This is a genomic window from Macromonas nakdongensis (genome assembly GCF_002837145.1).
In the GTDB taxonomy this organism is placed as follows: domain Bacteria; phylum Pseudomonadota; class Gammaproteobacteria; order Burkholderiales; family Burkholderiaceae_C; genus Macromonas_B; species Macromonas_B nakdongensis.
This window is the reverse complement of the sequence record NZ_NWMV01000027.1, coordinates 1-56,561: the sequence shown is the minus strand read 5'-3', so window position 1 is coordinate 56,561 and position 56,561 is coordinate 1. Positions and strand designations below refer to the sequence as shown.

49 protein-coding genes and 3 tRNA genes (1 of these 52 running past the window's edge) are annotated in these 56,561 nt (G+C 66.9%); 17 read left to right on the top strand and 35 right to left on the bottom strand.

Annotated elements, in window-relative coordinates; genetic code table 11:
- Positions 1-347, top strand: partial view of an MBL fold metallo-hydrolase RNA specificity domain-containing protein gene (locus tag CON77_RS05195; RefSeq protein WP_101048071.1) — the final stretch only. It extends 1,018 nt beyond the left edge of the window; 347 of the gene's 1,365 nt are visible here — the last part of the coding sequence; the start codon falls outside the window, past its left edge; the stop codon is at positions 345-347.
- A gap of 13 nt (positions 348-360) precedes the next feature.
- On the opposite strand, the gene CON77_RS05190 is transcribed toward CON77_RS05195, so the two are convergent.
- Positions 361-1,761, bottom strand: a complete 1,401-nt coding sequence (locus CON77_RS05190; RefSeq protein ID WP_101048070.1) for an aminotransferase-like domain-containing protein — start codon at positions 1,759-1,761, stop codon at positions 361-363.
- Positions 1,762-1,909: 148 nt separating this feature from the next.
- Here CON77_RS05190 and gabT point away from each other — a divergent pair, with 148 nt between their 5' ends.
- On the top strand, positions 1,910-3,217 hold the full coding sequence (gene gabT, locus CON77_RS05185) for a 4-aminobutyrate--2-oxoglutarate transaminase (protein WP_101048069.1): 1,308 nt from the start codon (positions 1,910-1,912) through the stop codon (positions 3,215-3,217).
- 290 nt (positions 3,218-3,507) lie between these two features.
- Here the strand turns inward: gabT and CON77_RS15090 are convergent, their stop codons facing one another.
- The 4 genes from CON77_RS15090 to CON77_RS05170 form a co-directional block, all read right to left on the bottom strand.
- On the bottom strand, positions 3,508-3,930 hold the full coding sequence (locus CON77_RS15090) for a hypothetical protein (RefSeq protein WP_157826847.1): 423 nt from the start codon (positions 3,928-3,930) through the stop codon (positions 3,508-3,510).
- Between the two features lie 191 nt (positions 3,931-4,121).
- A complete protein-coding gene (locus tag CON77_RS05180; RefSeq protein WP_101048068.1) occupies positions 4,122-4,760 on the bottom strand; it encodes a DUF4136 domain-containing protein in 639 nt (212 codons plus the stop codon).
- 277 nt (positions 4,761-5,037) lie between these two features.
- Entirely contained in the window at positions 5,038-5,679 is a 642-nt protein-coding gene (locus tag CON77_RS05175; protein ID WP_101048067.1) for a hypothetical protein, read from the bottom strand.
- A 264-nt stretch (positions 5,680-5,943) separates the two neighbouring features.
- On the bottom strand, positions 5,944-6,858 hold the full coding sequence (locus CON77_RS05170; protein ID WP_101048066.1) for a LysR substrate-binding domain-containing protein: 915 nt from the start codon (positions 6,856-6,858) through the stop codon (positions 5,944-5,946).
- A 125-nt stretch (positions 6,859-6,983) separates the two neighbouring features.
- On the opposite strand from CON77_RS05170, the gene CON77_RS05165 reads away from it, so the two are divergent.
- From CON77_RS05165 to CON77_RS05130, 8 genes are all read left to right on the top strand, one after another.
- Complete coding sequence (locus tag CON77_RS05165) at positions 6,984-8,168, top strand: acyl-CoA dehydrogenase (RefSeq protein WP_101048065.1); 1,185 nt, start codon at positions 6,984-6,986, stop codon at positions 8,166-8,168.
- A gap of 13 nt (positions 8,169-8,181) precedes the next feature.
- Positions 8,182-9,381 carry a CaiB/BaiF CoA transferase family protein gene (locus CON77_RS05160; protein WP_198552272.1) on the top strand — a complete coding sequence of 400 codons (1,200 nt, stop codon included), beginning with the start codon at positions 8,182-8,184 and terminating at the stop codon, positions 9,379-9,381.
- Positions 9,382-9,628: 247 nt separating this feature from the next.
- On the top strand, positions 9,629-10,714 hold the full coding sequence (locus CON77_RS05155) for an ABC transporter ATP-binding protein (RefSeq protein WP_101048094.1): 1,086 nt from the start codon (positions 9,629-9,631) through the stop codon (positions 10,712-10,714).
- A 47-nt stretch (positions 10,715-10,761) separates the two neighbouring features.
- Complete coding sequence (locus CON77_RS05150) at positions 10,762-11,790, top strand: ABC transporter substrate-binding protein (protein WP_101048064.1); 1,029 nt, start codon at positions 10,762-10,764, stop codon at positions 11,788-11,790.
- The gene (locus CON77_RS05145; protein ID WP_232788412.1) at positions 11,790-13,019 is read left to right on the top strand and encodes an ABC transporter permease subunit; all 1,230 of its coding nucleotides are present in this window, start codon (positions 11,790-11,792) and stop codon (positions 13,017-13,019) included. The genes CON77_RS05150 and CON77_RS05145 overlap by 1 nt, the downstream gene beginning before the upstream one ends.
- Before the next feature lie 24 nt (positions 13,020-13,043).
- Complete coding sequence (locus CON77_RS05140) at positions 13,044-13,862, top strand: ABC transporter permease (RefSeq protein ID WP_101048062.1); 819 nt, start codon at positions 13,044-13,046, stop codon at positions 13,860-13,862.
- A complete protein-coding gene (gene speB, locus CON77_RS05135) occupies positions 13,859-14,812 on the top strand; it encodes an agmatinase (protein ID WP_101048093.1) in 954 nt (317 codons plus the stop codon). Before CON77_RS05140 ends, speB begins: the two co-directional genes overlap by 4 nt.
- A 60-nt stretch (positions 14,813-14,872) precedes the next feature.
- On the top strand, positions 14,873-16,351 hold the full coding sequence (locus tag CON77_RS05130) for an NAD-dependent succinate-semialdehyde dehydrogenase (RefSeq protein WP_101048061.1): 1,479 nt from the start codon (positions 14,873-14,875) through the stop codon (positions 16,349-16,351).
- Here CON77_RS05130 and CON77_RS15735 read toward each other — a convergent pair.
- From CON77_RS15735 to CON77_RS05085, 9 genes are all read right to left on the bottom strand, one after another.
- Complete coding sequence (locus CON77_RS15735; protein ID WP_101048060.1) at positions 16,344-17,021, bottom strand: response regulator; 678 nt, start codon at positions 17,019-17,021, stop codon at positions 16,344-16,346. The genes CON77_RS05130 and CON77_RS15735 overlap by 8 nt on opposite strands.
- On the bottom strand, positions 16,999-18,396 hold the full coding sequence (locus CON77_RS05120; protein ID WP_101048059.1) for a sensor histidine kinase: 1,398 nt from the start codon (positions 18,394-18,396) through the stop codon (positions 16,999-17,001). The genes CON77_RS15735 and CON77_RS05120 overlap by 23 nt, the downstream gene beginning before the upstream one ends.
- Positions 18,386-19,714 carry a tetratricopeptide repeat protein gene (locus tag CON77_RS15485; protein WP_232788411.1) on the bottom strand — a complete coding sequence of 443 codons (1,329 nt, stop codon included), beginning with the start codon at positions 19,712-19,714 and terminating at the stop codon, positions 18,386-18,388. The genes CON77_RS05120 and CON77_RS15485 overlap by 11 nt, the downstream gene beginning before the upstream one ends.
- Before the next feature lie 287 nt (positions 19,715-20,001).
- Positions 20,002-20,595, bottom strand: coding sequence for a TetR/AcrR family transcriptional regulator (locus CON77_RS05110; RefSeq protein WP_101048058.1), 594 nt, complete (start codon positions 20,593-20,595; stop codon positions 20,002-20,004).
- A gap of 32 nt (positions 20,596-20,627) precedes the next feature.
- Positions 20,628-21,623 (bottom strand): branched-chain amino acid ABC transporter permease, encoded by a 996-nt coding sequence (locus tag CON77_RS05105; RefSeq protein ID WP_101048057.1) that lies wholly within the window; start codon positions 21,621-21,623, stop codon positions 20,628-20,630.
- A gap of 13 nt (positions 21,624-21,636) precedes the next feature.
- Positions 21,637-22,521, bottom strand: a complete 885-nt coding sequence (locus CON77_RS05100; protein ID WP_101048056.1) for a branched-chain amino acid ABC transporter permease — start codon at positions 22,519-22,521, stop codon at positions 21,637-21,639.
- Positions 22,522-22,592: 71 nt separating this feature from the next.
- The gene (locus tag CON77_RS05095) at positions 22,593-23,786 is read right to left on the bottom strand and encodes an ABC transporter substrate-binding protein (RefSeq protein WP_101048055.1); all 1,194 of its coding nucleotides are present in this window, start codon (positions 23,784-23,786) and stop codon (positions 22,593-22,595) included.
- A 50-nt stretch (positions 23,787-23,836) separates the two neighbouring features.
- Positions 23,837-24,547 (bottom strand): ABC transporter ATP-binding protein, encoded by a 711-nt coding sequence (locus CON77_RS05090; protein ID WP_101048054.1) that lies wholly within the window; start codon positions 24,545-24,547, stop codon positions 23,837-23,839.
- 1 nt (position 24,548) lies between these two features.
- On the bottom strand, positions 24,549-25,319 hold the full coding sequence (locus CON77_RS05085; RefSeq protein ID WP_101048053.1) for an ABC transporter ATP-binding protein: 771 nt from the start codon (positions 25,317-25,319) through the stop codon (positions 24,549-24,551).
- 200 nt (positions 25,320-25,519) lie between these two features.
- On the opposite strand from CON77_RS05085, the gene CON77_RS05080 reads away from it, so the two are divergent.
- From CON77_RS05080 to CON77_RS05065, 4 genes are all read left to right on the top strand, one after another.
- Positions 25,520-27,805: a patatin-like phospholipase family protein gene (locus tag CON77_RS05080; RefSeq protein WP_101048052.1), complete on the top strand. Its 2,286-nt coding sequence runs from the start codon at positions 25,520-25,522 to the stop codon at positions 27,803-27,805.
- 18 nt (positions 27,806-27,823) lie between these two features.
- Complete coding sequence (locus CON77_RS05075) at positions 27,824-31,507, top strand: DUF748 domain-containing protein (RefSeq protein WP_101048051.1); 3,684 nt, start codon at positions 27,824-27,826, stop codon at positions 31,505-31,507.
- Between the two features lie 50 nt (positions 31,508-31,557).
- A tRNA-Gly gene (locus CON77_RS05070) sits at positions 31,558-31,631 on the top strand.
- Between the two features lie 100 nt (positions 31,632-31,731).
- Positions 31,732-31,977: a DUF3297 family protein gene (locus tag CON77_RS05065; protein WP_101048050.1), complete on the top strand. Its 246-nt coding sequence runs from the start codon at positions 31,732-31,734 to the stop codon at positions 31,975-31,977.
- Between the two features lie 92 nt (positions 31,978-32,069).
- Here the strand turns inward: CON77_RS05065 and CON77_RS05060 are convergent.
- The 7 genes from CON77_RS05060 to tolB form a co-directional block, all read right to left on the bottom strand.
- A tRNA-Lys gene (locus CON77_RS05060) sits at positions 32,070-32,145 on the bottom strand.
- Between the two features lie 105 nt (positions 32,146-32,250).
- Positions 32,251-32,326 (bottom strand) — tRNA-Lys (locus CON77_RS05055).
- A gap of 48 nt (positions 32,327-32,374) precedes the next feature.
- The gene (locus CON77_RS05050) at positions 32,375-33,226 is read right to left on the bottom strand and encodes a tRNA threonylcarbamoyladenosine dehydratase (protein ID WP_101048049.1); all 852 of its coding nucleotides are present in this window, start codon (positions 33,224-33,226) and stop codon (positions 32,375-32,377) included.
- Complete coding sequence (locus CON77_RS05045) at positions 33,219-34,334, bottom strand: YeeE/YedE family protein (RefSeq protein ID WP_101048048.1); 1,116 nt, start codon at positions 34,332-34,334, stop codon at positions 33,219-33,221. Before CON77_RS05045 ends, CON77_RS05050 begins: the two co-directional genes overlap by 8 nt.
- A gap of 46 nt (positions 34,335-34,380) precedes the next feature.
- Positions 34,381-35,193: a tol-pal system protein YbgF gene (ybgF, locus tag CON77_RS05040; protein WP_101048047.1), complete on the bottom strand. Its 813-nt coding sequence runs from the start codon at positions 35,191-35,193 to the stop codon at positions 34,381-34,383.
- Between the two features lie 2 nt (positions 35,194-35,195).
- A complete protein-coding gene (pal, locus tag CON77_RS05035) occupies positions 35,196-35,753 on the bottom strand; it encodes a peptidoglycan-associated lipoprotein Pal (RefSeq protein WP_232788410.1) in 558 nt (185 codons plus the stop codon).
- A 103-nt stretch (positions 35,754-35,856) separates the two neighbouring features.
- A complete protein-coding gene (tolB, locus tag CON77_RS05030; RefSeq protein WP_439650526.1) occupies positions 35,857-37,167 on the bottom strand; it encodes a Tol-Pal system beta propeller repeat protein TolB in 1,311 nt (436 codons plus the stop codon).
- Positions 37,168-37,316: 149 nt separating this feature from the next.
- On the opposite strand from tolB, the gene msbA reads away from it, so the two are divergent.
- On the top strand, positions 37,317-39,113 hold the full coding sequence (gene msbA, locus CON77_RS05025; RefSeq protein ID WP_101048044.1) for a lipid A export permease/ATP-binding protein MsbA: 1,797 nt from the start codon (positions 37,317-37,319) through the stop codon (positions 39,111-39,113).
- Between the two features lie 78 nt (positions 39,114-39,191).
- Here the strand turns inward: msbA and CON77_RS05020 are convergent, their stop codons facing one another.
- From CON77_RS05020 to CON77_RS04985, 8 genes are read right to left on the bottom strand one after another with little or no spacing between them, the layout of a single operon-like run.
- The gene (locus CON77_RS05020; RefSeq protein ID WP_101048043.1) at positions 39,192-40,721 is read right to left on the bottom strand and encodes an Rne/Rng family ribonuclease; all 1,530 of its coding nucleotides are present in this window, start codon (positions 40,719-40,721) and stop codon (positions 39,192-39,194) included.
- Between the two features lie 7 nt (positions 40,722-40,728).
- Positions 40,729-41,358: a Maf family protein gene (locus tag CON77_RS05015; protein ID WP_101048042.1), complete on the bottom strand. Its 630-nt coding sequence runs from the start codon at positions 41,356-41,358 to the stop codon at positions 40,729-40,731.
- 5 nt (positions 41,359-41,363) lie between these two features.
- Positions 41,364-41,831 carry a 23S rRNA (pseudouridine(1915)-N(3))-methyltransferase RlmH gene (rlmH, locus tag CON77_RS05010; RefSeq protein ID WP_101048041.1) on the bottom strand — a complete coding sequence of 156 codons (468 nt, stop codon included), beginning with the start codon at positions 41,829-41,831 and terminating at the stop codon, positions 41,364-41,366.
- The gene (rsfS, locus tag CON77_RS05005; RefSeq protein ID WP_101048040.1) at positions 41,828-42,622 is read right to left on the bottom strand and encodes a ribosome silencing factor; all 795 of its coding nucleotides are present in this window, start codon (positions 42,620-42,622) and stop codon (positions 41,828-41,830) included. The genes rlmH and rsfS overlap by 4 nt, the downstream gene beginning before the upstream one ends.
- Positions 42,619-43,257, bottom strand: a complete 639-nt coding sequence (gene nadD / locus CON77_RS05000; RefSeq protein WP_369407341.1) for a nicotinate (nicotinamide) nucleotide adenylyltransferase — start codon at positions 43,255-43,257, stop codon at positions 42,619-42,621. The genes rsfS and nadD overlap by 4 nt, the downstream gene beginning before the upstream one ends.
- On the bottom strand, positions 43,254-44,174 hold the full coding sequence (gene hemF, locus CON77_RS04995; protein ID WP_101048039.1) for an oxygen-dependent coproporphyrinogen oxidase: 921 nt from the start codon (positions 44,172-44,174) through the stop codon (positions 43,254-43,256). The genes nadD and hemF overlap by 4 nt, the downstream gene beginning before the upstream one ends.
- Positions 44,171-45,451, bottom strand: coding sequence for a phosphoribosylamine--glycine ligase (gene purD / locus CON77_RS04990; protein ID WP_101048090.1), 1,281 nt, complete (start codon positions 45,449-45,451; stop codon positions 44,171-44,173). The genes hemF and purD overlap by 4 nt, the downstream gene beginning before the upstream one ends.
- A gap of 8 nt (positions 45,452-45,459) precedes the next feature.
- Positions 45,460-46,185, bottom strand: coding sequence for a YebC/PmpR family DNA-binding transcriptional regulator (locus CON77_RS04985; protein ID WP_101048038.1), 726 nt, complete (start codon positions 46,183-46,185; stop codon positions 45,460-45,462).
- A gap of 80 nt (positions 46,186-46,265) precedes the next feature.
- Between CON77_RS04985 and CON77_RS04980 the strand changes: the two genes are divergently transcribed.
- Positions 46,266-47,807: a helicase HerA-like domain-containing protein gene (locus tag CON77_RS04980; protein ID WP_101048037.1), complete on the top strand. Its 1,542-nt coding sequence runs from the start codon at positions 46,266-46,268 to the stop codon at positions 47,805-47,807.
- 17 nt (positions 47,808-47,824) lie between these two features.
- Here CON77_RS04980 and sbcB read toward each other — a convergent pair whose 3' ends face one another.
- From sbcB to CON77_RS04960, 4 genes are all read right to left on the bottom strand, one after another.
- On the bottom strand, positions 47,825-49,282 hold the full coding sequence (gene sbcB / locus CON77_RS04975) for an exodeoxyribonuclease I (RefSeq protein WP_101048036.1): 1,458 nt from the start codon (positions 49,280-49,282) through the stop codon (positions 47,825-47,827).
- A gap of 151 nt (positions 49,283-49,433) precedes the next feature.
- The gene (clpA, locus tag CON77_RS04970) at positions 49,434-51,782 is read right to left on the bottom strand and encodes an ATP-dependent Clp protease ATP-binding subunit ClpA (RefSeq protein WP_101048035.1); all 2,349 of its coding nucleotides are present in this window, start codon (positions 51,780-51,782) and stop codon (positions 49,434-49,436) included.
- Positions 51,783-51,860: 78 nt separating this feature from the next.
- On the bottom strand, positions 51,861-52,211 hold the full coding sequence (clpS, locus tag CON77_RS04965; protein ID WP_101048034.1) for an ATP-dependent Clp protease adapter ClpS: 351 nt from the start codon (positions 52,209-52,211) through the stop codon (positions 51,861-51,863).
- A gap of 112 nt (positions 52,212-52,323) precedes the next feature.
- A complete protein-coding gene (locus tag CON77_RS04960) occupies positions 52,324-54,561 on the bottom strand; it encodes an NADP-dependent isocitrate dehydrogenase (protein WP_101048033.1) in 2,238 nt (745 codons plus the stop codon).
- Positions 54,562-54,933: 372 nt separating this feature from the next.
- Between CON77_RS04960 and CON77_RS04955 the strand changes: the two genes are divergently transcribed.
- Complete coding sequence (locus tag CON77_RS04955) at positions 54,934-55,326, top strand: DUF192 domain-containing protein (RefSeq protein WP_101048089.1); 393 nt, start codon at positions 54,934-54,936, stop codon at positions 55,324-55,326.
- Between the two features lie 73 nt (positions 55,327-55,399).
- Here CON77_RS04955 and CON77_RS04950 read toward each other — a convergent pair whose 3' ends face one another.
- A complete protein-coding gene (locus CON77_RS04950; protein ID WP_101048032.1) occupies positions 55,400-55,981 on the bottom strand; it encodes a superoxide dismutase in 582 nt (193 codons plus the stop codon).
- A 51-nt stretch (positions 55,982-56,032) separates the two neighbouring features.
- The coding region (locus CON77_RS04945) for an exodeoxyribonuclease VII large subunit (protein ID WP_304442145.1) at positions 56,033-56,561 on the bottom strand (529 nt) is incomplete at its 5' end.

Here is a 56,561-nt window from a genome sequence, read left to right as displayed (position 1 = left end):
TGCACCACCTGGTGCAGTACCTGGGCGACCACCGCAACCTGGTGCTGCTGACCGGCTACCAGGCCCCGGGCACGCGCGGGGCCACTCTGGCCAACGGGGGCACCAGCCTGCGCATCCACGGCCAGGAAGTGGCGGTGCGGGCCGAGGTGGCGCAGTTGCAATCGGCCTCGGCCCATGCCGACGCCGGCCAACTCATGCAGTGGCTGCGGGCCATCCCCGGGCAGCCGCACCGGGCTTTCGTGGTGCACGGCGACCAGGAGGCGTCGGACACCCTGCGCCAGCGCATCGAGCACGAACTCGGCTGGCACGCCATGGCGCCCGAGCACGGCTCCACCTGGGTGGTGTGAGCCGGCGCCCGGCTCAAATAGGCACCCCCGCCGTGGCCCGGCGCAGAAAGTCCCACAGGTCGTCGTCGGCGCTGAAGGCGACGTTGAAGCGCATCCACGGCGTTGGCGCCAGGTCGGTGCTGAACAGGTGCCCAGGGCCGAGCAGGATGTCCTGCTCCGCCGCCTGGTAGGCCAGCTCCGTGGCGTTGGCGATGCGCGGGTGCTGCGCCCACAGGAACATGCCTGCCTTGGGCTCGGCAAACAGCTCGAAACCCAGGCCCTCCAGCCGGTCGGCCACGCGCTGGTGCGCCTGGGCCAGCCGCTCGCGCAAACCGCGCAGGTGCTTGCGCCAGCGGCCGTCGATCAGCGCGCCATAGACCAGGCGCTCGGAGAATTCGGACGAGGTCAGGCCCGAGATCATCTTCAGCTGGGCCAGGTCTTCCAGCACATCGGGGTGGGCGGCCACGTAGCCGACGCGCAGGTTGGGGGAAATGGTCTTGGAAAAGCTGCTGATGTACACCACCCGCTGCAACTGGTCCAGGCTGGCCAGCGAGGGGCGCGGGTCCGGGTCCAGGTCGGCGTAAATGTCGTTTTCCACCACCATGAACTGGTAGCGCTCGGCCAGTTGCACCACGCGGTGCAGGTGCGCCAGGTGCGCCACCGAACCGGTCGGGCTCTGCAGCCGCGGCTGGGTGAAAAACACCTTGGGCCGGTGCACCAGCACCAGTTCCTCCAGGGCGGCCAGGTCGTAACCACTGGGCGTGCGCGGCACGCCGATCAACCGGGCCCCGAGGAAACGCAGCGAAAACAACAGATTGGGGTAACCGGGCTCGTCCACCAGCACCGCGTCACCGGGCTGCACCATGCGGCGCGCCACCATGTCCATGGCCTGGCTGGAGCCGTTGGTCAGCAGCACCTGGTCGGCCCCGAGCACGATCTCCTGCTCGGCCAGCAGGTCGCGCACCAGCTGGCGCAGGGGCAAAAAACCCTTGGGCTCGCCGTAGCCCCCCAGGTCCACCGGCTCCGACGCCAGGCTGCGCAGGCTGCGGCGCAAGCCTTCTTCAAACAGCCACTCGCCCGGCAGCCAACCGCAACCCGGCTTCATGCGCAGCTTGCGGTTTTCGAAGACGCGGCGCAGGTACCACATCGAGTCGAAGTTGTAGTTCGTCCCCGGCTGCCCCGGCAGGTTGGTGCGCACCTCGCGGCGCCGCACAAAAAACCCCGAATGCGGACGCGACACGAAAAAACCTTGCGCCACCAGGCGGTCGTAGGCATCGACCACGGTGTACACGCTCACCCCGTGCGCGTGCGCAAACTGGCGGATGGACGGCGCCTTGGCCCCCGGGCGCAACGCTCCCGACTCGATCAGGTCCCGAAACCCTTCCACGATCTGCATGACGAGCGGGGTGGTGTTTTGCGGGTCTAGGGTGAACATGAAGGCATTCGGGTTGGACTGTACAGGTCGGTCGGGCTGCACAGTGTGTCGGCGGCACCGGTCCGTCTGTATATGTTAGCGGGCCAACCGGGTGGCCTACAGTTCAACCTGGCCACAGCGCCCAACCACCCCACAGGAGCCCACCCCCATGCACCGCGACCCCAACGTCACCGAAGCCAAAACCAACGCCACCCTGATGGCACGCCGCCGCGCCGCCCTGCCCGCCGGCCTGGGCCAAACCTACGAGGTGTTTGCCGAGCGCGCCGAAGGCGCCGAGATTTGGGACGTGGAAGGCCGCCGCTACATCGACTTTGCCGGCGGCATTGCGGTGCTCAATACCGGCCACCGCCACCCCAAGATCGTGGAAGCCGTGAAGGCCCAACTGGACCAGTACCACCACACCTGCTTCCAGGTGGTGGCCTACGAACCCTATGTGGAACTGGCCGAGCGCCTGATCGCCAAGGCGCCGGGCAACTTCCCTAAGAAGGCCTACTTCCTGTCCACCGGCGCCGAGGCAGTGGAAAACGCCGTCAAGATTGCCCGTGCCGCCACCAAGCGCCAAGCCGTCATCGCCTTTGGCGGCGGCTTCCACGGCCGCACGCTGCTGGGCATGGCGCTGACCGGCAAAGTGGCCCCGTACAAGGCGGGCTTCGGCCCCTTCCCGGCCGAGATTTACCACGCAGAATTCCCCAACCCGCTGCACGGCGTGAGCGTGGCCGACGCCATGCGTTCGGTGGAACACATCTTCAAATACGACGTGGAGGCCGAGCGCGTGGCCGCCATCATTCTGGAGCCGGTGCAAGGTGAAGGCGGCTTCTACGTGGCCCCACCCGAATTCGCGCAGGCCCTGCGCGCGCTGTGCGACAAGCACGGCATTGTGCTGATTGCCGACGAAGTGCAGACCGGCGCCGGCCGCACCGGCACCTGGCTGGCCTGCGAGCAGTGGGGCGTGGCGCCCGACCTCATCACCATGGCCAAGAGCATGGCGGGAGGCTTCCCGCTGTCGGCCGTGATCGGCAAGGCCGAGCTGATGGACAAGCCCCTGCCCGGTGGCCTGGGCGGCACCTACGCCGGCAGCCCCCTGGCCTGCGCCGCCGCGCTGGCCGTGCTGGACGTGTTTGAAGAAGAGCAACTGCTGGACCGCTCCAACGCCGTGGGCGAACGCCTGAAGGCCGGCCTGCGCGCCCTGGCGCAGCAGAACGTGGAAATTCAGGACGTGCGCGGCCTGGGCTCCATGATCGCCATCGAACTGTTTGAAGGCGGCGACCACGACAAGCCGGCCGCCGACCTGACGAAGCGCGTCTGCGCCGAGGCGCTCAAGCGCGGCCTGGTGCTGCTGTCGTGCGGCGTGTACGCCAACGTCATCCGCATTCTGGTGCCCATCACCGCCAGCGACGCGCTGCTGGACGAGGGGCTGGCCATCATGGGTGAGGCGTTGAAGGCGGCGAAGGGTTGAGGCTTCGGTTGCCCCGAAGACGGAAACGACAAAGGCCCGCGAGGGCCTTTGTCGTTATTGGTGTCGCAGAAACATGCTTTCGCGACACTTTATTTGTCGCATAAGGTTTTTTACGACACTTTGCCTGAGGAGGCGAAAAAGCCCTTCTCACAGCTGGCAGCCTAAATTCGATTCATACGGGTTAACGTTTGAGTAAACCGAACCGTTGCAGGATATGGCTATAGACACAGAATGAGATGACGGGCCTTTAGCCGCATGACGCAATAAATACGGTTGACAGATTTTACTCCTCACGCTGGGACAATACCTTCACAGTACTGCAGCACCTTTATCCATGACTCCAAGCCCCCAACGTCTTCCGGCTTCACACCCTCACCGTTAAGGCTTGTGGCGTTGAACGTAGTGAGGATCGTAGTTCCTAATTCGACAAGATAAGCGGAGCGGTACTTTGGCCGGATAACCCAACGGGGTCGCCAAGGATTGTGCGCGAAAGCGTTACGAAGTTGGTTGACCATGATCCGTAACCCGTGGCGACTCGGATCGGGGTCGGAGTCAGGCTTTCCGAACACCTCATCGAGTGTTTCATCCAGAGTCAGCGCTGAGGCTCCCAACGCCATGATCACCAAGTTCTGCGTACCATCGAGCAGATCCTGGCGGCCCGCAAGATAGTTTCGCGGCAGAAGAAGATCATTACCTCCGGTGACGATCGTCACGTCTCGCTCATAGAGAGTACTCCGAATTCGCCCAGACACGACTGCTGCATTAATGCGTACTGCAAGTCCAAGCGTTGCTTGGGCGGTAGCGATTTTCGTTTTCGGAGTTTCGAAATTGCTAAATTGCCCCATGAGATCTAGCGTAAAGTACAAGGGGAGCGCAAATTAAAGTGTATTGTTAGGTTCCGCGCTCATTCATCGAAAGGTTGCCGACTTGTTCTGAATGCTCCACTCTTGCCAGGAAAATCTTCAAATACGCTCCGCACGATTGCCGGCATAACAGGCGCAAGCTGATCACTTGATCCAGAACTAACAGCTTTACCCTCATAGACTTTATGTATCTTCCCATTACCAGATTTTATAACATCGATAATATCAATATGCAAGTAGCGACTAAAAATAGTAGAGGTGCTGGTTCCAGAGCCAACGACGCCATAGGTTGGGGTTTTATAGGTTGTTCCGCTATAAGACGCGGTATTTCCGTATGACGTGATTCTTCCAGTCGTGTACGAACTGCTTGATCCGGTCTGGCCAAATATTGGGTAAGACGAAATAACTTGTTTGCCATCATCTATTCCATATGACATAAAAATTGCAAGCTTTGCCTGATTAAGCGGGGCTTCGATCATGCCTCGTTTATCAAGCTCGGCCATAACAAGCTTTGCATAGGATTGAAACTCAAGACTACCTTCCTGCTCCTTAGTTGGTATGAGCGTATAGGTCACCCCAGATAACGACTGCTCTAGTTCATGAAAAGCAGAAACTTTCGTTTCGACGGTTGCACACCCAACGAGAAGTGTAAACAGAAAAGCAAGAACTAAGCTGCGCATGAAAACCTCCTGGCAAAATAATAGATATGACAATAATCTGATCAGCCTAACGAATTAGTTAACTGGCGCCGGAGCCCCGAGGGGGCGAAAGGCGCCAACAGCGGCCAATAAAATGCCGAAGGCATTGCCGCTGTTAGCGATTACGTTGACCTTACAGTTAGGCTGACGAGCGAAGGCACGGTGTTGCACTTCATGTGTAAACCCGCGCAAAGAACGGCTCATTGGACGCTCGGAAATCATCGGCTCAGCTGTTGAAAAAAATTTCATTCATTAAGTTCTAGGGTAATGAGGTCAAGCCAAGACGCACGAATGTTTGACATAGATTGGTTGGGACAATCGCGCCACCACCGAAGCCACCATTGTTCTTACCTAACCCAGCATTTACGAAAGCAAGAAGAAGCGACTCGTCCATCTTTAGCGAATCCTCGATGGCAATAGTCGAGAAGTCTGCCAATTTTTCTATATCAAAGGATGGAATTCTCTCAAGCGCAAACAAGAGTCGGCGAAGCTCCTCAAAAGAAATTTCAGCCCTCACGTATGCTGCGAAGCATTTTCCAGCCAACTCAGGCTTCATCTGGCTTTCCATCCTGTCGATGATCTCCAATATCGCCGCGCCTGCTTTTCCAGAGAATTTGTCGTCCTCATTCAGCTTATCCACCATTTCGATTCTATCTTCTTGCGGAATTTTCGAAAGCTGACCCAAAAAGCGAAGAAGTTTCGTCGCGAGTAGCTGATCTCTTACGGAGCCAATCGTGCCAAATAGCCCAACAACACTGCTTACAATTGGGATGTCCCGAAGAAAACCCGACTCAAGCGCTGCGTCTACCCCAAGCTCTAAATACTCTTTTCCTACGCTAACTAGTAAATCAGAACGCATAATGTTTATGATTTCTGAGCCACGTAGGGTATCTTTCATCATACTTCCTCAACGCTAAAGAATGAGCACCATGAATTGATCGATATATCTGATGGGCACTCCGACCCAATAGGCCTAACTTGCAGCATACGCAGCATGCGGCGTACACTCATTTAAAAGATCGGCGTATATCAAAGCATCCTCCCTCGTATGCCAAGCCAATAGCACACCTCATCGTGTGCAAAACCCGGAGCATTCGCCCCGGTCACCAACGGCTATAACCCATCTCCGCGCACGCGGGCCGGGCATTTGATTTTTCTGACACCACTATACCGCAACACCGGGGTCGGTTTCGCTCTGCCGCAACACCCATTCGCGGAACACCGCCAACGCCGGCCTTTCGGCCACCTGCGGCTGCACCAGGTAATAAGCCCGTTGCGCTTTCAATGGCCGCGCGCACGCCACCACCAGCGCGCCGCTGGCCAATTCGTCCTGCACCAGCAGGGTGGGCATCAGCGCCACGCCCAGGCCGCTGATAGCGGCGGCGGCTTGCATCGAAAAAAGCTCATACCTTGGCCCGGCCATGGCGCGGGGCGCGTCCACGCCTTGCGCGTCGAACCATTGGCGCCACGCCTCGGGCCGGGTGGCTTGTTGCAGCAGGGGCATGTGGGCCAGGGCGTCGGGCGCCACCTCGGCCCCACCCGCCAGCAGGCGCGGGCTGCACACGGGCAGCACGTCTTCGTCCATCAAATGGGTGGCCTGGGTGCCGGCCCATTGCTGCAGTTGCTGGGGCGTGCCGGCCCAAATGGCGGCGTCGATGCCGGTGTCGGTGAACAAGAAGGGGCGGGTGCGTGTCTCGAAATGCACCAGCAGATCGGGCTGTTCGGCGGCCAGGCCGTGCAGGCGCGGAATCAGCCAGCGGGTGGCGAAGGTGGGCACGGCGGCCAGGGTCAGGCTGTCGCCCTGCCCGCGCCGGCCCATCAGTTCCACCGCGTCGCGTTCCAGCGCGTCCAGGCGCTGGCGCACGTGGCGGGCGTAGTCGGTGCCGGCGGGCGTCAGCACCATGCCGTGTTGGGTGCGGCGGAACAGCGGCACGCCCAAGAAGTCTTCCAGCACCGCCACCTGGCGCGACACGGCGCCTTGCGTCAGGTTCAATTCCTGCGCGGCGCGGGTGAAGCTTTGGTGCCGGGCAGCGGCTTCAAAGCAGTTCAGGGCTTGGGTGGAGGGCAGTTTGCGTCGCATGGCACGCCCAGCCTACACGGCATTTCGCACAAATGCTCATATCTGGCCCAAAATTTTTCGTTTGCGGGCGGGCTGAGCAGGGCCTACGATGGCGGCACTTTCAACCACGCTCTACACACACCACCATGGCCGCTTCTGCCCGCTTTTCCTGGTCCGACCCCTTCCAGCTCGACAGCCAGTTGACCGACGACGAACGCCAGGTGCGCGACGCGGCGCACGCCTATTGCCAGGAACGCCTGTTGCCGCGGGTGCAATTGGCCTTCCGCCACGAAAGCACCGACCGCGCCATCTTCAACGAGATGGGCGAACTGGGTCTGCTGGGCCCGACCATTCCCGAACAATACGGCGGCGCCGGCCTGAATTACGTGTGCTACGGCCTGGTGGCGCGCGAGGTGGAGCGCGTGGACAGCGGCTACCGCAGCATGATGAGCGTGCAAAGCTCGCTGGTGATGGTGCCCATCAACGAATTCGGCACCGAGGCGCAAAAGCAGAAATACCTGCCCAAGCTGGCCACCGGCGAATGGGTGGGCTGCTTTGGCCTGACCGAACCCAACCACGGCAGCGACCCGGGCAGCATGATCACCCGCGCCCGCAAGGTCCCGGGCGGCTATTCGCTCAGCGGCGCCAAGATGTGGATCACCAACAGCCCGATTGCCGACGTGTTCGTGGTCTGGGCCAAGGACGACGAGGGCCAGATCCGCGGCTTCATCCTGGAAAAAGGCTGGAAGGGCCTGAGCGCCCCGGCCATCCACGGCAAGGTGGGCCTGCGCGCCAGCATCACCGGGGAAATTGTGATGGACGAGGTATTCTGCCCCGAAGAAAACGCCTTCCCCGAGGTGCGCGGCCTCAAAGGCCCCTTCACCTGCTTGAACAGCGCACGCTACGGCATTGCCTGGGGCGCGCTGGGCGCGGCGGAGGACTGCTACTTCCGCGCCCGCCAGTACGTGCTGGACCGCCAGCAGTTCGGCCGCCCGCTGGCGGCGAACCAACTGGTGCAAAAGAAGCTGGCCGACATGCTGACCGAGATCAGCCTGGGCCTGCAAGGCTGCCTGGCGCTGGGCCGCATGAAAGACGCTGGTAATGCACCGGTGGAGGTGACTTCCATCCTCAAACGCAACAGCTGCGGCAAGGCGCTGGACATTGCCCGCACCGCCCGCGACATGATGGGTGGCAACGGCATCAGCGACGAGTACGGCGTGGCGCGCCACCTGGTGAACCTGGAGGTGGTGAACACCTACGAAGGCACGCACGACGTGCACGCGCTGATTCTGGGCCGCGCCATCACCGGCATTGCCGCGTTCAGCAACTGAGCACAGGCTGCCCATGGCCCTGCCCCCACTGAACCCCCAAGCCGCTGCGCCCGAGCTGCCCCGCCCACTGGCGGGCGTGAAGGTGCTGGACCTGTCGCGCGTGCTGGCCGGCCCCTGGGCCGGGCAGATCCTGGCCGACTACGGCGCCGACGTGATCAAGGTGGAACGCCCCGGCACGGGTGATGACACCCGCGCCTGGGGCCCACCGTGGTGGGGCGACGGCCCCGAGCGGGTGGCGGCCTACTTCCTGTGCGCCAACCGGGGCAAGCGTTCGGTGGCCATCGACATCGCCAGCCCTGAAGGCATCCAGCAGGTGCGCGAACTGGCCCGCGAGGCCGACGTGCTGATCGAGAACTACAAGGTCGGCCAACTGGCCAAGTACGGGCTGGACGCCCCCAGCCTGCAGGCGCTGAACCCGGGGTTGGTGTACTGCTCCATCACCGGCTACGGGCAGACCGGACCGCTGTCGCACAAGGCGGGTTACGACTTTGCCATCCAGGCCGAGGCCGGGCTGATGAGCATCACCGGCAACAAGGGCGAAGAGCCGCAGAAGGTGGGTGTGGCCGTGACCGACCTGATGACCGGCGTGTACGCGGCCACCGCCATTCTGGCGGCGCTGCACGAGCGCCAGCGCACCGGCCAGGGCCGGGTGCTGGACGCCTCGCTGTTCGACGTACAGGTGGCCATGCTGGCCAACCAGGCCAGCAACCAGCTGGTGGGCCAAACGCGGCCCACCCGCATGGGCAATGCCCACCCCAACATCGTGCCCTACCAGGTGTTCCCCACCCGCGACGGGCACATGGTGCTGGCCGTGGGCAACGACGGCCAGTTCACCCGCTTTTGCGAGGCCACCGGCCACCCGGCCGTGGCCCGGGACGCGCGTTTTTCCACCAACCCGGCCCGGGTGGAGCACCGGCAGACGCTGGTGCCGCTGATCACCGGCTGGACGCTGACGCGCGACACCGCCGACTGGGTGGCCCTGCTGGACCGCGCCGCCGTGCCCTGCTCGCCCATTCTGGACGTGGCCCAGGTGCTGGAACACCCCCACGTGGCCGCGCGCGGCATGGTGCTGCCCCGGCACAACGGGCCGCACGGCACCACCCCGCCCATGGTGGCCCACCCGGTGCTGATGGACGGCCAGCGCCCCACCGCCCCACGCCCGCCACCGGCCCTGGGCCAAGACAACCCCGCCTGGGCCCCCACACACGGCTGACCGCGCACACGCCCCCCAAACAGGACCGACACCGTTCGGTCCTGTTTTTTTCTTGATAGCGCACACTTGTGGTGCATTTCGCACACCGCTGCAGCATGCCCGCAGACCCTGCGCACCACAGGGTTTCTATGTATAGGGAATGGAAACTGCACAGCGGCTTCTGTGTCGGGGGCATCTGTATATGTTCCAGTGGCACCAACGCCGGTACAGTGATTGGCACTGTCAGCTTGCCGACCACCTGGACCCCATGCACACCACGCAACCGCTCGTCACCTTCACCGGCGTACAAAAAACCTACGATGGCCACAGCCTCGTGGTCCGTGACCTGAACCTGGAGATCCAGAAAGGCGAATTCCTGTCGCTGCTCGGCCCCTCGGGCTCGGGCAAGACCACCACGCTGATGATGCTGGCCGGGTTCGAATCGCCCACGGCGGGCGAGATCCACCTCAACGGCGTGTCCATCACCCGCACCCCGCCGCACAAGCGCAACTTCGGCATGGTGTTCCAGAACTACGCGCTGTTCCCGCACATGACGGTGGCCGAGAACATCGCCTACCCGCTGACGGTGCGCAAGCTGCCCAAGGCCGACCTGGAACAGAAGGTCAAGCGCGCCCTCGACATGGTGCAGATGGGCCCCATGGGCGGGCGCTACCCCTCGCAACTGTCGGGCGGCCAGCAGCAGCGCGTGGCCCTGGCCCGCGCCTTGGTGTTCGACCCGCAACTGGTGCTGATGGACGAGCCGCTGGGCGCGCTCGACAAGCAGCTGCGCGAGCACATGCAGATCGAACTCAAGGCCCTGCACCGCCGCCTGGGCGTGACCTTCGTCTACGTCACCCACGACCAGTCGGAAGCGCTGACCATGTCCGACCGCGTGGCGGTGTTCAACGAAGGCATCATCCAGCAGATCGACCAGGTGGACCGCCTGTACGAAACCCCGGCCAACCGCTTTGTGGCGGGTTTTGTGGGCGACAACTCGGTGCTCAACGGCACCGTGGCAGAAGTCCAGGGCGAGCACTGCACGGTGCAACTGGCCGACGGCCTGCGCCTGCGCGGCGTCAACGTCAACCAAGCCCGGGCCGGTGACGCGGTGCAGTGCAGCATCCGCCCGGAACGCATCCACGTGCTTGACCACGCCAGCCAGGCCACCGACAACGTGGTCAGCGCCAACCTGGCCGACGTGATCTATTTTGGCGACCACCTGCGCCTGCGCTGCGACCTGCCGCAGCAGCCCGAAATCTGCGTCAAGCAGCCCCTGCAACAGCACAGTGCCCTGGCCAGCGGCCAGCGCCTGCCATTGCACATCCCGGCGGAACACCTGCGCGTGTACCGCTGAACCCTCACTGTCCCCTTCCCTTCCTCAACCCCCTGGAGATAAGCGTCATGCAACTCAAACCCGTGCTGCTGGCCCTGGCCGCCCTGGCCGCCCTGCCGGCCCTGGCCCAGAACCTGACCATCGTCAACTTCGGTGGCGCCAACGGTGCCGCCCAGAAGAAAGCCTATTTCGAGGCCTACGAAAAATCCGGTGCCGGCAAGATCACCCAGGTGGAATACAACGGTGAGCAGGCCAAGATCAAGGCCATGGTGGAAGCCAAGAAAATCACCTGGGACCTGGTGGAAGTGGAAAGCCCCGATGTGAACCGCGGCTGCGACGAAGGCCTGTTCGAGAAGATGGACTGGAGCAAGGTGGGCAACAAGGCCGACTTCCAGCCCGCCGCCGTGCACGACTGCGGCGTCGGCATCTTCATCTGGTCCACGGTGATGGCCTACAACGGCGACAAGCTCAAGTCCAACCCCACCACCTGGGCCGACTTCTGGGACACCAAGAAATACCCGGGCAAGCGCGGCATGCGCAAGGGCGCCCGCTACAACCTGGAATTCGCGCTGATGGCCGACGGCGTCAAGTCCGCCGACGTGTACAAGGTGCTGGCCACCAAGGACGGTGCCGACCGCGCCTTCAAGAAGATGACCGAGCTGAAGTCCAGCATCCAGTGGTGGGAAGCCGGCGCCCAGCCGCCCCAGTTCCTGGTGGCCGGTGACGTGGCCCTGACCACCGCCTACAGCGGCCGCATCGACGCCGCCCAGCGCGAAGGCAAGAACCTGAAGATCACCTGGACCGGTGGCATCTACGACCTGGACTACTGGGTGATCCCGAAAGGCGCCCCGAACAAGGACGCCGCGATGAAGTTCATCGCCCTGGCCAGTACCCCGGACGCCCAGGCCGAGTACGCGCGCAACATCTCCTACGGCCCGACCAACAACAAGGCCCTGGCCAAGCTGGACGCCAAGACCCTGGCGCTGCTGCCGACCGCCCCGGCCAACAACAAGGACGCGCTGCAGTTCAACATCGGTTTCTGGGCCGACCAGGGCGAGGCCCTGGAGAAGCGCTTCGCCGCCTGGGCCGCACAATGATGGTTGCCGGCGGAACCGATCTGGCCCAGCAACTGCGCCGCGCCGAGCGGCGCAAGAAGGTGCGCGCCGTGGCGCTCACCTTGCCTCTGCTGATCTTTTTGCTGGTGTTTTTCCTGGTTCCGCTGGCCAGCCTGCTGGTGCGGGCGGTGGAGAATCCCGAAGTCGCCGACGCCCTGCCCCGCACCGGGCAGGCGCTGGACGGCTGGGACCGCCACAGCCCGCCCCCCGAGACGGCCTACGCCGCCTTGCTGCAAGACCTGTCATCGATCGAAGAAACCGCCCAGGCCGGCGTGCTGGCGCGCCGCCTGAACAGCGAAATCTCGGGCAGCCGCTCGCTCGTCATGGGCACCTACCGCGCCCTGCCCCTGGCCGAGCAGCCCACGCCGGCCCAGGCCCGCGAGGCCCTGCTGGCCCACGACGCGCGCTGGGGCGAACTGCCCTACTGGCAGGCCATTGCCAAGAACAGCTCGCGCTGGACGCCCGACTACCTGCTCACCGCCGTGGACCTGCGCCGCGGCGCGGACGGTGGCATCGAACGCGTGCCCGCCGACGAGGCCGCCTTCAGCGACATCCTGCTGCGCACCTTCCAAATGAGCGCGGTGGTCACCTTCTTTGCCCTGCTGCTGGGCTACCCCCTGGCCTACTGGCTCAGCACCCTGAGCGAGCGCAAGGCCAACATGATGCTGATCCTGGTGCTGCTGCCGTTCTGGACCTCGGTGCTGGTGCGCATCGCCGCGTGGATCGTGCTGCTGCAGAACAATGGCCTGATCAACCGCTTTTTCATGTGGCTGGGCCTGACCGACGCCCCGCTGCCCCTGCTGTTCAACCGCACCGGCGTGATCATCGCCATGGTGCACATCCTGCTGCCCTTCGCCATCCTGCCGCTGTACAGCGTGATGAAGTCGGTGCCGCCCAACTACCTGCGCGCCGCCATTTCGCTGGGCAGTGCCCCGCTGGCCGCTTTCTTCCGCGTGTACCTGCCGCAAACCTACCCGGGTGTGGCCGCGGGTGGTCTGCTGGTGTTCATCACCTGCATCGGCTACTACGTGACCCCGGCGCTGCTGGGCGGCGCCAGCGACCAGATGCTGAGCTACTACGTGGCCCAATACACCAACGTGGAAGTGAACTGGGGCATGGCCTGCGCCCTGGGCGGGGTGCTGCTGAGCGCCACCCTGGTGCTCTACACCCTGTACCGCAAGGTGGCCAAGGCCGAGCTGAGCCTGGGCTGAGCCGGGGTTGAGGAAAGCGACAAGATGTTCAAACTGCCCGAATTCCCCGCCTACTACGGCCTGCTCGACAAACTCGGCTGGCTGGCCCTGCGCCTGGGTGCCCTGCTGGTGCTGGTGTTCCTGGTGCTGCCCATCGTGGTCATCGTCCCGCTGTCGTTCAGCGACAGCAGCTTCCTGGCCTACCCGATCCAGGGCTGGTCGCTGCGCTGGTACCGCGAAATGTGGAACGCGCCCGAATGGGCCAACGCCACCCGCAACAGCTTCACCGTGGCCCCGGCGGCCACGCTGCTGGCCACCGTGCTGGGCACGCTCGCGGCCATGGGGCTGGCGCGCAACCGCTTCCTGGGCAAGGGCCTGATCACCGGGCTGCTGATTTCACCCATGGTGGTGCCCATCGTGGTGGTGGGGGTCAGCACCTACCTGTACTTTGCCAAGCTGGGCCTGAACGACTCCTACCTGGGCCTCATCCTGGTCCACGCCGCTCTGGGCGCGCCGTTTGTGGTGACGACCGTGCTGGCCACGCTGCAAAGCTTCAACGTCAACCTGGTGAAAGCCAGCCTCAGCCTGGGCGCCAGCCCGCTGGAGACCTTCTTCCGCGTGACGCTGCCGGTCATCGCCCCGGGCGTGATTTCCGGTGCGCTGTTCGCCTTCGCCACCTCCTTCGACGAGGTGGTGGTGACGCTGTTCCTGGCCGGCCCCGAGCAGGTGACGCTGCCGCGCCAGATGTTCACCGGCATCCGTGAGAACATTTCCCCCACCATCGCCGCCGTGGCCACGCTGCTGATTTTGTTCACCACCGCGCTGATGATGACGCTGGAATGGCTGCGGGGGCGCCGGAAATGACCGCCACCTTCAACCAGCCGCTGGGCGGCAACACCATGCCCCGCTTCGGTGGCCCGGCCACCATGATGCGCCTGCCCAGCGCCACCAGCCCCGAGGGCCTGCACGCCGCCTTCATCGGTGTGCCGCTGGACATCGGCACCAGCCACCGCCCCGGCGCGCGCTTCGGTCCGCGCCAGATCCGCGCCGAGTCCTGCCTGATCCGCCCCTACAACATGGCCACCGGCGCCGCGCCCTTCGACGCGCTGCAGGTGGCCGACCTGGGTGACGTGCCCATCAACACCTTCCACCTGCCCAAGTCGGTGGACATCATCGAGCGCCACTACCGCCCCATCGTGGCCAGTGGCTGCATCCCGCTGACGCTGGGCGGCGACCACACCATCGTGCTGCCCATCCTGCGCGCCGTGGCGGCGAAGCACGGCCCGGTGGCGCTGATCCACGTGGACGCCCACGCCGACGTGAACGACGACATGTTCGGCGAACCGCTGGCGCACGGCACCCCCTTCCGCCGCGCGGTGGAAGAAGGCCTGCTGCAAGGCAGCAAGGTCTGGCAGATCGGCCTGCGCGGCAGCGGCTACTCGGCCGAAGACTTCGACTGGCCGCGCCAGCAGGGCTTCACCGTGGTGCCGGCGCACGAGGTGTGGTGGCAGTCGCTCAGCCCCTTGATGGCGCGCATCCGCGCCGCCATCGGCCCCGACACGCCCACCTACCTGAGCTTTGACATCGACGGCATCGACCCGGCCTACGCCGGCGGCACCGGCACGCCCGAAATCGGCGGGTTGAACGTGCCGCAGGCGCTGGAGATCGTGCGCGGCTGCCGCGGCCTGAACCTGGTGGGCTGCGATTTGGTGGAGGTGTCCCCCGCCTACGACACCACCGGCAACACCGCCCTGCTGGGCGCCAACCTGCTGTACGAAATGCTGTGCGTGCTGCCCGGCGTGAAATACCGGTGACTGCGCGGTTTTCGCATCCGCGCTAGCCTTTCCCTTTTGCCACACACCCCAGAGACAACCATGGACATGAAGGCCTCCCCCCTCGCCCTGCTCAAGGACCCGACGCTGCTCAAAACCGACGCGCTGATCAACGGCCAGTGGGTGGCCGGCGCCAGCCGCTTCGACGTGCACGACCCCGCCACCGGCCAGAAACTGGCCGACGTGGCCAACCTGGGCCCGGCCGAGGCCGAGGCGGCCATCGCCGCCGCCAACGCGGCCTGGGGCGCCTGGAAGAACAAGACCGCCAAGGAGCGCAGCAACATCCTGCGCAAGTGGTACGACCTGCTGATGGCGAACCAGGACGACCTGGGCCGCATCATGACCGCCGAGCAAGGCAAGCCCCTGCCCGAAGCCAAGGGCGAGGTGGCCTACGGCGCCAGCTTCGTGGAATGGTTTGCCGAAGAAGCCAAGCGCGTCAACGGCGAGACCTTGCCGCAGTTCGACAACAACCGCCGCCTGCTGGTGCTCAAGCAACCCATCGGCGTGTGCGCGGCCATCACGCCGTGGAACTTCCCGTTGGCCATGATCACCCGCAAGGTGGCCCCGGCCCTGGCCGCTGGCTGCCCGGTGGTCATCAAGCCCGCCGAACTCACGCCGCTGACCGCGCTGGCCGCGGCCGAGCTGGCCATCCGCGCCGGCATCCCGGCCGGGGTGTTCAACATCGTCACCGCCGACGCGTCCAACTCCATCGCCGTGGGCAAGGTGATCTGCGCCAGCGACACCGTGCGCCACCTGAGCTTCACCGGCTCCACCGAAGTGGGCCGCATTTTGATGGCGCAGTGCGCCCCCACGGTCAAGAAAATGTCGTTGGAGCTGGGCGGCAACGCCCCCTTCATCGTCTTCGACGACGCCGACATCGACTCCGCCGTGGAAGGCGCCTTCGCCAGCAAGTACCGCAACGCGGGCCAGACCTGCGTCTGCTCCAACCGCCTGTACGTGCAGGCCGGTGTGTACGACGAATTCGTGCGCAAGTTTGCCGCCAAAGTGGCCACCGCCAAGGTCGGCAACGGCTTTGAAGACGGCGTGAACCAGGGCCCGCTGATCGAGGAAGCCGCGCTGGAGAAGGTGCAGCGCCACGTGGACGACGCCGTGGCCAAGGGTGGCCGCGTGCTGGTGGGTGGCAAGCGCCTGCCGGGCCAGTTCTTCGAACCCACCGTGGTGGCCGACGCCACGGCCGACATGCTGTGCGCCCGCGAGGAAACCTTCGGTCCCTTCGCGCCGGTGTTCAAGTTCCAGACCGAGCAGGAGGCCATCGACGCGGCCAACGACACCGAGTTCGGCCTGGCCAGCTACTTCTACAGCCGCGACATCGGCCGCATCTACCGCGTGGGCGAGGCGCTGGAGTACGGCATGGTCGGCATCAACGTGGGCATCCTGGCCACTGAGCACGTGCCCTTTGGCGGCGTCAAGCAGTCCGGCCTGGGCCGCGAGGGCAGCCACTTCGGCATGGACGATTACGTGGAGATCAAATACCTCTGCCTGGGCGACATCCTCAAATAAGCCCTGAGCCCGCCTGGGCTGGGCTGCCACCGGCCAGGGGCCGATCGGGCAGCAGCTGCATCTGCGCGGCCTTGCGCGAAAGTTCAAGATCGGTGCGCACCCCTAACTTGCTTTTGAGCTGGTAGTGGCAGTTGCGCACGGTCTTGGGGCTGATGTGCAGCGCCTGCCCCACCGCCTCCACATCCAGGCCCTGCAACAGCAGGCGCAGCACATCGAACTCGCGCGGTGTCAGCTCGGTCTCGGCCGTCGGCCCCTCCAGCAGCAGAGCCGCCACCTCGCCCGCCAGGTCCGGGCTGAGAGCCCGTTGCCCACGGGCGACCTGGTAAACCGCCTCCACCAACACCTGCGGGGCACTGCCTTTGGTCACGTAGCCCCGGGCCCCGGCCCGCAGGGCCTGCACCGCGTACATCGGCTCCGCGTGCATGGAGAACACCAAGACCGTGGCCTGCGGCTCGTGCCCGAGCATCTGGGCGAGCAGCCGCAAACCGCTGCCGGTCCCCAGGCTCAGGTCCAGCAACACCACGTCGGGCCCGTGGGCCTTGAACTGCGCGTAACCCTCTTCGGCGGTTCCGGCCTCGGCCACGATGCGCAGGTCCGCGCGCCGCTCCAGCAGCCGGCGGTAGCCTTCGCGGACGATGGCGTGGTCGTCAATGATCAGCAGGCGCAGCATGGTTTCCTTCGTTGACCGGCAAATGGATGCGCAAGCGCAGGCCATGGGGCTCGCCCACCTCCAGGGACAGCGAACCGCCCAGCGCTTGGACGCGCTCACGCATGCCCAGCAAGCCCTGGCCGCCAGTGGCCGGCACAAGGACCGGCGCCTGCGACAGCGGCCCATTGTCCTGCACCAGGAGGTGCAGGCCGTCGGCCCGCTCGCTCAAGACCACCTCGATCAGCGAGGCTTGACCATGGCGCACCGCGTTGGTCAGCCCTTCCTGCACCAGGCGGAACACGCTGACCGACAGGGTGTCGTCCCAGCGGTCCAGGTCGCCGTCGATCTGCAAGTGGTAGCGGCAGTGCTGGCCATCTCGACGCTGCCAACTGTCCACCAATTGCCGCAAGCAGGCGGTCAGCCCGAACGCCTCCAGGCCCGGTGGGCGCAGCCGCTGCACGATGTGGCGCACCGCGGTGACCATGCCCTCGCAGGTGCGCGTCAGTGCCTCGGCGCTGGGCCGCAGGGCCGGCACCGACTCGCGCGCCACCTCGTCCACGAAGCCCACTTCGGCCCGGATCGAGGCCAGCGACTGGCCCAGCTCGTCGTGCAGTTCGCGGGCCAAATGGCGCCGCTCTTCTTCGCGGACTGTCAGCAAACGGTCGGCCAATTGGCGCTGCGCCTGCACCGTGTCCTGCAGCCGATCGGCCATGCGATTGAACTGCACGCCGATGCGCTGCAACTCGGTCGGCCCGGCCGGCGGCATGCGGGCCGACAGGTCGCCGGCCTCCAACCGCTGCAGCGTGGCCATCATGGCCGCGGTCGGCCGCAGGGCACGGCGCGCCGCCAGGTAGGTCAAGGCCACCAGGGCCGCCAGCGCCAGTGCGCTCACCAGGGTCTGCCACCAGTGCTGCCACAGCAGCGCCGCCTGCGCCGGCCAGTGTGGCGACAGTGCGAGTTCCCCCACCCGGGTACCGGGATAGCGCACCAGGGGCAGTGACGCCCCGACACCCGGCGCGGTCGCCCGCAGCAAACGCTCGATGCCCGCCGGGTGGGGCCCCGAAGGGCCCAGGCAACGCTGGTCCACGGCCTGGCCGTGGATGTTGCGCACGCTCAGGCAAAACGGCGCCAACTCACCCAGGCCCGCCAGGTTCTGCAGCTCGGCCCCCGACAGGGGTGCCTGGAACACGCCAGGCTCTGCCCCCAATTCGTTCAGGCGCAGGTGCTCCACCGTCCGGGCCAGGTGCTGCAACTGCGGGTCGATGGCCACCGCGACGCGCCACAGGCTCCAGACGCCGGAAAACAGCAGCCAGGACAGGGCAGCCACCAACGACCAGGCGCCCAGGCGGCGTTGCAGGCGGTAAGCGGGGACGGTGGGTGACGGCTCAACGGACATGAACGCGATTGTCGGGCGCTGCGTCGAGCCGGACCAGGGCTTCGCGCGCCTCGCCCAGGCCCTCTTGCGCCGCGCGCTGCAACCAGTGCCGTGCCTGCACCGGATCGGCCACCACGCCTTGCCCCAGAGCCAGCGCCATGCCGTAGTGGTAGCGCGCCAGCGTGGCATAGCCCGAGGTGTCGGGGTGCAGCGCCCCCTGGTGCAACAAGCGCGCCGCCCGCACCGGGTCTTTCGGCACCCCGGCACCGTTTTCCAGCAGGTGCGCCAGCCAGATGATGGAGTACGGATCGTTCCAGCGGGCGATGCAGTCCTCGAAGATGCGCACGGCGGCCGCGTGGTCGCCGGTTTTGTCGGCCGCGTAACCGTACAGGCATTTGATGCGCTTGTCGCTGTTCACGAAGGCCCCGTAGCTCATGTCGTTGCCGGAGTCGTCGTTCGACACGGGGGGCGCCTGGCCCACCTCCGGTGCATCGCGGTGGCGCTGGCCATCGGGCCGCAACCAGGCCCCGTGGTGTCCCAGGCGCAGGAACTCCTGCGCGTCGGGCTGGCCCTCGCCCGCCAGCGCCTCGAACAAACGGCGCGCAGCCACCCGGTCGGGCGCCACCCCCAGGCCGAAATGCAGCGCGGTCGCGTAATGCAAGCGGGCCAGGCGGGCATAACCCGCGTTGTCGCTGTCCATGGCCAGCCGCAGGAACTCCACCACCCGCTCTGGCCGCTTGGGCACCCCGTAGCCCAGGTCGAAGTACTGTGACAGGCGGATCAGGCCGCCCGCGTGGCGCCGCGTCACGCAGTCGGCCATGATCTGCAGCGCGGTGTCGAAGTCACCGCACTTCTCCAACTCGAACAGCGCGGTGGAGAAATGCCCGGTGCTGTATTCGCAACTGGCGGGTATTTCGACCTGCGCCGCCTCGATCTCCTCGGGCGTCGGCGCGGGGCCACGGCACAGCTGGTTGCTGGCGCGCAATTGTCCGGCGCTCTCTGCCAGCCGTTCGACCCAGGCTTCGGCCTGCGCATGCGCCTGCGGGGACGAAGCGGTCCAGCGCAGCCGGGTGCCGCCGGTGCGGGCGTCCCAGTCTACATCCACGTCCACGGCGCTGTCGGCCAAGGGCAAGGCCGTGGGCCGCAGCCGGGCCTCGAAGCGGGCCTCATTCATCTGGATCGCCGCCATGGAGACCGGTGCGGGCCCGTTCAATTGCAGGTGCATGGCCTGCCACACCCGCTCGGGGGGCATGGGCCAGGCCCGCTCCCCTGAGACGCGATCGGCCGCCCACACCGCCTGGTGCACCAGCGCCACCAGGACCCACGCGGCACCACGCATTCGGTGGCGCCACCCCTGAGGCACGCGCGAGAGGCGCGCGGTGTGGCCGGAAAAGAGAAGGCCTGTGGTGACGTATGACGGGGTCGTTTTCATGGCGGGCTCCTGCGGATCGAGGGGCTCCCGGAGTGGGAGTGGTCGGATGCTAGGCAGGAAAACCGCGCCTGCGGCCACACCGGCGCGCCCTGGGCAAGACGCCCCGAGGTGTTCGGGCAAATTGCCCGGTCCGGGATGGCCCGTGCCGTGGGCCGCCACCCGAATTTCGGCCAGCGGTCGCGTGGAGCACCGCTTCAGGCCCGACGGACTCCGTTCAACCAAAGATCGGCGTAATGCTGGGCCAGCGCCTCCGGGCGCCACGGCCCGTCGCGCTGGAACCAGTTGGTCAGGTAATGCACCGGACCGAAAAAATGGTGGGTCAGCAGGTCGGCCGGCACGTCGGGGCGCAGGTCGCCGTCGGCCTGTGCGGCTTCCACCAGGCCCCGAAACAGCCGGTGGTAGGCGCGGCGCTCCTGGCGCACCTGGGCGCGCGTGTCCGGCGCCAGCAGGTGCATGGACTGCATGAACACCGTCAGGCCTTCCAGGTGCTCGATGCTGGTGAGCACCACGTCCAGCGCGGCCTCGCGCAAGCGCTGCACCGCCGACAGCGGCCGGGCCGCGATCTCCTGCAAATGGGCCAACTGCAGGCGCAGCAGGGGTTGGTACACCCCGTAGAGCAGCTCGTCCTTGCTGGCGTAGTGGTGGTAGAACGCCCCCTTGGACACACCGGCCATCGCGCACACCTCGCTGATGGCGGTGGTGGTGTAACCCTGCCTGGCAAACAGGCACAGAGCCGACACGCGCAGGCGCTCCTTGACGGGCAATTCGGGGTGGGCTGCAGAGTGCATGCCGGCCCCCGCTTGCCCCGCAACGCCCCCGGTCAGGAGCGGGCCACGCCCCGCACCCGGGCCAGCAAGGCCAGGATCTCGCCCATGATGCCGCGGCGGAAGGCCAGCACGCAGACCACGAAGATCAAGCCGGTGACCATGGTGACGGACTCGCCCAGGGTGCCGAACCACTCGACCGAGGTCAGCCCCGCCAGGAAGTGCCCCAGTTCACCGATCTTGTTCTCCAGCAGCACCACCACGGCCGAACCCACCAGCGGGCCGGACAAGGTGCTCAGGCCGCCCACCAGCGTCATCAGGATGACCTGGCCCGAGGCCGTCCAGTGCACGTCGCTCAGGGTGGCAAAGCCCAGCACCACCGTCTTGAGCGAGCCGGCCAGCCCGGCGATGGCGGCCGACAGCACAAAGGCCAGCAGCTTGAAGCGGTGGGTGTCGTAGCCCAGCGAGATGGCGCGCGGTTCGTTCTCGCGGATGGCCTTGAGCACCTGGCCAAAGGGCGAATGGATGATGCGCACGATCAGCAGAAAGGCCGCCACCACCACGGCGAGGGCCACGTAGTACATGGTCAGGTCGTCGCTCACGTCCAGCACCGCGAAGAGCTTGCCACGGGGCACGCCCTGCAAGCCGTCCTCGCCGCCGGTGAACGGCGCCTGCAGGCAGACGAAGTACAGCATCTGCGACAGGGCCAGGGTGATCATGGAGAAATAGATGCCCTGGCGCTTGATGGCCAGGTAGCCGAACACCAGGCCCAGCAGCGCCCCGGCGGCGGTGCCGAAGGCGAGGCCCAGCTCCGGCGATAGGGACCAGACCTTGATGGAATGGCCGGTCACGTAGGCGGCCCAGCCAAAGAAGGCCGCGTGCCCGAAAGACAGCAGACCGGTGTAGCCCAGCAGGAGGTTGAAAGCCGCCGCGAACAGGGCGAAGCACATCAGCTTCATCACGAACACGGGGTAGGCGCCCAGGAACGGGGCCAGGACCAGGCCCAGCAACAGCAGGCCGTAACCCAGGGTGGTGGTGGAACGGAAATTCATGTGGCGGGCCCCTTCACTTTTCCTTGCCGAACAAGCCAGCGGGGCGAATCAGCAGAACGATGACCATGATGACGAAGACGACGGTGGACGAGGCTTCCGGGTAGACCACCTTGGTCAAGCCCTCGATCAGGCCCAGGCCCAGCCCGGTCAGGATGGAGCCCATGATCGAGCCCATGCCCCCGATCACCACCACCGCGAACACCACGATGATGAGGTTCTGCCCCATCAGCGGCGACACCTGGTAGACCGGTGCCGCCAGCACCCCGGCGAAGGCCGCCAGGCCGGCGCCAAAGGCGTAGGTCAGCGTGATCATCAGCGGGACGTTGATGCCGAAGGCTTCCACCAGGCGCGGGTTTTCGGTGCCGGCGCGCAGGTAGGCGCCGATGCGCGTCTTCTCGATCATGAACCAGGTGAACAGGCAGACGGTGATGGACGCCACCACCACCCAGGCCCGGTAGTTGGGCAGGAACATGAAGCCCAGGTCGGTCGCGCCCTGCAGCAGCTCGGGCGTGTCGTAGCCCAGACCGGACACCCCGTACACCGAGCGGAACACCCCCTCGATGATCAGGGTCAGCCCCAGCGTCAGCAGCAGGCCGTAGAGGTGGTCGAGCTTGTAGATCCAGCGCAGGAACAGGCGTTCGATCACCACCCCGAAAATACCCACCACCACGGGTGCTGCCACCAGCATGACCCAGTAGTTGACCTCGAAGTAGTTCATGCCCATCCAGGTCAGGACGGCGCCCGTCATGAACAAGGCCCCGTGGGCGAAGTTGATGACGTTGAGCAAGCCGAAAATCACGGCCAGGCCCAGGCTCAGGATGGCGTAGAACGAGCCGTTGACCAGCCCCAGCAGGAGCTGACTCAAGAGGGCCGGCATGGGAATACCGAAGATGTCCATGGGGTCAGGGGGGGTGTGAACACGACACCCGGCGGGCATGGGCCGCGGCCCACGCCTCACCGGTCAAAGGCTCATTTCCAGAGCGCGCACTTGGACTCGGCCTTGGTGGTGAACACCTCTTCGCCGGGCATTTTCTTGAGGATCTTGTAGTAGTCCCAGGGCTTCTTGGACTCGGCCGGCGACTTCACCTGGGCCAGGTACATGTCGTGCACGTATCGGCCGTCGGCACGCAGGTAGCCCGAACCGAAGAAGTCGTTCATCTTCATCTTGCGCCAGGCTTCCATCACCTTGTCGGGATCGGTGGTCTTGGCGGCTTCCACGGCCTTGAGGTAGTGCATCATGGACGAGTAGTTGCCCGCCTGGATCTCGGACGGCATGCGCTTGGTCTTCTCGAAGAAGCGGTTGCCGAACTTGCGGGTATCGTCGTTCAGGTCCCAATACCACGGGGTGGTCAGCATCAGGCCTTCGGTGTTCTTCAGGCCCAGCGAGTGGAAGTCGGTGATGAAGGACAGCAGCGTGACCACCTTCATGTTCTTGCCGATGCCGAATTCCTTGGCGGCCTTGATGGAGTTGATGGTGTCGCCACCGGCGTTGGCCAGGCCCAGCACCTGCGCCTTGGACGATTGGGCCTGCAGCAGGAAGGACGAGAAATCGGACGCATTCAGCGGGTGGCGCACACCGCCCACCACCGTGCCGCCCTTGGCCTTGATCACGTTGGTGGTGTCGGCCTCCAGGGCGTGGCCGAAGGCGTAGTCGGCCGTCAGGAAGAACCAGTTCTTGCCGCCGGTGTCCACCACCGCGCCGCCGGTGCCTTTGGCCAGGGCCACGGTGTCGTAGGTGTAGTGCACGGTGTAGGGCGAGCACTGGTCGTTGGTCAACGCCGAGGTGGCCGCACCGTTGTTCACGTACACCCGCTTCTTCTCCAGGGCCACCTTGGCGGTGGCCAGGGCGGTGCCGGAGTTGGTGCCGCCGAAGATGGCGACAGCGCCCTGGGTGTCGATCCACTCGCGCGCCTTGGACGCGGCGATGTCGGCCTTGTTCTGGTGGTCGGCCGACAGCAGCTCGACCGGCTTGCCCAGCACCTTGCCGCCGAAGTCGTCGATGGCCATCTGCAGCGCCAGTGCGCCGTTCTTGCCGTCGATGTCGGAATACAGGCTGGACATGTCGGTCACAAAGCCGATGCGGACCTTGTCCTGGGCCATCGCGTGGGTGGCCAGACCGGCGACACCGAGCATCAGGGCGAGTGCTTTCAAAGTGGGTTTCATGTGGTCTCCTTTTGTGGGTGGGAAGCGGATGGAAAGCGGCAAGGCCAGGCTCAGACGCCCAGCAAGTCGTTGAGCACCGGCATCTTGGCCTGCAGTTCGGCGGCGCCGAACTGCTCGACGATGCCGCCGTGCTCCATCACGTAGAAGCGGTCGGCCAGCGGCGCGGCGAAGCGGAAGTTCTGCTCCACCATCACCACCGTGAACCCCTTCTGACGCAGGGTGGTGATCATGCGGGCCAGGGCCTGCACGATCACGGGGGCCAGGCCCTCGGAAATCTCGTCCAGCAGCAAGAGCTGGGCGCCAGTGCGCAGGATGCGCGCGACCGCCAGCATCTGCTGCTCACCGCCCGACAGGCGGGTGCCCTGGCTGTGGCGGCGCTCGGCCAGGTTGGGGAACATGGCGTAGATCTCGTCCAGCGACATGCCCGGGCGCCCGGTCTTCAGGGCCGGGGGCAAGAGCAGGTTTTCCTCGCACGAGAGGCTGGAAAAGATGCCGCGCTCTTCCGGGCAGTAGCCCACCCCCAGGTGGGCGATGCGGTGCGTCGGCATGCCGACGGTTTCCACGCCATTGATTTTGATGGAACCCTTGCGCGCCCCGGTCAGGCCCATGACGGCGCGCATGGTGGAGGTGCGCCCAGCGCCGTTGCGGCCCAGCAGGGTCACCACCTCGCCCGGCTGCACGGTGATGTCCACCCCGTGCAGCACGTGCGATTCGCCGTACCAGGCCTGCAGGCCGCGGATCTCGAGTGCGGGAACCGTCATCTCAATGCGCCCCCTGCAGTTGGCCGTCGGTGGTGCCCATGTAGGCGGCCATCACGTCGGGGTTGCTCGACACCTCGGCGTAGGGCCCTTCGGCCAGCACGGCACCGCGTTGCAGCACGGTGATGCGGTCGGCGATGGTGGACACCACCTTCATGTTGTGCTCCACCATCAGGATGGTGCGCCCGGTCGACACTTTCTTGATCAGGTGCATCACGCGGTCCACGTCTTCGTGGCCCATGCCTTGTGTCGGCTCGTCCAGCAGCATCAGTTCGGGCTCCATGGCCAGGGTGGTGGCAATTTCCAGGGCGCGCTTGCTGCCGTAGGGCAGGTTGGCGGTGGTCTCATCGGCCTGCTCGGCCAAGCCCACCTCGGCCAGCAGGGCCATGGCACGCTCGTCCAACACGCGCAAGCTGCGCTCGCTGCGCCAGAAGTGGAAGGCCGTGCCCATCTGGCGCTGCAAGGCCACGCGCACGTTTTCCAGCAGGGTCAGGTGCGGGAACACCGCCGAGATCTGGAAAGAGCGGATCACCCCGCGCCGCGCGATCTGCGCCGGGCGCTCGCCGGTGATGTCGTGCCCATTGAAACGGATGGCGCCCGAGGTGGGCTCCAGAAACTTGGTGAGCAGGTTGAAACAGGTGGTCTTGCCGGCGCCGTTGGGCCCGATCAGGGCGTGGATGCTGCCCCGGCGCACACACAGGTTCACGTCGCTGACGGCCGTGAAGCCCTTGAATTCCTTGGTGAGGTGCTGCGTTTCCAGTATGGTGTCACTCATCGGCGAACTTCCCAAAAATACCGACCAGTCGGTACGTTGTGGAGCCATTGTGGGGAGAAAACCGTTTTTTCTGATAAGGGATTACCCCCGCCGCCAGCCCCCCACAGGCCCGAAATTGACGCCCAAGTGACACCGCTCCGACACGGTGCACGGCGCCAGGCCCACGTACACTCGGAGCCGTTTCATGCTTTGAGGTTGTCATGCTCGCTGCCCTTCGGCTGCACCTGTTGGCGTTCTGTTGCCTGGGCGTCGGACTGTGGTCCGCCCTTGGCCCGGCGCAGGCCCAAACCACCACCGCGGACACACCGGACCGCCCGCGCGTGGGTCTGGTGCTGTCGGGCGGGGGTGCCCGCGGCTTTGCCCACGTCGGCCTGCTCCAGGCCCTGGAAGAGGCTCGGGTGCCGGTGGACCTGGTGGTGGGCACCTCCATGGGCGCCATCATCGGCGGGCTGTACGCCAGCGGCCTGGCGCCCGACGCGCTGGAGCGCGAAATCCTGGGCGTGGACTGGACCACCCTGTTCACCCAGCGCCTGCCGCGGCAGGAACTGTCGCAACGCCGCAAGGAGGAAGATTTCGAGTTCTCTCCCGTGCTGCAACTCGGCTTCCAGGATGGCGAATTCCGCCTGCCCCAGGGGGCCGTGTCCAGCCGCTCGCTGGAGTTGCTGCTGCGGCGGCTGACGCTGCACACCCGGCAACTCGGCGGCTTCGACGGCCTGCCCATCCCTTTTCGCGCCGTGGCCACCGACATGGAAAACGGCCAGCCGGTGCTGCTGGCCTCGGGCGACCTGGCCGCGGCGCTGCGCGCGAGCATGTCGGTGCCGGGCGTGTTCTCGCCGCTGCACTGGCAGGGGCGCATCCTGGGCGACGGCGGCCTGGTCAACAACCTGCCGGTGGACGTGGCCCGGCGACTCGGCGCCGACGTCGTCATCGCGGTCAACATCGGCACCCCGCTGGCGGCGCGCGACACGCTGGACACCGCGGTCGGCGTGACGCTGCAGATGATCAACATCCTGACCGAGCAGAACGTCCAGCGCAGCATCGCCACCCTCACGCGCCGGGACCTGCTGCTGGCCCCCGACCTGGGCTCGCTGAGTTCGGGCGACTTCGACAAGGCCCCGGCACTGGTCGCCGCCGGCCGCGCCTACGGCCAGGCGGTGGCGGCGTCGCTGGCCCGCTTCAGCGTTGACGGCCCGACCTACGAACGCTGGCGCAGCCAGCGCGCACGCACCCACCAGGCCCTGGTCGATGGCCTGCCCGACACCCTGGCCTTCGTCAAACTGGAGGGCGTGGACGGCCCGCAGGCGGTGCGGCTGCAGCGCCAGCTCGACGTGCGCCCCGGCACAGCCCCCGACACCGAGCTGATAGAGCAAGACCTGCGCCGCCTGGTGGCGCTGGACGATTACGTGCGCCTGGACTACCGGCTCGAACCCGCCCCCGGCGCCAGCGGCGAAGGCCTGGTCTACCAGGTGCGCGAAGACCTCGCCGGCATGAACCAGTTCCGCGTTGGCCTGGACCTGCAGACCGACTTCCAGGGCCAGGGCGACTTCCGCCTGCGCATCAGCCACAACCGGCGCGACGTCAACCGCCTGGGCGCGCAGTGGCGCAACCACCTCGAACTGGGGGCCACCGTGGCCGCCGGCACCGAGCTGTACCACCCGCTGGGCACCGACCGCGACCGCTTCGTCAGCCTCTACGCCGACCACGAACTGCGCAAGATCGAATGGTTCGACACCGACGGCGACCCCTTCGCGCTGTTCCGCCGCCGTACCTCGCGCCTGGGCCTGGACGCGGGCTGGCACCTGGGCCGGGTGGGCAACTGGGGCGACGTGCGCTTTGGCCTGTTCGGCGCGCGCCGCCAGTCGCTGCTGGATTACGTCAACCTGGACACCCCGGGCGGCCTGCGCAACCAGACCTGGACCGAGGCCGCCTGGCGCCTGGCCTGGGTGTCCGACCAGCTCGACCACGCCAACTTCCCCCAGGCCGGCCACCGCTACCAGGCCGAATGGCAGAGCGGCCGTTACCGGACCGAGCAGGGCCGCACCCCCTTCGTGCGCTGGGACGCCAGCGCCAACCAGGTCTTCTCGCACGGGCCGCACACCTGGAACGCCTACCTGCGGGTGGGCCGCTCGTCGGCGGTGCCCCCGGGCGCGGCCGACGAGTATTCCCTGGGCGGATTCCAGCAGCTGTCGGGCTACCGCATCGGCCAGGTCGCCGGCAACGCGCTGGTACTGGCCCGCCTGGGCTACTACCAGCGCCTGCCGGTGCAGCCCGGCGTGGCCCGGGCGCTGTTCGTCGGCGGCACGCTGGAAGTGGGCAACGCCTGGAACAGCCAGGACCGCGAACGCGCCAACAGCCTGCGCCAACACCTGCGCTGGGGCAGCAGCCTCTACCTGGGCGCCGACACCGGCATCGGCCCCGTGTACCTCAGCGTGGTTCACGCCCCACGGGGATACACTGGCCTGTATTTCCTGCTGGGCAAACCCTGACCCCCCGAGACCGACCGCATGAACACCTTACTCACCCACCGCTGGACCCGCCGCGCCCTGATCGCCCTGGCCTCGCTGCTGGGCCTGTGGCTACTGGCCTGGCTGGGCGGGCCGCCCCTGCTGCGCTGGGCGATCGAAACCCAGGGCAGCCAGGCCCTGGGCCGGCCGGTCCAGGTCGGACAGGTGTCGCTGCGGCCCTGGTCGCTGGAGTTGCGCCTGCAGCAGCTGCGCATCGGTGCCGCCCCGGGTGCCACCGACACCGCCCCCCTGCTGAGCGTGGACGAACTCTATGTCGACGCCGAGTTGCAGTCCTTGCTGCGCCTGGCCCCGGTGATCGACGCGGTGCAGGTCCGGGCGCCCGTGCTGCGGCTGACCCACCTGGGCGAGGGCCGCTACGACATCGACGACGTGCTGGCCAAATTCCAGAAACCCGACGAACCCCCGTCAGAGCCCCCCCGTTTCGCGCTGTTCAACATCGCCCTGAGCGACGGCCAGCTCGTCTTCACCGACACGCCCCGCAACGCCCGCCACACGGTGGAGGGGACACAGTTGCAAATTCCCTTCCTGAGCAATCTGGGCGCGCGCCGCGAAGTGGTCACCACCCCGCACCTGGCGTTCCGGCTCAACGGCACCACCTTCGACTCCAGCGCCGAGACCACCCCCTTCGCGGCCGACCGCCATACCCAGGCCCGCCTGCGTATCGCCGCCCTCGACCTGGCCCCCTACCTGCCCTACTGGCCCAGCCAATGGCCGCTGCGCCCCCAGAGCGGGCAGGTGGACGCAGACCTGACGCTGTCGTTTGAACAGCAGGACAGCCCCCGCATCGGCCTCCAAGGCGACTTCACCCTGAGCCGCTTGCGGCTGGAAGAACGCCTCACCCCCCAGGCCGCTGCCCAGCCCCTGTTTGGACTGGAACGCCTGCACCTGCAACTGGCCGACGTGCGCCCCCTGGAACGCCACCTGGGCCTGAGCGCCCTGACCCTGGACGGTCCCACCCTGCACCTGCGCCGCGATGGCCAAGGGCGGCTCAACCTGCAACGCTTGCAACAAGCCTTCCAAGCAACCCCGGCCAAGGCACCGGCCGCGCCCTCCCCACCGGCCCCCGCGGTGGCCGGTACCGCCCCCGGCTGGACCGTGACCCTGCCCACCGTGCAAGTGCGCCAGGGCGCCGTGCATTGGGCAGATGCCAGCACACGCCCCGCTGCCGCCCTCAGCGCCGAGGCCATCACCCTGGACGTGAAAGACGCCACCTGGCCGACCCAGCGCCCCATCGACCTGCGGGGCTCGCTGGCCCTGGCCGGCACCCCCCTGGCCTGGGAAGGCCAGGCCACCGGCGAGAGTGCCGACATCCGCCTCACCACCGAAGGCCTGCCGCTCCAACTGGCCGCGCCCTACCTGGCGAACGTGCTCCGCCCGGCCCTGGGCGGTCAGCTCAGCGCCGACGCCTCCCTGCAATGGCAGGCCGCGCAGGACGGCAAACCCGCCCGCCTGGCGCTCAAAGCCCCCAGTCTGGCACTGACTGGCCTGACCCTGGGTGCTCCGAAACAGGCCGAGGCCGGACTGCAGAGCCTGGCGCTCAAGGCCGTGCAGGTGCAACTGCTGGAACGCAGCGTGGCCATTGAACAGGTACGGCTGGATGGCCCCACCGTCCAGCTCAAACGCCACAGCGACGGGCGCTGGATGTTCAACGACTGGTTCCCTGCAGCCCCCGCCAGCACAGCCAGCCCCACCCCTGCGGCCCAAGCCCAGACCCCGCCCTGGGCCGTGGAGGTGGACGAACTGCAAGTCCGCGGCGGCGCGGTGCACCTGCGCGATGCCAGCGTCGGCGGTGGCGCCGCCCTCGACGCCACCCAACTGACACTGGACCTGCGCCAACTGCGCCCCCTGGCCACCGAGCAGGCGGCCATGCCGGTGCGCTTCTCCGGGCACATTGCCGCCCCCAAGCGCGCAGGCGGCCGCCTGGCGTTGGACGGCAAGCTGCGCCTGCCCGGCCAGCAGCGCAGCCCCAGCCCGCTGGACGTCCGCGGCCAGCTCCAGGTGGAGCGCCTGCCCGTGCACGCGCTGGAACCCTACCTGGCCCAGGTGCTGAACTTTGAACTGCTGCGCGCCGACGCCAGCTACCGCGGCAGCTTCGCCCTGGCCCTGCCGGCCACCGGCCCCCAGTTGCAGCTCCAGGGCAACGCTGCCATCGAAGACCTGAAGGCCACCACCCGCAACCCGACCGAAGACCTGCTCGACTGGAAAGCCCTGAACCTGCGCGGCCTGTCGGTGGCCGTGGACCAGGGCCAGCTGCGCCAACTCGCCATCCGCGAAACCGTGCTGAGCGACTACTTCGCCCGCGTCATCGTCGACCCCCTGGGTCGGCTCAACCTGCAAGGTCTGTTCGGCCAGCCAGCGCCGGCCAGCACCGGGGCGCCTGCTGCACCGGCGGCAGCACCGGCCAGCACCGCCACCCCGTCGACACCCGCCGCGCCTGCGGCCGCCACGGCGACGGCCAGCGCCGCCCCCAGCGCCCAGATCGACTTCGGCCCCATCGGCCTGGTCAACGGCCGGGTGCGCTTTTCCGACCGTTTCATCCAGCCCAACTACAGCGCCAACCTGAGCGAACTCAGCGGCAGCCTGGCCGCCTTCTCCAACCGCCCCGCCAGCGGCAACACCCCCGCGCTGGCAGCCCTCAGCCTGCGCGGGCGCGTCGAAGGCAGCGCCACGCTGGACATCTCGGGCCAGCTCAACCCCCTGGCACAGCCCCTGGCCCTGGACATCCGCGGCCAGGTGCGCGACCTCGAACTGCCCCCGCTGACCCCCTACAGCAGCAAGTACGCGGGCTACGGCATCGAACGCGGCAAGCTCAGCGTGGACGTGAGCTACCGCATCGACCCGAACGGCCAGTTGAAGGCCAACAACCAGATCGTGCTCAACCAGCTGCGCTTTGGCGACCGCATCGAGGGCAGCGAGGCCCCGAACCTGCCGGTCAAGCTGGCCGTGGCGTTGCTGGCCGATCGCAACGGCGTCATCGACATCAACCTGCCCATCAGCGGCTCGCTCAACGACCCGCAGTTCCGCCTCGGTCCCATCATCGTGCGGCTGGTGGTCAACCTCATCGGCAAGGCCCTGACCGCGCCCTTTGCCCTGATCGCCAGCGCCTTCTCGGGCGGCGACGACCTCCAGCAGGTGGCCTTTGCCCCGGGCAGCGCGGCGCTGTCCGCCGAAGCCCGACAGGCCCTGGACAAAGTGGCCCAGGCCCTCGGCGACCGACCGGCCCTGCAACTGACCGTGGTCGGCCACAGCCGCCTGGACAGCGAACGCGAGGCCTTCCGCCGCCTCAAACTGGACGGCATGGTGGCGGCCGAAAAGCGCCGCCGCGCCGCACGCGACGGGCAGGACGGCACCGCGCTGCCGCCGGTCAGCGCCGACGAGTACCCGGCGCTGCTGAAAGAGGTGTACCGCCGTGCCGACATCACCAAGCCGCGCAACCTGCTGGGCCTGGCCAAAGACCTGCCCGTGGCCGACATGGAAGCCCTGCTGCTGGCGGCGGTGCCCGTGACCGAGGCCGACATGCGCGACCTGGGCGTGGCCCGTGGCGTGGCGGTGAAGGAATACCTGGCCAGCCGCCAGGTGCCGGCGACCCGCCTGTTCCTGGGGGCTGTGCCGCCCCAAAGCGAGACCGGTGCGCGTGCCGAACTCAAACTGTCGGTGGATTGAGCGCGCGCGCCGCAGAAAGCCCTCTGGATTCGCATAGAATCACGGCACACGCGGGCGTCGTTCAATGGTAGGACTCTTGCTTCCCAAGCAAATAACGTGGGTTCGATTCCCATCGCCCGCTCCAAGTTGACCCCGACAACCCCGAGCACTGCGCACACCGGTAACCCGTTGATCCCCCCGGACAGCGGGTTTTTTTATGTGCCGTGCTCCCACCCAGGCCCACCATGACCGACACCACCCAACGCCCCGCCCTGCCCGACCGCCTCTCGGTCCACCCTGGCCCGCACCATGTGCCCGCTGTGTTCGAGCACGACATCGGCATCCGCTTCAATGGCCAGGAGCGCTTCGATGTGGAGGAATACTGCGTCAGCGAAGGCTGGATCAAGGTGCCGGCCGGCAAGACCCGGGACCGCAAGGGCCGCCCCCTGCTGATCCAGCTCAAAGGCCAGGTCGAGGCTTTCTACAAGTAAGCCCCCAGCCCGGGCCTGCGGGCCCGCTCCATTACAGACAGGAATGGGCAAAAAAAAGCACCTGGGCATTGCTGCGCCAGGTGCTGTGTGTGTGGTGGGTCGTGCAGGATTCGAACCTGCGACCAACGGATTAAAAGTCCGCTGCTCTACCAACTGAGCTAACGACCCGACCGTAAACGGTGGACACTTTGGTGAGTGCCCTGGCGCGCAAACCGCGCCATTCAGTGAAAGAAAAAGCACTCGCGCATTGCTGCACCAAGTGCTTGATCTGGTTGGTGGGTCGTGCAGGATTCGAACCTGCGACCAACGGATTAAAAGTCCGCTGCTCTACCAACTGAGCTAACGACCCAACTTTCAGATCTGAGCAAGCTGTTTGCTTGCTGCTAAGCCTTAGATTCTAATCCTTTTTTCCATCGTTTCTGAGTACGGCCGATTTTTTTGGAAATTTTTCGCCAGACGCCAGGCGCTCCATCAGCCAACCCGCGGCGCACAGGCCGAAGGTGGCCGTCACCGCCACACTGGAGCCGTAACCGTGGCAATTGAGCGAGCCGTCCGGGCTGCCGTCCAGGGCGCAGGCGGCATCCGGCGGCGCCACGGCCTCGCGGCTGAACACGCAGGCCACGCCCATGGTGCCGTCGCGGGCAGCGCCGTGGTGCTTGCGCAGGCGGTAGCGCAGTTGGGCCAGCAGGGGGTCGTGGGTGGTGGCGTGCAGGTCGCCCACCTCCACCCGGTCGCCGCGGCGCTTGCCCCCGGCCGCCCCCACGGTCATGAAAGGCACGCCCACACGACGCGCCCAGGCGGCCAGGGCCACCTTGGCCGACATCTGGTCGCAGGCGTCCAGCACCGCCAGCGGTCGGCCCCGGGCCAGGGCCTGCTCGGCCAGCGCCGGCCAGTTGTCGGGCGTGACGAAATCATCCACGCCGTGGACCGTGGCCGCCGGGTTGATGAGCGCGATCCGGTCGCGCATGGCCTCCACCTTGGCGCGGCCAAACTCCGGGGTGAGCGCATGCACCTGGCGGTTGGTGTTGGACTCGCCAACGTGGTCCATGTCGATCAGGGTCAGGCAGCCCACACCACTGCGCGCCAGCGCCTCCGCGGCCCAGGAGCCGACACCGCCGATGCCGACGACGAGGACGTGCGCATCGAAAATCCGCTGCGCTCCCTCGGGGCCGTACAAGCGGCGCAGGCCGCCGAAGCGGCGCTCGAACCCGGGATCGCCCGCGACACCACCGGCCAGCGACTCACTCACGTTCGAGCAGCCACATCTGGAAGCGGAAGCCGCCGACCGCGCCCGCCACAATGCCGGCGACCGCGATGACGCTGGTCAGGCTCAGGGTGGACAGGCCAGACAGGCCCTGACCCACGGTACAACCCATGGCCGTGACACCGCCCACACCCATGCACAACGCGCCGACCACGTGCAAGGCCGTGTCCTGCGTGCTGCGGAAGCCTTCCCAGCGGAAGCTGCGGGTCCGCAGCGCGTAGGCGAATGCGCCCAGCACCACGCCGAACACCGACACCACGGCCAGGGTGAGCACCTTGGAGGTGTCGCTGAAATAGATGAGCCAATCCAGGGTGTAGGCCATGGGCGCGGTGAAGGTGAGCGACTCCATGCGGCCGGAATTGGTGGCGAGGAACACCGCCTCCAGGGTCTCGGGGTGTTCGGCCACGAAACCCAGGCGCCCGGTGACCCACCACATGGCGGCCACCGCCGCCCCGATGCCCAGGCCCGCCAGCCAGTTGTCCAAGGCACCACGGAAGCCCCGGCCTGCCACCGCCCACAGCACCAGCGCCAGGCCGACGCCGCCGCCCACCAGCAGGCCGGTCTGGGCCGGCGCCCAGCCGAAGGCCGCCGCCAGCCAGGCCGGAATCGCGCTGCCGGGCGCCATGTCGAAGGCCACCCGGTCCACCGTGTTGACGCGCAGCACCGCCGTGACCCCGCGCATGGTGGCGAAAGCCGCGACCCCCATGACGAAAAACACCACGAGCGATTTCAGGCTGCCGCCGCCGATGCGCACCAGGGTCTTGCTGCCACAGCCCGAGGCCAACACCATGCCGAAACCGAACAAGCCCCCCCCCACCAGGGCCGAGAGCCAGATCACCCGGCCACTGGCGTAGATGGTCTGGGCCGGATCGATCCAGCCCAGCCAGGCCATGCCATGGAAACCGAGCATGGCCACGCCCACGGCCATGGCCCACATGCGCATGCGGGTCCAGTCGCCCATGTTGACGATGTCGCTGATCGCGCCCATGGTGCAGAAATGGGTGCGTTGGGCGATCAGCCCGAAGGCGGCGGAGACGGCAAAAGCCGCCCAGAGCACCTGCGCGTGGAGGTGTGAAATGTCGGAAATTTCCATGGCGCTGGATTGTAGAGGCCCCACACACAGCGTGTGGGGCGGGCCTTCAGCGCAGACGGGCGAGGCGGTCTTTCGCGGCCGAGGCGGCCTCGGACGCCGGGTAGGTCTTGACCACGTTCTGCAAGGTGGCCTTGGCGCTGCGCGCGTCTTTCAGTTCGAGGTGGCAGTTGGCCACGGCCAGCAGGGCTTCGGGCGCCCGCGCGTGTTGCGGAAACTGGGCCAGCAGGCGCTGGTAGCTGTCGATGGCGGGCTTGTAGCTGCGGTTGGCGTACTGTGCATTGCCCAACCAGTACAGCACCACCGGCACATAGCCGCTGCTGGGGTAGCGCGTCAGGAACTGGGTGTACTGCTGAGCCGCCGCGGGGAAGTTGGCGGCACGCAAGGTCGTCATCGCGGCCTCGAACGCCGCTTTCTCTTCGGGTTTGGCGGTGAACTCCTGGCCTTCGAGCGTGACCTTGACCGGCTCCAGCGGACGCAGGCGCTCGTCGATCGCGCCGCTCACGTCGCGCTGCTGGCGCTGCAGGTCGGCCACATCGCGCGCCAGGCGTTCGTTCTGACCACGCACCTCGGCGAGTTCGCGACGCAGGGCTTCGATCTGGTTGACCAAGTCGAGCATGCTGCGCCGCGCCGGGCCCAGGCCGCCCTCTTCCAGGGCCTTGACTTCGGCCGACAGGCGCTGATCGGCCGCTTCCGCGGCCTGCCGGTTGGCATCGACCCGGGTGCGCAGGTCGATGATGGCGCGGCGCGCCTCGTCGTCACCGAACAGGGCGGCGTGCCCGGACGAGGCCGCGCCCCACAGGGCCAAGGCCAGGAACACCGGCCGCCAAGGCCCGGCGAAAGAGCGTGTGGCGCCACTCATGGTCAGCGGTAACTCAGTTCAACGCGGCGGTTCTGGCGGAAGGCCTCTTCGTCGGCGCCGGTGTTGGCCGGTTTTTCCTTGCCGAAGCTGACCGACTCGATCTGGCCATCGGTCACGCCCAGCAGGGTCAGGGAACGGCGCACCGCGTCGGCACGCTTTTGCCCCAGGGCCAGGTTGTACTCGCGGCCGCCGCGCTCGTCGGTGTGGCCTTCCAGCACCACGCGGCGCTGGCGGTCGGCGTTCAGGAAACGGGCATGCCCTTCCAGGGTGGACATGGACTCGCTCTTGACGGAAAAATCGTCGTAGTCAAAGTACACCACACGCGCCAGGTTCTGCGGCGGCTGTCCCAGTTGGCCCGCCCCGGCCTGAACGCCGTTGACGCCGCGCGGGTCGATCGCGTTGCCCGCCGCACCCGCACCGGCTGCGCCCGCGGCCCCCACCGGCACCCCAGTGCGGTCGGACACCGGCGCACCTTCGTCCAGCTTGACGCTGGAGCCGCAACCGGCCAGCAGCGCGGCGGCAAGCACGCCGGCCAGGCCCAGCTGCCAACGGCCCGTCACGGAACGGGGGGCAGCGGCCGAGGAAACAGAAGAAACCGGGGAATGGCGGTGGGCAGTCATGGGAAACAATCGGTGGAAGAAAAGGGTGAACTGTAAACGGTGTTCAGCGCTGGAACGGGCCCCAGTCGGGTTCGCGGACAGCCCCGGGCACGCTGGCCAGGCGGGTTTTGATGCGCCCGTCCAGGGTGGTGGTCATCAGGGACTCGCGGCCTTGCACCTTGGTGGCGTACATGATGAGCCGGCTGTTCGGCGCGAAGCTCGGGCTTTCGTCGGCGGTGGTGTCGGTCAGGGTGTTGAAGTTGCCCGTGGCCAGATCCATGACACGCAGCTTGAAGGCGCCGCCGATGCGGGCCACGAAGGCCATGGAGCGGCCATCCGGACTGATCGCTGGCGAGATGTTGTAACTGCCGTCGAAGGTCACGCGGGTGACGTCGCGGCCGTTGCTGGCCATGCGGTAGATCTGCGGCGAGCCGCCCCGGTCGCTGACGAAGTAAACGCTCTTGCCATCGGGCGAGAACGCGGGTTCGGTGTCGATGCCGCTGGTCTGCGTCAGCCGCTGCGGCTGGCCGCCATTGGGGTCCAGGGCGTAGATCTGCGAGCCCCCGCCCAGGGTGAGTGTGGCCAGCACCTGGCGGCCATCGGGCGACCAGGCCGGGGCGCTGTTGGAGCCGCGGAAGCTGGCCAGCAGGCGACGGCGGCCGGTGGCGACCTCGTGGGTGTAGATCACCGGCTTGCGCGACTCGAAAGACACGTAAGCCAGCTGCCCGCCATTGGGCGCCCAGGCCGGAGAAATGATGGGCTCCGGGCTGCTCAGGGCCGACTGGGCGTTTTCGCCGTCGGCGTCGGCCACCCACAGCTGGTGGCGCTCGCCCTGCTTCGAGACGTAGGCGATGCGGGTGGAGAACACGCCCGGGTCGCCGATGAGTTTTTCGTAGACGTAATCGGCCACGCGGTGAGCGGCCAGACGCAGGTCGGCGGCGGCGACCGGGAAGCTGACCCCGCCCAGGTCCTGGGCGCGCACCACGTCCCAGAGGCGGAAGCGCACGTCGTAACGGCCGTCGGCCAGGCGCGAGACGCTGCCGGTGACGAGCGCATCGGCGCCGCCGCTGCGCCAGGGGGCCAGGTCGGGGCGGGCCATCTCGTCCAGCACGGCTTCGCTGCCGGCCACGTAGCGCAACTGGCCGCTGCGCTCCAGATCGGCGCGCACGATGGCCGCGACGTTCTGCGGCGCACCGGGCACCACCTTGAAGGGCGCGATGGCGAAGGGGATCTGCTGCATGCCCACGCCCGAGACCTCGACCCGGAACTGCGCCCAGGCCGGCACCGTGGCCGTGGCCCACAAACCCGCCCCCCCCAGCAGGGTGAGGCACTGGCGGCGGCCAAGAGGGGGAAGCGAACGGGCAGAAGAAGTCAAGCGCATGGGTCTGAATCGGGCACCGAAACCGGCGCCCCGGGAGTGGACTGTCGCGCCGATAATACCGGACACGCCAATGTGAACTGTGACCGTTTGTGCCAGAAAGGTTCCCCCGGCACGGCCAACCGCAGATTTTCCCCACCGCCGCTTTGACCGACACCACGTCCCCCCCGCCCACCACCGCCGTGGTCCCGCCCCTGCCGCAGCGCCTGCGCCGCCTCTGGCCGTATTTCCGCCACGCCCGCGCCGGCATCGGCCTGGCCTTTGTGGGCACGCTGCTGGCGGCGCTGACCGAGCCGGCCATCCCGGCTTTGCTCAAGGCCCTGCTCGACCAGGGTTTTTCCACCGGGTCCTTCCCGATGTGGACGGTGCCCGCGGCCTTGATGGGGCTGTTCGCCCTGCGCGGCGTGGCCACCTTCCTGGCCAATTACGGCCTGAGCCACACCGCCACCCAGGGCATGGTGACGCTGCGCCAGGCCATGTTCGCGCGGCTCAACACCGCGCAGCTCGACCTGTTTGCCCAGCAAAGTGCAAGCAAGCTGTCGAACACCGTGGTGTACGAGGTGCAGAGCGGCACCACCCTGCTGGTCGGCGCGCTGCTGACCAGCGTGCGTACGGTACTCACCATCGTGGCCCTGCTGGTCTACCTGCTGTACCTGAACTGGCAGCTCACCGGCATCGTGCTGGCCTTGTTTCCGCCGCTGGCCTGGGTCATGCGCAGCCTGTCCAAACGGCTCTACCACATCACCCGCAGCAGCCAGCACGCCACCGACGAACTGGCCTATGTGGTGGAAGAAAACGTGCTGGCCCACCGCATGGTTCGCTTGCACGGCGCCCAGGCGCAACAGGCCGAGCGCTTCGAACGCCTGAACGTGGCGCTGCGCCGGCTGGCGATGAAATCGACCATCGCCGGTGCCGCCATGACGCCGCTGAGCCAGTTGCTGGCGGCTGCGGCGCTGTCGGCGGTGATCATGGTGGCGCTGTGGCAGAGCAACGCCGGGGCCACGGTCGGCGGTTTCGTTGGCTTCGTCACCGCCATGCTGATGCTGATCACCCCGATCCGCCAACTGGCCGACATCGCCGGCACCGTGACACGCGGACTGGCGGCACTGGAACGCGGCCTGGAGCTGGTCGAGGACACGCGCGAGCAGACCGGGGGCCGACACCGCGTGGACCGGGCCCTGGGCCAGATCGCCCTGGAGCGGGTCTGGGTGCGCTACGGCAACAAGGACGGCGCGGCCTTGCGCGACCTGAGCCTGCAGGTGCGCCCGGGCGAGGTGGTGGCCCTGGTCGGCCCCTCGGGCTCGGGCAAGACCACCCTGGCCAACCTGCTGCCCCGCTTTGTGGAGGTGAGCGAAGGCCAGGTCAGCCTCGATGGCGTGCGCCTGACCGATTGGGACCTGGGCAACCTGCGCGCGCAGTTCGCCATGGTCAGCCAGGACGTGGTCATGCTCAACGACACCCTGGCCCACAACGTGGCCTTGGGCGCCACGGTGGACGAAGCCCGGGTGCAGGCGGCGCTGGCCTCGGCCAACCTGGCCGAGCTGGTGCAGCACCTGCCGCGCGGCATGCACACCGTGGTCGGCCACAACGCCACCGAACTGTCGGGTGGGCAGCGCCAGCGCTTGGCGATCGCCCGGGCCATCTACAAGGACGCACCTGTGCTCATCCTGGACGAGGCCACCTCGGCGCTGGACAACGAGTCGGAACGGCTGGTGCAGGAGGCCCTGTCGCGCCTGATGCGCGGGCGCACCACCCTGGTGATCGCGCACCGCCTGTCCACCATCGAACACGCGGACCGCGTGGTGGTGCTGGCCGACGGCCAGATCGTGGAGCAAGGCAGCCACGCCGAATTGCTGGCGGCCAATGGGGCTTACGCGCGCCTGCAAGCGCAGGCCCAGCACGCGGTGGACCGCGCAGACACGGCGCCGCAGGCCGGCGCCTGAGTGCCCTGCGGGCGACGGACAGCGCCCCCACAGCCCGGATCCACCGGCCCCAGGCCTGCCGGCCCGGGTCGGCCGCGTTCACAGCAGCACGATGTCGTACTGCTCCTGCGTCATGCCGCTTTCGCTTTGCAGCGAAATCGGCTTGCCGATGAAATCGCTCAAGCCGGCGAGGTGGGCACTTTCCTCGTCCAGAAACAGCTCGACCACCTGCGGCGAGGCCACCACGCGGAACTCTCGCGGGTTGAAGGCGCGTGCTTCGCGCAGGATTTCGCGCAGCACGTCGTAGCAGACGGTGCGGGCGGTTTTGACGTGCCCCTTGCCACCGCAGGCGGCACAGGGCTCGCTCAGCATCTGCGCCAGCGACTCGCGCGTGCGCTTGCGCGTCATTTCCACCAAGCCCAATTGCGAAAAGCCCCCGATCATGGTTTTCACCCGGTCGCGGGCCAGCTGTTTGCGGAACTCGGCCAACACCGCCTCGCGGTGGTCTTCGCGCACCATGTCGATGAAATCGACGATGACGATGCCACCCAGGTTCCGCAGCCGCAGCTGGCGCGCGATGGCCTGCGCCGCCTCCAGGTTGGTGCGAAACACCGTGTCGTCGAAATTTCGCGCCCCCACGAAGCCGCCGGTGTTCACGTCCACCGTGGTCAGCGCCTCGGTCTGGTCGATCACCAGGTAGCCGCCGGACTTCAAGTCCACCCGCCGCCCCAGGGCCCGGGCCATCTCCTCGTCGATGCTGTAGAGGTCGAAGATCGGGCGCTCGCCGCTGTACTGGCGCAACCGTTCGAGCGTGCTGGGCATGTACTCGCGTGCGAAAGTCTGCAGCAGACCGTGCTGCTCGCGCGAATCCACCTGGATGGACTGGGTCTGCGCCCCGACCAGGTCGCGCAACACCCGTTGCAGCAAGGTCAGGTCCTGGTACAGCAGGGTGGCCGGCGGCTGGCGCGCCGCACCGGCCTTGATGTGCGCCCAGGTCTTGCGCAGGTAGGCGATGTCCTCGGCCAGTTCCTCGTCGCTCGCGTCTTCGGCGTTGGTGCGCAGAATGAAGCCCCCCCCGCCCTCGGCTGTGAGCGCCACCAGGCGCTGGCGCAGGGCCTCGCGCTGGGCGTGCGGAATCTTCTGCGACACGCCGAGGTGCTTGTCCTGCGGCAGGAAGACCAGCAGGCGCCCGGCGATGCTGATCTGCGCCGTCAGGCGCGCGCCCTTGGTGCCGATCGGGTCCTTCAACACCTGCACCATCAGGGCCTGGCCTTCGAAGATCTGGCGTTCGATCGGCAGGGTCCCGGCGGCAGGCGCAGCCACCGCCGGGGTGCCATCGGCGGCCGGCTGGCCACTGGCCACCAGCGGCGCCTTGTCCTTGCCCGCATGGCGCGCGGTGATGTTGGGCAGCAGGTCGGCCACGTGCAGAAACGCCGCGCGGTCCAGCCCCACGTCGATGAAGGCCGACTGCATGCCGGGCAGCACGCGCGACACCTTGCCCAGGTAGATGTTGCCGACCAGGCCGCGCTCCAGCGTGCGCTCGATGTGCACCTCCTGCACCGCGCCCTGCTCCACCACCGCCACGCGGGTTTCCTGCGGCGACCAGTTGATGAGTATGTCTTGTGCCATGCCGCGATTACAGCAGACGCAGGCCGGCGGCGCGCAGCACCTGTGCGGTCTCGAACGCGGGCAGGCCCATGATGCCCGTGTAACTGCCGCTGATGCGCTGCACCCACAGCCCGGCCAGGCCCTGGATGCCGTAGGCACCGGCCTTGCCCATGGGCTCGCCGGTCTCGACGTAGCGGCGGATGTCGGCCGAGCTCCACTCACCGAAGGTCACCTGCGAGCGGCTCAGGGCCTGCCAGACCTGGCCTTTGTGACCCACCGCGACGGCCGTCAACACCTGGTGGCTGCGCCCGGCCAGGCGCTGCAGCATGCGCTGGGCGTCGGCCTTGGACGCCGGCTTGCCCAAAATATCGCGGCCCAGGGCCACCGTGGTGTCGGCGCACAGCACCGGCCCCGGGGGCAGGCCACGACGCTGCAGCCGCGCCACGGCGGCGTCCAGCTTGTGGCGGGTGACGCGCTGCACGTAGTGCGCCGGCGCCTCGGCCGGGCGCACCGCCTCCAGTGCCTCGGCGTCTTCGTCGGGGTCGGGCAGCAGCGGCTCGCAGCGCACGCCCCACTGGGTCAGCAGGTCGTGCCGGCGCGGGCTCTGCGAGGCGAGGTACACCCAGGGTTCGGGCGCGGGACTGGCGGTCTGGGACATGCGACTCACTCGCGGTGGTAAGGGTGGTTGGCGTTGACCGACCAGGCCCGGTAGAGCTGCTCGATCAGCAGCACCCGGGCCATGGCGTGCGGCAGCGTCAGGTCGGACAGGCGGATGCGCAGATGCGCCGCCGCCTTGAAGGCCGGGTCCAGCCCGTCCGGGCCGCCGATGACCAGGGCCACGTCGTCGCCGGCCATCTGCCAGTCGCGCAGGTGCTTGGCCAGGGCCACGGTGGTCAGGCCGGTGCCGCGCTCGTCCAGCGCCACCACCCGGGCCCCTTTGGGAATGGCCGCTTCGATGCGGGCGCGCTCGGCGGTGAGCAGGGTCTCCAGCGTCTTGGAGCCCCGCGGTTCGGTCTTGACGGTCTTGACCTCCACCCGGCAATCGGGGGGGAAACGCTTGGCGTAATCGTCGTAGGCGGTCTGGGCCCAGTCGGGCATGCGCTGCCCGACCGCGACGATGACCAGCTTCATGCCTTCTTGGCTGTGCCGGCCGCGGTTTTGCGCGGTGCGCGGGGCGCCGTGGCCGATTTCGCCGGCGCCTTCTTGGCCACGGGCTTGGGCGCTGCCCCCGCCACGGACTTGGCCGCCGGCTTGCGCGCCGTGGCCTTTTTCGCCGACGGAGCGTTGACCTTGACCACCTCGACCGGTGCACTCGCCTGGCGCACACCGGCCGCCGCGCGGCTGGCACGGGGCTTGGTGGCCGCGGCCCCAGCGGCCGGGCGCGCTGCAGAACGCGCGGCAGTGCCCGCGGCAGTGGACTTGCGCGCCGGGGTTTTGCGCGGCGCGGACTCGGCGGCCAGGGCCGGGGCCTTCTTGGCTTTGGCCTTGGGCTTGGTCGCCGGCGCTGCCTCGGGCGTGGCCGACTTGGCCGCATCGGCCTTGACCTTGGCGGCGGCCGCGTGCTTCAGGCGCACCGGCTTATCGCCCCAGATGTCTTCCAGGCGGTAGTACTGGCGGATGCTGGGTTGCATCACGTGCACCACGGCCGCGCCGCAGTCCACGATGATCCACTCGCCGTTTTCCTCACCTTCGGTGCGGGGCTTGTCGAAGCCGGCTTCGCGCACCGCGTCGCGCACGCTGGCGGCCAGCGCCTTGGTCTGGCGGTTGGAGGTGCCGCTGGCGACGATGACCCGCTCGAACAAGGGCGACAGCAACTCGGTGTTGAACACCTGGATGTCGTGCGCCTTGACGTCTTCCAGGCCGTCCACGATGGCGCGCTGGAGTTTCTGGATGTTCTTTTTGACGACGGTTTCGCTGCTCATGTAGAGGTCTGGTAAAGATGGTGTTCGGAAATATAACGCGCAACGCCCGCAGGCACCAGCAGGTCCAGATCGGAGGACTGCCGGTCGGGTGCGTGCACCTGGGCACGGATGGCGGTGGAACTGGTGGGCTGCAAGGGCATGTCCAGCGGCCGGAATGGCAGGTCCACGGCCGGCCAGTGGGCGGGCTCGGCCGTGGTGGCCGGGTACATGGGTCGGTTGGCCACGGCCAGGGTGGCCAGGCGCAGCACCTCTTCCCAGCGGTGCCAGGTCTTGAAGGCCAGCAACTGGTCGGCACCCAGCACCAGATACAGGTCGGCGCCAGGGTATTCGGTGGCCAGTTCGGCCAGGGTATCGGCGGTGTAGGACGGGCCGGCCCGCTGCGTTTCGCGCGCGTCCACCCGCACCGCGGGCAGGCCGGCGAACGCCAATTCGCACATGGCCAGGCGGTCGGCGGCGGGGCTCAAGGGGCGCGCCTTGTGCCAGGCCTGGCCCGTGGGCAACAGGTGCAACACATCCAGGCCGAGTTGCGTCAGCGCCGTTTCGGCCAGGGTGCGGTGGGCGGCGTGCGGCGGGTCAAACGCCCCCCCAAACATGCCCACGCGCAAGGCCGGTCGAGCGGCCTGCGCCACGTTCACAGCCAATCCCGGCGCACCAGGAATTCGTGCACCAGGCGGTGCTCTGGCGTGCCTGGGATGGGCTTTTCGTTGTAGGCCCAGCGCACCAACGGCGGCATGGACAGCAGGATGGACTCGCTGCGCCCGCCGGACTGGAGGCCGAAGTGGGTACCGCGGTCCCAGACCAGGTTGAACTCGACGTAGCGGCCGCGCCGGTAGAGCTGGAACTGGCGCTCGCGCTCGCCGTAGTGGGTGGCCAGGCGGCGCTGCACGATGGGCAGGTAGGCGTGCAGGAACGCATCGCCCACGGCCTGGGTCATGGCCAGACCGCCCTCGAAACCCAGTTCGGAAAAGTCGTCGTAAAACACGCCGCCAATGCCGCGTTGCTCGTTGCGGTGCTTGTTGCAAAAGTAGTCGTCGCACCAGGTTTTGAAGCGCGGGTACTTGTCGGCCCCGAACGGCGCCAGCGCGTGGGCGCAGGTGCGGTGGAAATGCACCGCGTCCTCTTCAAAGCCGTAGTACGGCGTCAGGTCCATGCCACCGCCGAACCAGCTCACCGGTTCGCCACCGTTCACCGGCGTGGCGGTGATCATGCGCACGTTCATGTGCACCGTGGGCACGTAGGGGTTGCGCGGGTGGAACACCAGGGACACGCCCATGGCCTCGAACGGCGCCCCGGCCAGTTCCGGGCGGTGCTGGGTGGCCGAGGGCGGCAGCTTGGGGCCGCTGACGTGCGAAAAACCGCAGCCCGCGCGCTCGAACACCGGGCCGTCTTCCAGAATCTGGGTGATGCCGTTGCCCTGCAGGGCTTCGCCGGGTGCCTTTTCCCAGCCGTCCGAGACAAAGGCCTTGCCGTCGATCTCGGAAATGGCCGAGGTGATGCGCTGCTGCAGACCTAGCAGGTACTCCCGCATGGTCACCGTGGGAATGGGGCTCATTTGCTCAGTGCCCGGTAACCGATGTCGGTGCGGTACTGCATCCCGTCGAAAGCCACGCCGGCGACCAGTTCGTAAGCCCGCTCTTGGGCTTCGGCCACGCCGTGTCCCAGGGCGGTGGCGCACAACACGCGTCCGCCAGAAGTGAACACCTGGCCATCCTTCATGGTGGTGCCGGCATGGAACACCACGGCGTCGGCGCGGTCGGCCGGCAAGGCGGTGATCGCGTCGCCCTTGCGCGGGTCCATGGGGTAACCGGCAGCGGCCAGCACCACGCCCATGGCAAAGCGTTCGTCCCATTGCAAGGCGATTTGGTCCAGGCGCTCTTCGGTGGCGGCCAGCATCACCTCGGCCAGATCGCTTTGCAGGCGCATCATGATGGGCTGGGTTTCGGGGTCGCCCATGCGGCAATTGAATTCCAGCGTTTTGACCGCGCCGCTGGGCTCGATCATCAGGCCGGCGTACAGGAAGCCGGTGTAGGGAATGCCGTCTTGCTCCATGCCACGGATGGTGGGCAGGATGATTTCTTCCATGGCGCGGCGGTGCACCTCGGGCGTCACCACCGGCGCGGGCGAATACGCCCCCATGCCGCCGGTGTTGGGGCCCTGGTCGGCGTCCAGCAGGCGTTTGTGGTCCTGGCTGGTGGCCAGTGCGGTCACGTGCTTGCCGTCGCACAACACGATGAAGCTGGCTTCCTCGCCTTGCAGGAAGGATTCGATCACCACCCGCGCGCCACCTTCGTTGTGCGCCACGCCCAGCTTGTTGTCCAGCAGCATGAAGTCGATGGCTTCGTGCGCCTCGGCCAGCGTCATGGCCACGACCACGCCCTTGCCCGCGGCCAAGCCGTCGGCCTTGACCACGATGGGCGCGCCTTCGCGCTCCACATAGGCATGGGCCGCGGCGGCGTCGGTGAAGGTTTCGTACGACGCCGTGGGGATGCCGTGGCGCTTCATGAAGGCTTTGGAGAAAGCCTTGGAGCTTTCCAGCTGCGCGGCGGCCTTCGTGGGGCCGAAAATGCGCATGCCGTGGGCGCGGAACTCGTCCACCACCCCGGCGGCCAGGGGCGCTTCGGGGCCCACCACCGTCAAGGCAATGCCTTGGGCCTGGGCCCATTGGCGCAGCGCCTTCACATCGGTGATGGCGATGTTGGTGAGGTCGGCGTCGCGGGCGGTGCCGCCGTTGCCGGGCGCCACGAACACCTGCTCAACGCGAGGGGACTGCTTCATTTTCCAGGCCAGGGCGTGTTCGCGTCCGCCACCGCCCACCACCAACACCTTCATTTGCTCGCTCATTCGTCAATTTCCGCGTTGTGGAACACGTTCTGCACGTCGTCCAGGTCTTCCAGCACGTCCAGCAGCTTCTGCATCCTGGCCGCGTCATCGCCGCTCAATTCGATGGTGTTGTCGGCGCGCATGGTCACTTCGGCCACTTCGGGCGTGAGTCCAGCGGCTTCCAGCGCATTCTTCACCGTTTCGAAGTCACCCGGCGCGGTCAGCACCTCGATGGCGCCGTCATCGTCGCTGATCACGTCCTCGGCGCCGGCCTCCAGGGCCACTTCCATCACCTGGTCTTCCGAGGTACCGGGCGCGAAAATCAGTTGCCCGCAATTCTTGAACTGGAATGCCACCGAGCCTTCGGTGCCCAGGTTGCCGCCGTGCTTGCTGAAGGCGTGGCGCACCTCGGCCACGGTGCGCACGCGGTTGTCGGTCATGGTGTCCACGATGATGGCCGCGCCGCCGATGCCGTAGCCCTCGTAGCGGATTTCCTCGTATTGCACATCCTGCAAGGCGCCCGAGGCCTTGTCGATGTTGTACTTCACGCGGTCGGCCGGCATGTTGGCGGCCTTGGCCTTGTCCACCGCCAGGCGCAGGCGCGGGTTGGCGCTCAGGTCGGGACCGCCCTGGCGCGCTGCCACCGTGATCTCACGGATGATGCGCGTCCAGATCTTGCCGCGTTTCTCGTCCTGGCGACCCTTGCGGTGCTGGATGTTGGCCCACTTGGAATGTCCTGCCATGAAAACCCTCGTGAATTTCGTGTACGCTGAATCTTGAATAACCGGGTATTGTACTTTTCACCCACCGACGGAGCGCCGCCATGACCGAACCCCTGTTGATCGCCCGCCACGGCGACACCGAATGCCTGCTGCTGCCCGACCGCGCCAACCGCCACGGCCTCATCACCGGCGCCACCGGCACCGGCAAGACGGTGACCCTGCAGACCCTGGCCGAAGGCTTCTCGCGCATCGGCGTGCCGGTCTTCATGGCCGACGTCAAGGGCGACCTCACCGGCATCAGCCAGGCGGGTCAGATCGGCGGCAAGCTGGCCCAGGTGCTGGCCGACCGGGGCATCGCCCTGCCCGAGCCGGTGGCCTGCCCCACCACCCTGTGGGACGTGTTCGGCGAGCAAGGCCACCCGGTGCGCGCCACTGTCAGCGACATGGGACCGCTGCTGCTGGCCCGCATGCTCGACCTGAACGACACCCAGGCCGGCGTGCTCAACCTGGTGTTCAAGATCGCCGACGACCACGGCCTGCTGCTGCTCGACCTGAAAGACCTGCGCGCCCTGCTGCAGCACGTGGGCGACAACGCCAAGCAATTCACCACCGGCTACGGCAACATCAGCGCCGCCAGCATCGGTGCCATCCAGCGCGGGCTGCTGCAGATCGAACAACAGGGCGGCGACAAGTTCTTTGGCGAGCCCATGCTCAACATCAGCGACTTCATGCAGACGGTCGGGGGCCGCGGGGTGGTCAACATCCTGGCCGCGGACCAGCTGCTGAACGCGCCGCGCCTGTACGCCACCTTCCTGCTGTGGATGTTGTCCGAACTGTTCGAGCAGCTGCCCGAGATCGGTGACCCCGAAAAGCCCAAGCTGGTGTTCTTCTTCGACGAAGCCCACCTGCTGTTCAACGAGGCGCCCAAGGTGCTGGTCGAGCGCATCGAACTGGTGGTGCGGCTGGTGCGCTCCAAAGGCGTGGGGGTGTACTTCGTCACCCAGAACCCGCTGGACATCCCCGACACCGTGCTGGGCCAATTGGGCAACCGGGTGCAGCACGCGCTGCGCGCCTTCACCCCGCGCGACCAGAAGGCCGTCAAATCGACCGCGCAGACCATGCGCCCGAAGGCGGGCCTGGACATCGAGGCCGCCATCACCGAACTGGCCGTGGGCGAGGCGCTGGTGAGCCTGCTCGACGCCAAGGGCCGCCCCTGCGAAACCGAGCGCGTGTTCGTGTTGCCCCCGGGCAGCCAGATCGGCCCCATCACCCCCCCGCAACGCCAGGCGCTGCTGCAGGATTCGCTGGTGGCCGGGGTGTACGAACAGGCGGTGGACCGGGAAAGCGCCCACGAGATCCTGCGGGCGCACGCAGCCCCCTCCGCTTCCGCCGGGGCCGAGGATGGGGCAGCCGCACGCCCAGGGCCGCGCGTGCCCGGCGCCCAGCCAGCAGTCAGGGGCGAAGCCTCGGGCCTGGGCGGTCAGCTCAACGAGGTGCTGTTTGGCCGCACCGGCCCCCGCGGCGGGCAGTACGACGGCCTGGTGCAGACCATGGCCAAGACGGTGGTGCGCCAGGTCGGCGCCAGCCTCGGGCGCCAATTGGTGCGCGGCGTGCTGGGCAGCCTGCTGGGCGGACGCCGCTGATTTTCGGGCGCGGGGCCTCAGCCGTCGGCGGTGATGGCCTCGGCGTAGTCGTACAAAGCGCCCAAAATCGCCTCGGCCCGCTCGTCGCCGCGTTCGCTGGCGGCCTCGGCCAGTTCGTCGATGCGCTCGAACAAGGCCTCCGTGGTGCGCGCACCTTCGGCGCCTTCAAGCAGGCGCTGGGCACAATGCGCCTGCCAGCGGCCGGCCTCGTGTGGCAACAAGGCCTCGGGGTGGTTGCGGGCCCGGTAGCGGAACACCAGTTCGGGCAGGCGCTCGTCGTCAAACCCGGTCTGGCGCCAGGCCGGGTCGGTAGGGTCGAGCGTGCGCAGGTGGTTCAGTCGGCGGCGGTCGGCGGCCTCCAGGAAACCGCCGTACAGGTCCTGGTCCACGTCGGGCCGCTGGGCCCGGGGCGGTTTCTCGAACACCTGGGCCCAAATCGCGCTCATGTCGGGCAAAGTGGCGGCCCGTTCGGCGTGGCGCTGGGCCAGCTCCAGGTCCAGCGCCCAGCGTTCGGCCAAGTCGGGCCGCAAGGTGCGCAGGTTGCCGACCACCATGGGCGACTTGTTCAGACTCAGGGTTTTGACCGGCAGCCGGCTGACGCCTTCGGGCAGGTCGGCGCTGCGGGTGAACATGCGTTGGCGGATCTCGTCGGCCGACATCATGGCCAGCGGCGCGGGGTCGAAGGCCAGGTCCCAGGCCAGCAGCTCGTTGCGGTTGCTGGGGTGGCTGGCCAAGGGCCAGACCACGCCCAGGCAGCCGCGCTCCGGCGGGAACATGCCCGACACGTGCAGGAAAGGCCTGGCCTGGCCCGGCAGGGCTGGCAGACCCAGTTCGGCCATCACCCGGTCCTTCTTGTGCAAGGCAAAAGCAAAGTCGAACAACTTGGGCTGGTGCTGGCGGATGAGCCGGGCCACGGCGATGGTGGCGCGCACGTCCGACAAGGCGTCGTGCGCCGCCTCGTGGGCAATGCCGTTGGCGCGGGTCAGGTCTTCGAGCTTGAAGCTGGGGCGGCCGTCGGGCTTTTTCGGCCAGGCCATGCCCTCCGGGCGCAGCGCGTAGGCCATGCGCACCACGTCGAGAAGGTCCCAGCGGCCGCAGCCGTTCTGCCACTCGCGCGCGTAGGGGTCGATCAGGTTGCGCCAGAACAGATGGCGGGTGAACTCGTCGTCGAAACGGATGGTGTTGTAGCCCACGCCCACGGTGCCGGGCCGGGCCAGTTCGGCCTCGATGCACGCCGCGAATTCGTGTTCGGGCACCCCTTTTTCCAGGCACAGCTGCGGCGTGATGCCGGTGATCAGGCAGCTTTCGGGGTCGGGCAGGTAATCCGGCGCGGGTCGGCAATACAGCATCACCGGCTCGCCGATTTCATTGAGCTCGGCGTCGGTGCGGATGGCGGCGAACTGGGCGGGGAGGTCCACCCGGGGCTGGGCGCCAAAGGTTTCGTAATCGTGCCAAAGGAAGGTGTGCGTATTCATGCGGCCCCGGGGTTGCTTGCGGTCCGATTATTGACGAGGCCTGCGCCGGTGCCCATCCCCGGTTTGGGGGAGCGGTAGCCGGCGGCGCGGCCCAAGGGGCGAAAAAAAGCCGGCGAGGTCGTCGCCGGCTCTGTGAGGGGACGAGGCCGCCTCAATCGGCCGTGGCCTCTTCCGGCTCGGCGGGTTCGGCCTTGGCGTGCCGGTCTTTCTTCGCCAGTGGCTGGATGTCGAGTTTGACCTCGGGCTTGTCTTCCACACTGGTGTCGATATCCACCGTCAGACGACCGCCTTCGGTCAGGCTGCCGAACAACAGTTCGTCGGCCAGCGCGCGGCGGATGGTGTCCTGGATCAGGCGCTGCATCGGGCGGGCGCCCATCAGCGGGTCGAAACCCTTCTTGGCCAGGTGCTTGCGCAAATCGTCGGTGAAGGTGACCTCCACCTTCTTCTCGGCCAACTGCTGCTCCAGTTGCAGCAGGAATTTGTCCACCACGCGCAGGATGATCAATTCGTCCAGCGGCTTGAAGCTGACGATGGCGTCGAGGCGGTTGCGGAACTCGGGCGTGAACAGGCGCTTGATGTCGGCCATTTCGTCGCCGGCTTGGCGCGGGTTGGTGAAGCCGATGGTGGCCTTGTTCATGGTCTCGGCACCCGCGTTGGTGGTCATCACGATGATGACGTTGCGGAAGTCGGCCTTGCGCCCGTTGTTGTCGGTCAGCGTGCCGTGGTCCATGACCTGCAGCAGCACGTTGAAGATGGCCGGATGCGCCTTCTCGATCTCGTCGAGCAGCAGCACGCAGTGCGGCTTCTTGGTGATGGCTTCGGTCAGCAGACCGCCCTGGTCAAAGCCCACATAGCCGGGCGGCGCGCCGATCAGGCGGCTGACGGCGTGCTGCTCCATGTACTCCGACATGTCGAAGCGGATCAGCTCGATGCCCAGGATGTAGGCCAGTTGCTTGGCGGCCTCGGTCTTGCCAACGCCGGTGGGGCCGCTGAACAGGAAGGCACCGATGGGCTTGTCGGGCTTGCCCAGGCCGGAACGGGCCATCTTGACGCTGGCGGCCAGCACGTCCAGGGCCTTGTCCTGGCCGAACACCACCGCCTTGAGGTCGCGCTCCAGGTTCTGCAGCTTGCCACGGTCGTCGCTGGACACGCTGGTGGGCGGAATGCGCGCGATCTTGGCCACGATCTCCTCGATCTCGGCCTTGCCGATCGTCTTCTTGCGCTTGGACGGCACCAGGATGCGCTGCGCCGCACCGGCCTCGTCGATCACGTCGATGGCCTTGTCGGGCAGGTGGCGGTCGTTGATGTATTTGGCGCTGAGCTCGGCCGCGGCCTGCAGCGCCGCGGCGGCGTACTTGACGCTGTGGTGCTCCTCGAAACGGCTCTTCAGACCCTTGAGGATGTCCACCGTCTGCTCCACCGTCGGCTCCACCACGTCCACCTTCTGGAAGCGGCGGCTGAGGGCGGCGTCCTTCTCGAAGATGCCCCGGTATTCGGTGAAGGTGGTGGCGCCGATGCACTTGAGCGCGCCGCTCGAGAGCGCCGGCTTGAGCAGGTTGGACGCGTCCAGCGTCCCGCCCGAGGCCGCGCCGGCCCCGATCAGGGTGTGGATCTCGTCGATGAACAGGATGGCGTTGGGCTTGTCCTTCAGCGTCTTGAGCACGCCTTTGAGGCGCTGCTCGAAATCGCCCCGGTACTTGGTGCCAGCCAGCAAAGCGCCCATGTCCAGCGAATAGACGTTGGCTTCGGCCAGGATTTCCGGCACGTCTTTCTGCACGATGCGCCAGGCCAGGCCCTCGGCAATGGCGGTCTTGCCCACGCCGGCCTCACCCACCAGCAGCGGGTTGTTCTTGCGGCGACGGCACAGGATCTGGATGACGCGCTCGACCTCGTAGTCGCGGCCGATGAGCGGGTCGATCTTGCCGTCTTTGGCGGCCTGGTTCAGGTTCAGGGTGAACTGCTCCAGCGGCGAGGCCTTTTCGTTGGCCTTGCCTTCGGCGGCCTGCTCCTCGTTCTCGGCGGCGCTGCTGCCTTCGGCCGGCTTGGTCGCCTCGGGGGGGTCGCTCTTGCGGATGCCGTGGGCGATGAAGTTGACCACGTCCAGCCGCGTCACGCCCTGCTGGTGCAGGTAGTAGACGGCGTGGGAGTCTTTCTCACCAAAGATGGCCACCAGCACGTTGGCACCGGTCACTTCCTTCTTGCCATTGCCCGTGCTCTGCACGTGCATGATGGCGCGCTGAATGACGCGCTGGAAGCCCAGCGTGGGCTGGGTATCGACCTCGTCGGTGCCGCCCACCTGGGGCGTGTTGTCTTTGATGAAGGTGGTCAGCGACTTGCGCAGGTCGTCGATGTTGGTGGAGCAGGCACGCAGCACCTCGGCGGCGCTGGGGTTGTCCAGCAAAGCCAGCAGCAGGTGTTCGACGGTAATGAATTCGTGCCGCTGCTGCCGGGCCTCCACAAAGGCCATGTGCAAACTGACTTCAAGTTCTTGGGCAATCATGGGGCACTTCCTTAAAACGAGTCTCTAATTTACCGCGATTTGCGACCCCGGTTTTGGGCAAATGGGGCAATTCCCGGTTTATTCAACGGGTTCGCTCAAGCATTGCAGCGGATGCCCGTTCTGCTGGGCCGCCTGCAGCACCTGATCGACCTTGGTGGAGGCCACATCGCGGGTGAACACGCCACAGACACCACGACCCTCGAGGTGGATCTTGAGCATGATCTGGGTGGCGGTTTCGCGGTCTTTGTTGAAATATTCCTGCAGCACCAGCACGACGAACTCCATCGGGGTGAAGTCGTCGTTGAGCAGCACCACCTGGTGCATCTTGGGAGGCTCGACTTTCAGGGTCTGGCGTTCCAGCACCACCGAATCGCCACTGCCGGGCGGGGTCGGGGGAAGTTGGGGAGGGGTGGGAGGGAGGGTGGCCATGGTGAAAATGATTCTAGCGACAGCCGGGAGTCGACGCGCCCGCCCGACAGCAAAAAGGCCACCGGCGCCCTTGCGGGAGCCGGTGGCCTGGCGGGCCTCAGGGCCGTGCCGATCAGGCCTGCAGGGCAGACAGGGCGGCGTTGAAGGTGGCGCTCGGGCGCATCACGGCGTCGAGCTTGGCCGTGTCAGGCAGGTAGTAGCCGCCGATGTCCACCGGCTGGCCTTGCACCGAGTTCAGTTCCTCCACGATCTGGGCTTCGTTGTCGGCCAGGGCTTTCGCCAGCGGGGCAAACTGGGCGGCCAGTGCGGCGTCCTCGGTCTGCGCGGCCAGGGCCTGGGCCCAGTACAGCGCCAGGTAGAACTGGCTGCCGCGGTTGTCGAGTTGACCGGTGCGCGGCGACGGGTTCTTGTTGTTGTCCAGCAACTGGCCGGTGGCGGCGTCCAGCGTCTTGGCCAGCAGCTTGGCCTTCGGGTTGTTGTTCTTCAGGCCCAGGTCTTCCAGCGACACGGCCAGGGCCAGAAACTCACCCAGCGAATCCCAGCGCAGGTGGTTTTCTTCCACCAGCTGCTGCACGTGCTTGGGCGCCGAACCGCCGGCACCGGTCTCGTACATGCCGCCGCCGGCCATCAGCGGCACGATGGACAGCATCTTGGCCGAGGTGCCCAGTTCCATGATGGGGAACAGGTCGGTCAGGTAGTCGCGCAGGATGTTGCCGGTGGCGCTGATGGTGTCCAGGCCGCGCACCACGCGTTCCAGCGTGTAGCGCATGGCGCGCACCTGACTCATGATCTGGATGTCCAGCCCGGCGGTGTTGTGCTCGTGCAGGTACATCTTGACCTTGGTGATCAGCTGCGCCTCGTGCGGGCGGTAAGCGTCCAGCCAGAACACCACCGGCATGCCGGAGTTGCGGGCGCGGTTGACGGCCAGTTTCACCCAGTCGCGGATGGCGGCGTCCTTGCACTGGCACATGCGCCAGATGTCGCCGGTTTCCACCTCTTCGCTCAGCAGCACTTCGCCGGTGGCCAAGTCGGTGATGTTGGCGGTGCCGTCTTCGGGGATCTCGAAGGTCTTGTCGTGCGAGCCGTATTCCTCGGCCTGCTGGGCCATCAGACCGACGTTGGGGACCGTGCCCATGGTCTTGGGGTCGAAGGCACCGTGCCATTTGCAGAAGTTGATCATCTCCTGGTAGATGCGGGCAAAGGTCGATTCGGGCATCACGGCCTTCACATCCTTCAGGCGGCCGTCGGCGCCCCACATCTTGCCGCCGTTGCGGATCATGGCGGGCATGGAGGCGTCCACGATCACGTCGTTGGGCGAGTGGAAGTTGGTGATGCCTTTGGCGGAATCGACCATGGCCAGTTCGGGGCGGTGCTCGTGGCAGGCGTGCAGGTCGCGCTTGATCTCGTCCTGCAGGCTTTGCGGCAGGGTAGCGATCTTGTTGTAGAGATCGACCATGCCGTTGTTGACGTTGATGCCCAGTTCGTCGAACAGCTTGCCATGCTTCTCGAAGGCTTCCTTGTAGAAGATCTTGACGCAGTGGCCGAACACGATGGGGTGCGACACCTTCATCATGGTCGCCTTGACGTGCAGCGAGAACATCACGCCGGTCTTGTGCGCGTCTTCGATTTCTTTTTCGTAGAAAGCCAGCAGGGCCTTCTTGCTCATGAACATCGAGTCGATGACTTCGCGGTCGAGCAGCGACACCTTCTCCTTCAGGACGATGGTCTTGCCAGACTTGGTGATGAGTTCCATCTTCACGTCACGGGCCTTGTCCAGGGTCATGGACTTTTCACCGTGGTAGAAGTCGCCGGCGTGCATGTGCGACACGTGGCTGCGCGAGGCCTGGCTCCACTCGGCCATGCTGTGCGGGTTCTTGCGGGCGTATTCCTTGACGGCCTTGGGCGCGCGGCGGTCGGAGTTGCCTTCGCGCAGCACCGGGTTCACGGCCGAGCCCAGGCACTTGTTGTAGCGCGCGCGGATGGCCTTTTCCTCGTCGGTCTTGGGCTGCTCCGGGAAGTCGGGAATGGCAAAGCCCTTGCCTTGCAGTTCCTTGATGGCGGACTTGAGCTGCGCCACAGAGGCGGAAATGTTGGGCAGCTTGATGATGTTGGCATCGGGCTGCAGGGTCTTCTTGCCCAGCTCGGACAGGGTGTTGGGCACGCGCTGTTCGGCCAGGAGGAAATCGGGGAACTCACCCAGGATGCGGGCCGCCACGGAGATATCGCTCTCGGCCACGTCGATGCCGGCGGGCTGGGCGAAAGCGCGCACGATCGGCAGGAAGGAAGCGGTCGCCAGGCGGGGCGCTTCGTCCGTCAGGGTGTAGATGATTTGCGATGTCTTGCCAGACATGGTGGGTCCTTTGGGTTGCGGGTTGAAAAGGCACGAAGGAACTGTCGGTGCACTGTGCCAGCAGCCGCCAGGCGGCGCAAGCAGGCCTTACACCAATATTTCACATCGTAAAAATTACTTTTGTATTACGCGTTTCAGCCCCGTATTATGAGTCATATATAAGACATCAGACCAAAATCCGAGTGCGACGCAGGGTGGAACCCACCTGCCGGGGGCTGGGCCTAGAATTTGGTCATGTCTGCCACCCCGATCTCACGCCCGCGCTGGCGCCACACATTCCCTGAGCGCATTTCTGCTGTCCCACGCCGCTGGGGCCGGCACGGGGTGGCGGCCGCCCTGGCGGTGCTGGCGGTCTGGTCCCACGTTGGGGCCATGGCGCAGCAGGCCCAGACCCAACTGCCCCGCACCCAGTTGCGCGCCGGCATGCACCTGATCCAGGCGCAGGTGGCCAGCACCCCGCAACAGCGCAGCGTGGGCCTGATGTGGCGGCGCGAGATGCCGCAAAACGAAGGCATGCTGTTCGTGTTCGAACGCCCGGCGCAGCAGTGCTTCTGGATGCAGAACACGCTGCTGCCCCTGACCGCAGCCTTCGTCGCCGACGACGGCACCATCGTCAACCTGGCCGACATGAAACCCTTGACGACAGACTCGCACTGCTCGGCCAAGCCGGTGCGCTACGTGCTGGAAATGCACCAGGGCTGGTTCGCCCAGCGCGGCATCCAGGCCGGTCAACGCCTGGCCGGCGACGCCTTCGGCGCCCGCTGAGCGAAACGAGCGCACAAAAAACGGCCCGTGATGGGCCGTTTTTTTCATTCCAGTGCGCCCGCAGGCGCCGGGGTCAGGCGAAGTTGGCTTCGGCGAAAGACCAGTTCACCAGCTTGTCCAGGAAGGTTTCCACGAACTTGGGGCGCAGGTTGCGGTAGTCGATGTAGTAAGCGTGTTCCCACACGTCCACGGTCAGCAGGGCTTTGTCGGCGGTGGTCAGCGGGGTGCCGGCGGCGCCCATGTTGACGATGTCCACCGAACCGTCGGCCTTTTTCACCAGCCAGGTCCAGCCGGAGCCGAAGTTGCCCACGGCGCTCTTGACGAAGGCTTCCTTGAACGCGGCGTAGGAACCCCACTTGGCGTTGATGGCCGCGGCCAGGGCACCGGTGGGCTCACCGCCGCCGTTGGGCTTCATGCAGTTCCAGAAGAAGGTGTGGTTCCAGATCTGGGCGGCGTTGTTGTAGATGCCACCGCTGGACTTCTTGACGATGGACTCGAGGTCCATGGCCTCGAACTCGGTGCCTTTTTGCAGGTTGTTCAGGTTGACCACGTAGGCGTTGTGGTGCTTGCCGTGGTGGAACTCCAGCGTTTCCTGGCTGTAGTGGGGGGCCAGGGCGTCGATGGCGTAGGGCAGCGGCGGCAGGGTGTGTTCCATGTCGGATTCCTTGGGTGGGTGATGAAAAGACAAACGATTGTAGGTAACAAGTCAGGGCCTTGCGGGCTGGACGGTCAATTCCAGCGCCCCGTCGGCCAGGCTGGCGTGCACGGTCTGCCCGGGCTGCACCGCCTGCGCGCTGTGCACGACGCGCCCAGCGTCGTCGGTGAGCAGGGCATAGCCCCGCTGCAGCACCAGCCGCGGATCGAGCAGGGCCAATTGGTCGGCGAGTCGCTCCAGCCGCTGATGGCGGCGCTCCTGGTCGCGCAGCACGGACTGGGCCCAGGTGCGCTGCCGCTGCTGCAGGGCATGGGCCTCGCGGTCCAGGCGCAAGGCCAGCGCGGCTTGCAGGCGGTGGGCGCTGGCCTGCAGGCGGACGCGCTCGCGGGCCCGCCCGCCCGCCGGGCGGCCCAGGCGCTGGCCCAGGCGGTCCAGGCGCTGGGCCTGCCACTCCAGCCGGCGCCAGGCGGTCTGCTGCAAGCGTCCGGTGAAAGCGGTCAAGGTGCTCAGCAGGGCCTCGCGGGCTGGGGCGCACAACTCGGCCGCCCCGGTGGGGGTGGGCGCGCGCAGGTCGGCGGCA

What these genes read in the sequence shown, in the direction of transcription:
- gabT (WP_101048069.1), top strand. Translation starts at nt 1,910, where the DNA reads ATGCACCGCGACCCCAACGTCACCGAAGCCAAAACCAACGCCACCCTG.
- rlmH (WP_101048041.1), bottom strand. Translation starts at nt 41,831, where the DNA reads ATGAAGCTGGTCATCGTCGCGGTCGGGCAGCGCATGCCCGACTGGGCC.
- speB (WP_101048093.1), top strand. Translation starts at nt 13,859, where the DNA reads ATGACCGCCACCTTCAACCAGCCGCTGGGCGGCAACACCATGCCCCGC.
- CON77_RS05160 (WP_198552272.1), top strand. Translation starts at nt 8,182, where the DNA reads ATGGCCCTGCCCCCACTGAACCCCCAAGCCGCTGCGCCCGAGCTGCCC.
- CON77_RS04980 (WP_101048037.1), top strand. Translation starts at nt 46,266, where the DNA reads ATGACCGAACCCCTGTTGATCGCCCGCCACGGCGACACCGAATGCCTG.
- clpA (WP_101048035.1), bottom strand. Translation starts at nt 51,782, where the DNA reads ATGATTGCCCAAGAACTTGAAGTCAGTTTGCACATGGCCTTTGTGGAG.
- CON77_RS05180 (WP_101048068.1), bottom strand. Translation starts at nt 4,760, where the DNA reads ATGCGCAGCTTAGTTCTTGCTTTTCTGTTTACACTTCTCGTTGGGTGT.
- CON77_RS05015 (WP_101048042.1), bottom strand. Translation starts at nt 41,358, where the DNA reads ATGTCCCAGACCGCCAGTCCCGCGCCCGAACCCTGGGTGTACCTCGCC.
- CON77_RS15485 (WP_232788411.1), bottom strand. Translation starts at nt 19,714, where the DNA reads ATGCGTGGTGCCGCGTGGGTCCTGGTGGCGCTGGTGCACCAGGCGGTG.
- CON77_RS05100 (WP_101048056.1), bottom strand. Translation starts at nt 22,521, where the DNA reads ATGGACATCTTCGGTATTCCCATGCCGGCCCTCTTGAGTCAGCTCCTG.
- clpS (WP_101048034.1), bottom strand. Translation starts at nt 52,211, where the DNA reads ATGGCCACCCTCCCTCCCACCCCTCCCCAACTTCCCCCGACCCCGCCC.
- CON77_RS05080 (WP_101048052.1), top strand. Translation starts at nt 25,520, where the DNA reads ATGCTCGCTGCCCTTCGGCTGCACCTGTTGGCGTTCTGTTGCCTGGGC.
- CON77_RS05020 (WP_101048043.1), bottom strand. Translation starts at nt 40,721, where the DNA reads ATGGCACAAGACATACTCATCAACTGGTCGCCGCAGGAAACCCGCGTG.
- rsfS (WP_101048040.1), bottom strand. Translation starts at nt 42,622, where the DNA reads ATGAGCAGCGAAACCGTCGTCAAAAAGAACATCCAGAAACTCCAGCGC.
- CON77_RS15735 (WP_101048060.1), bottom strand. Translation starts at nt 17,021, where the DNA reads ATGCTGCGCCTGCTGATCATTGACGACCACGCCATCGTCCGCGAAGGC.
- ybgF (WP_101048047.1), bottom strand. Translation starts at nt 35,193, where the DNA reads ATGAGTGGCGCCACACGCTCTTTCGCCGGGCCTTGGCGGCCGGTGTTC.
- CON77_RS05145 (WP_232788412.1), top strand. Translation starts at nt 11,790, where the DNA reads ATGGTTGCCGGCGGAACCGATCTGGCCCAGCAACTGCGCCGCGCCGAG.
- CON77_RS04955 (WP_101048089.1), top strand. Translation starts at nt 54,934, where the DNA reads ATGGCGCAGCAGGCCCAGACCCAACTGCCCCGCACCCAGTTGCGCGCC.
- CON77_RS04985 (WP_101048038.1), bottom strand. Translation starts at nt 46,185, where the DNA reads ATGGCAGGACATTCCAAGTGGGCCAACATCCAGCACCGCAAGGGTCGC.
- CON77_RS05090 (WP_101048054.1), bottom strand. Translation starts at nt 24,547, where the DNA reads ATGACGGTTCCCGCACTCGAGATCCGCGGCCTGCAGGCCTGGTACGGC.
- CON77_RS05165 (WP_101048065.1), top strand. Translation starts at nt 6,984, where the DNA reads ATGGCCGCTTCTGCCCGCTTTTCCTGGTCCGACCCCTTCCAGCTCGAC.
- CON77_RS05175 (WP_101048067.1), bottom strand. Translation starts at nt 5,679, where the DNA reads ATGATGAAAGATACCCTACGTGGCTCAGAAATCATAAACATTATGCGT.
- CON77_RS05075 (WP_101048051.1), top strand. Translation starts at nt 27,824, where the DNA reads ATGAACACCTTACTCACCCACCGCTGGACCCGCCGCGCCCTGATCGCC.
- CON77_RS05065 (WP_101048050.1), top strand. Translation starts at nt 31,732, where the DNA reads ATGACCGACACCACCCAACGCCCCGCCCTGCCCGACCGCCTCTCGGTC.
- CON77_RS05140 (WP_101048062.1), top strand. Translation starts at nt 13,044, where the DNA reads ATGTTCAAACTGCCCGAATTCCCCGCCTACTACGGCCTGCTCGACAAA.
- CON77_RS04950 (WP_101048032.1), bottom strand. Translation starts at nt 55,981, where the DNA reads ATGGAACACACCCTGCCGCCGCTGCCCTACGCCATCGACGCCCTGGCC.
- CON77_RS04960 (WP_101048033.1), bottom strand. Translation starts at nt 54,561, where the DNA reads ATGTCTGGCAAGACATCGCAAATCATCTACACCCTGACGGACGAAGCG.
- CON77_RS05120 (WP_101048059.1), bottom strand. Translation starts at nt 18,396, where the DNA reads ATGTCCGTTGAGCCGTCACCCACCGTCCCCGCTTACCGCCTGCAACGC.
- CON77_RS05130 (WP_101048061.1), top strand. Translation starts at nt 14,873, where the DNA reads ATGGACATGAAGGCCTCCCCCCTCGCCCTGCTCAAGGACCCGACGCTG.
- CON77_RS05170 (WP_101048066.1), bottom strand. Translation starts at nt 6,858, where the DNA reads ATGCGACGCAAACTGCCCTCCACCCAAGCCCTGAACTGCTTTGAAGCC.
- CON77_RS05190 (WP_101048070.1), bottom strand. Translation starts at nt 1,761, where the DNA reads ATGTTCACCCTAGACCCGCAAAACACCACCCCGCTCGTCATGCAGATC.
- purD (WP_101048090.1), bottom strand. Translation starts at nt 45,451, where the DNA reads ATGAAGGTGTTGGTGGTGGGCGGTGGCGGACGCGAACACGCCCTGGCC.
- hemF (WP_101048039.1), bottom strand. Translation starts at nt 44,174, where the DNA reads ATGAGCCCCATTCCCACGGTGACCATGCGGGAGTACCTGCTAGGTCTG.
- CON77_RS05150 (WP_101048064.1), top strand. Translation starts at nt 10,762, where the DNA reads ATGCAACTCAAACCCGTGCTGCTGGCCCTGGCCGCCCTGGCCGCCCTG.
- CON77_RS05110 (WP_101048058.1), bottom strand. Translation starts at nt 20,595, where the DNA reads ATGCACTCTGCAGCCCACCCCGAATTGCCCGTCAAGGAGCGCCTGCGC.
- CON77_RS05085 (WP_101048053.1), bottom strand. Translation starts at nt 25,319, where the DNA reads ATGAGTGACACCATACTGGAAACGCAGCACCTCACCAAGGAATTCAAG.
- CON77_RS05105 (WP_101048057.1), bottom strand. Translation starts at nt 21,623, where the DNA reads ATGAATTTCCGTTCCACCACCACCCTGGGTTACGGCCTGCTGTTGCTG.
- CON77_RS05095 (WP_101048055.1), bottom strand. Translation starts at nt 23,786, where the DNA reads ATGAAACCCACTTTGAAAGCACTCGCCCTGATGCTCGGTGTCGCCGGT.
- CON77_RS05045 (WP_101048048.1), bottom strand. Translation starts at nt 34,334, where the DNA reads ATGGAAATTTCCGACATTTCACACCTCCACGCGCAGGTGCTCTGGGCG.
- sbcB (WP_101048036.1), bottom strand. Translation starts at nt 49,282, where the DNA reads ATGAATACGCACACCTTCCTTTGGCACGATTACGAAACCTTTGGCGCC.
- CON77_RS05155 (WP_101048094.1), top strand. Translation starts at nt 9,629, where the DNA reads ATGCACACCACGCAACCGCTCGTCACCTTCACCGGCGTACAAAAAACC.